54 protein-coding genes (1 of these 54 only partly in view) are annotated in these 56,489 nt (G+C 66.8%); 29 read left to right on the plus strand and 25 right to left on the minus strand.

Annotated features, from left to right (window positions below; all coding sequences use genetic code 11):
* Nucleotides 1-11: 11 nt before the first annotated feature.
* Complete coding sequence (locus AACH06_RS01120) at nt 12-2,810, plus strand: PAS domain-containing protein (RefSeq protein ID WP_341423743.1); 2,799 nt, start codon at nt 12-14, stop codon at nt 2,808-2,810.
* A gap of 32 nt (nt 2,811-2,842) precedes the next feature.
* Here AACH06_RS01120 and pdxH read toward each other — a convergent pair whose 3' ends face one another.
* Complete coding sequence (pdxH, locus tag AACH06_RS01125) at nt 2,843-3,481, minus strand: pyridoxamine 5'-phosphate oxidase (protein WP_341423744.1); 639 nt, start codon at nt 3,479-3,481, stop codon at nt 2,843-2,845.
* A gap of 179 nt (nt 3,482-3,660) precedes the next feature.
* On the opposite strand from pdxH, the gene AACH06_RS01130 reads away from it, so the two are divergent.
* Nucleotides 3,661-4,284, plus strand: coding sequence for a nucleotidyltransferase family protein (locus AACH06_RS01130; RefSeq protein WP_341423745.1), 624 nt, complete (start codon nt 3,661-3,663; stop codon nt 4,282-4,284).
* 20 nt (nt 4,285-4,304) lie between these two features.
* Here AACH06_RS01130 and AACH06_RS01135 read toward each other — a convergent pair whose 3' ends face one another.
* Nucleotides 4,305-4,943 carry a gamma-glutamylcyclotransferase gene (locus tag AACH06_RS01135; protein WP_341423746.1) on the minus strand — a complete coding sequence of 213 codons (639 nt, stop codon included), beginning with the start codon at nt 4,941-4,943 and terminating at the stop codon, nt 4,305-4,307.
* Nucleotides 4,944-5,133: 190 nt separating this feature from the next.
* On the opposite strand from AACH06_RS01135, the gene edd reads away from it, so the two are divergent.
* Together edd and eda are read left to right on the plus strand one after the other, a co-directional pair.
* Nucleotides 5,134-6,957: a phosphogluconate dehydratase gene (gene edd / locus AACH06_RS01140; protein WP_341423747.1), complete on the plus strand. Its 1,824-nt coding sequence runs from the start codon at nt 5,134-5,136 to the stop codon at nt 6,955-6,957.
* A gap of 68 nt (nt 6,958-7,025) precedes the next feature.
* Nucleotides 7,026-7,652: a bifunctional 4-hydroxy-2-oxoglutarate aldolase/2-dehydro-3-deoxy-phosphogluconate aldolase gene (gene eda, locus AACH06_RS01145; protein WP_341423748.1), complete on the plus strand. Its 627-nt coding sequence runs from the start codon at nt 7,026-7,028 to the stop codon at nt 7,650-7,652.
* A gap of 43 nt (nt 7,653-7,695) precedes the next feature.
* Here eda and AACH06_RS01150 read toward each other — a convergent pair whose 3' ends face one another.
* The 7 genes from AACH06_RS01150 to AACH06_RS01180 form a co-directional block, all read right to left on the minus strand.
* Nucleotides 7,696-8,502, minus strand: coding sequence for an SDR family NAD(P)-dependent oxidoreductase (locus AACH06_RS01150; RefSeq protein WP_341423749.1), 807 nt, complete (start codon nt 8,500-8,502; stop codon nt 7,696-7,698).
* 100 nt (nt 8,503-8,602) lie between these two features.
* A complete protein-coding gene (locus tag AACH06_RS01155; protein ID WP_341423750.1) occupies nt 8,603-9,577 on the minus strand; it encodes an MBL fold metallo-hydrolase in 975 nt (324 codons plus the stop codon).
* 31 nt (nt 9,578-9,608) lie between these two features.
* The gene (locus tag AACH06_RS01160) at nt 9,609-10,826 is read right to left on the minus strand and encodes a hypothetical protein (protein WP_341423751.1); all 1,218 of its coding nucleotides are present in this window, start codon (nt 10,824-10,826) and stop codon (nt 9,609-9,611) included.
* A 156-nt stretch (nt 10,827-10,982) separates the two neighbouring features.
* Entirely contained in the window at nt 10,983-11,405 is a 423-nt protein-coding gene (locus AACH06_RS01165) for an ExbD/TolR family protein (protein ID WP_341423752.1), read from the minus strand.
* A gap of 12 nt (nt 11,406-11,417) precedes the next feature.
* Nucleotides 11,418-11,846: an ExbD/TolR family protein gene (locus AACH06_RS01170; RefSeq protein WP_341423753.1), complete on the minus strand. Its 429-nt coding sequence runs from the start codon at nt 11,844-11,846 to the stop codon at nt 11,418-11,420.
* Between the two features lie 121 nt (nt 11,847-11,967).
* Nucleotides 11,968-12,813 carry a MotA/TolQ/ExbB proton channel family protein gene (locus AACH06_RS01175; protein ID WP_341423755.1) on the minus strand — a complete coding sequence of 282 codons (846 nt, stop codon included), beginning with the start codon at nt 12,811-12,813 and terminating at the stop codon, nt 11,968-11,970.
* 108 nt (nt 12,814-12,921) lie between these two features.
* A complete protein-coding gene (locus tag AACH06_RS01180; protein WP_341423756.1) occupies nt 12,922-13,593 on the minus strand; it encodes an energy transducer TonB in 672 nt (223 codons plus the stop codon).
* Nucleotides 13,594-14,244: 651 nt separating this feature from the next.
* Between AACH06_RS01180 and AACH06_RS01185 the strand changes: the two genes are divergently transcribed.
* The 10 genes from AACH06_RS01185 to AACH06_RS01230 all read left to right on the plus strand — a co-directional run bounded on the left by AACH06_RS01185 (nt 14,245) and on the right by AACH06_RS01230 (nt 28,003).
* On the plus strand, nt 14,245-15,480 hold the full coding sequence (locus tag AACH06_RS01185; protein WP_341423757.1) for a DUF3182 family protein: 1,236 nt from the start codon (nt 14,245-14,247) through the stop codon (nt 15,478-15,480).
* A complete protein-coding gene (locus AACH06_RS01190) occupies nt 15,467-16,270 on the plus strand; it encodes an alpha/beta hydrolase family protein (protein WP_341423758.1) in 804 nt (267 codons plus the stop codon). Before AACH06_RS01185 ends, AACH06_RS01190 begins: the two co-directional genes overlap by 14 nt.
* Nucleotides 16,271-16,360: 90 nt before the next feature.
* Nucleotides 16,361-17,131 carry an endonuclease/exonuclease/phosphatase family protein gene (locus AACH06_RS01195; RefSeq protein WP_341423759.1) on the plus strand — a complete coding sequence of 257 codons (771 nt, stop codon included), beginning with the start codon at nt 16,361-16,363 and terminating at the stop codon, nt 17,129-17,131.
* Nucleotides 17,128-18,501 carry a cardiolipin synthase ClsB gene (gene clsB / locus AACH06_RS01200; protein ID WP_341423760.1) on the plus strand — a complete coding sequence of 458 codons (1,374 nt, stop codon included), beginning with the start codon at nt 17,128-17,130 and terminating at the stop codon, nt 18,499-18,501. The genes AACH06_RS01195 and clsB overlap by 4 nt, the downstream gene beginning before the upstream one ends.
* 527 nt (nt 18,502-19,028) lie before the next feature.
* Entirely contained in the window at nt 19,029-21,782 is a 2,754-nt protein-coding gene (locus AACH06_RS01205; RefSeq protein WP_341423761.1) for a hybrid sensor histidine kinase/response regulator, read from the plus strand.
* A 514-nt stretch (nt 21,783-22,296) separates the two neighbouring features.
* Nucleotides 22,297-23,787, plus strand: coding sequence for a sigma-54-dependent transcriptional regulator (locus AACH06_RS01210; protein ID WP_341424217.1), 1,491 nt, complete (start codon nt 22,297-22,299; stop codon nt 23,785-23,787).
* Between the two features lie 279 nt (nt 23,788-24,066).
* A complete protein-coding gene (locus AACH06_RS01215) occupies nt 24,067-25,017 on the plus strand; it encodes a DNA topoisomerase IB (protein ID WP_341423762.1) in 951 nt (316 codons plus the stop codon).
* Nucleotides 25,018-25,114: 97 nt separating this feature from the next.
* Complete coding sequence (locus AACH06_RS01220) at nt 25,115-26,311, plus strand: glycosyltransferase family 4 protein (protein WP_341423763.1); 1,197 nt, start codon at nt 25,115-25,117, stop codon at nt 26,309-26,311.
* A complete protein-coding gene (locus tag AACH06_RS01225) occupies nt 26,295-26,837 on the plus strand; it encodes a phosphatase PAP2 family protein (protein ID WP_341423764.1) in 543 nt (180 codons plus the stop codon). Before AACH06_RS01220 ends, AACH06_RS01225 begins: the two co-directional genes overlap by 17 nt.
* Nucleotides 26,838-26,839: 2 nt before the next feature.
* The gene (locus AACH06_RS01230) at nt 26,840-28,003 is read left to right on the plus strand and encodes a zinc-binding metallopeptidase family protein (RefSeq protein ID WP_341423765.1); all 1,164 of its coding nucleotides are present in this window, start codon (nt 26,840-26,842) and stop codon (nt 28,001-28,003) included.
* A 33-nt stretch (nt 28,004-28,036) separates the two neighbouring features.
* Here the strand turns inward: AACH06_RS01230 and infA are convergent, their stop codons facing one another.
* Nucleotides 28,037-28,297: a translation initiation factor IF-1 gene (gene infA / locus AACH06_RS01235; protein WP_341423766.1), complete on the minus strand. Its 261-nt coding sequence runs from the start codon at nt 28,295-28,297 to the stop codon at nt 28,037-28,039.
* Nucleotides 28,279-28,554 (minus strand): hypothetical protein, encoded by a 276-nt coding sequence (locus AACH06_RS01240; RefSeq protein ID WP_341423767.1) that lies wholly within the window; start codon nt 28,552-28,554, stop codon nt 28,279-28,281. The genes infA and AACH06_RS01240 overlap by 19 nt, the downstream gene beginning before the upstream one ends.
* On the opposite strand from AACH06_RS01240, the gene AACH06_RS01245 reads away from it, so the two are divergent.
* Nucleotides 28,544-29,317, plus strand: coding sequence for a hypothetical protein (locus tag AACH06_RS01245; protein ID WP_341423768.1), 774 nt, complete (start codon nt 28,544-28,546; stop codon nt 29,315-29,317). The two genes, AACH06_RS01240 and AACH06_RS01245, sit on opposite strands and share 11 nt — an antisense overlap.
* 12 nt (nt 29,318-29,329) lie before the next feature.
* Nucleotides 29,330-29,590, plus strand: coding sequence for a CrpP-related protein (locus AACH06_RS01250; RefSeq protein ID WP_341423769.1), 261 nt, complete (start codon nt 29,330-29,332; stop codon nt 29,588-29,590).
* 27 nt (nt 29,591-29,617) lie between these two features.
* Here AACH06_RS01250 and AACH06_RS01255 read toward each other — a convergent pair whose 3' ends face one another.
* On the minus strand, nt 29,618-30,058 hold the full coding sequence (locus AACH06_RS01255; protein WP_341423770.1) for a response regulator: 441 nt from the start codon (nt 30,056-30,058) through the stop codon (nt 29,618-29,620).
* 83 nt (nt 30,059-30,141) lie between these two features.
* Nucleotides 30,142-30,414, minus strand: coding sequence for a hypothetical protein (locus AACH06_RS01260; protein WP_341423771.1), 273 nt, complete (start codon nt 30,412-30,414; stop codon nt 30,142-30,144).
* Between the two features lie 196 nt (nt 30,415-30,610).
* On the opposite strand from AACH06_RS01260, the gene AACH06_RS01265 reads away from it, so the two are divergent.
* Nucleotides 30,611-33,094, plus strand: coding sequence for a hybrid sensor histidine kinase/response regulator (locus AACH06_RS01265; protein WP_341423772.1), 2,484 nt, complete (start codon nt 30,611-30,613; stop codon nt 33,092-33,094).
* Nucleotides 33,095-33,255: 161 nt separating this feature from the next.
* Entirely contained in the window at nt 33,256-34,485 is a 1,230-nt protein-coding gene (locus AACH06_RS01270) for an AI-2E family transporter (protein ID WP_341423773.1), read from the plus strand.
* Nucleotides 34,486-34,512: 27 nt separating this feature from the next.
* On the opposite strand, the gene AACH06_RS01275 is transcribed toward AACH06_RS01270, so the two are convergent.
* The 5 genes from AACH06_RS01275 to AACH06_RS01295 all read right to left on the minus strand — a co-directional run bounded on the left by AACH06_RS01275 (nt 34,513) and on the right by AACH06_RS01295 (nt 40,641).
* A complete protein-coding gene (locus AACH06_RS01275) occupies nt 34,513-35,028 on the minus strand; it encodes a PEP-CTERM sorting domain-containing protein (RefSeq protein WP_341423774.1) in 516 nt (171 codons plus the stop codon).
* A 386-nt stretch (nt 35,029-35,414) separates the two neighbouring features.
* Nucleotides 35,415-37,721, minus strand: a complete 2,307-nt coding sequence (katG, locus tag AACH06_RS01280; protein WP_341423775.1) for a catalase/peroxidase HPI — start codon at nt 37,719-37,721, stop codon at nt 35,415-35,417.
* Between the two features lie 210 nt (nt 37,722-37,931).
* Entirely contained in the window at nt 37,932-38,729 is a 798-nt protein-coding gene (locus tag AACH06_RS01285) for a DUF2334 domain-containing protein (RefSeq protein WP_341423776.1), read from the minus strand.
* Nucleotides 38,714-39,955: a glycosyltransferase gene (locus AACH06_RS01290; protein WP_341423777.1), complete on the minus strand. Its 1,242-nt coding sequence runs from the start codon at nt 39,953-39,955 to the stop codon at nt 38,714-38,716. Before AACH06_RS01290 ends, AACH06_RS01285 begins: the two co-directional genes overlap by 16 nt.
* Nucleotides 39,956-40,164: 209 nt before the next feature.
* A complete protein-coding gene (locus AACH06_RS01295; protein ID WP_341423778.1) occupies nt 40,165-40,641 on the minus strand; it encodes a hypothetical protein in 477 nt (158 codons plus the stop codon).
* A 163-nt stretch (nt 40,642-40,804) separates the two neighbouring features.
* Between AACH06_RS01295 and AACH06_RS01300 the strand changes: the two genes are divergently transcribed.
* From AACH06_RS01300 to AACH06_RS01315, 4 genes are all read left to right on the plus strand, one after another.
* The gene (locus AACH06_RS01300) at nt 40,805-41,800 is read left to right on the plus strand and encodes an SDR family oxidoreductase (RefSeq protein WP_341423779.1); all 996 of its coding nucleotides are present in this window, start codon (nt 40,805-40,807) and stop codon (nt 41,798-41,800) included.
* 102 nt (nt 41,801-41,902) lie between these two features.
* Entirely contained in the window at nt 41,903-42,172 is a 270-nt protein-coding gene (locus AACH06_RS01305) for a GlsB/YeaQ/YmgE family stress response membrane protein (RefSeq protein ID WP_341423780.1), read from the plus strand.
* A 29-nt stretch (nt 42,173-42,201) separates the two neighbouring features.
* Nucleotides 42,202-42,666 (plus strand): phage holin family protein, encoded by a 465-nt coding sequence (locus AACH06_RS01310; RefSeq protein ID WP_341423781.1) that lies wholly within the window; start codon nt 42,202-42,204, stop codon nt 42,664-42,666.
* Nucleotides 42,644-43,693, plus strand: a complete 1,050-nt coding sequence (locus AACH06_RS01315) for a lipocalin family protein (protein ID WP_341423782.1) — start codon at nt 42,644-42,646, stop codon at nt 43,691-43,693. Before AACH06_RS01310 ends, AACH06_RS01315 begins: the two co-directional genes overlap by 23 nt.
* A 99-nt stretch (nt 43,694-43,792) precedes the next feature.
* On the opposite strand, the gene AACH06_RS01320 is transcribed toward AACH06_RS01315, so the two are convergent.
* Both AACH06_RS01320 and AACH06_RS01325 read right to left on the minus strand, forming a co-directional pair.
* Nucleotides 43,793-44,230, minus strand: coding sequence for a hypothetical protein (locus AACH06_RS01320; protein ID WP_341423783.1), 438 nt, complete (start codon nt 44,228-44,230; stop codon nt 43,793-43,795).
* A 31-nt stretch (nt 44,231-44,261) separates the two neighbouring features.
* The gene (locus tag AACH06_RS01325) at nt 44,262-44,573 is read right to left on the minus strand and encodes a putative quinol monooxygenase (RefSeq protein ID WP_341423784.1); all 312 of its coding nucleotides are present in this window, start codon (nt 44,571-44,573) and stop codon (nt 44,262-44,264) included.
* Nucleotides 44,574-44,722: 149 nt separating this feature from the next.
* On the opposite strand from AACH06_RS01325, the gene AACH06_RS01330 reads away from it, so the two are divergent.
* Nucleotides 44,723-44,977: a hypothetical protein gene (locus AACH06_RS01330; protein WP_341423785.1), complete on the plus strand. Its 255-nt coding sequence runs from the start codon at nt 44,723-44,725 to the stop codon at nt 44,975-44,977.
* 42 nt (nt 44,978-45,019) lie between these two features.
* Nucleotides 45,020-45,553: an endonuclease V gene (locus AACH06_RS01335; RefSeq protein WP_341423786.1), complete on the plus strand. Its 534-nt coding sequence runs from the start codon at nt 45,020-45,022 to the stop codon at nt 45,551-45,553.
* On the opposite strand, the gene AACH06_RS01340 is transcribed toward AACH06_RS01335, so the two are convergent.
* The 4 genes from AACH06_RS01340 to AACH06_RS01355 form a co-directional block, all read right to left on the minus strand.
* Entirely contained in the window at nt 45,535-45,897 is a 363-nt protein-coding gene (locus AACH06_RS01340) for a DUF2845 domain-containing protein (protein ID WP_341423787.1), read from the minus strand. The two genes, AACH06_RS01335 and AACH06_RS01340, sit on opposite strands and share 19 nt — an antisense overlap.
* A gap of 78 nt (nt 45,898-45,975) precedes the next feature.
* The gene (locus AACH06_RS01345; RefSeq protein ID WP_341423788.1) at nt 45,976-48,192 is read right to left on the minus strand and encodes an ATP-binding protein; all 2,217 of its coding nucleotides are present in this window, start codon (nt 48,190-48,192) and stop codon (nt 45,976-45,978) included.
* 409 nt (nt 48,193-48,601) lie between these two features.
* On the minus strand, nt 48,602-48,928 hold the full coding sequence (locus tag AACH06_RS01350; protein ID WP_341423789.1) for a BON domain-containing protein: 327 nt from the start codon (nt 48,926-48,928) through the stop codon (nt 48,602-48,604).
* Nucleotides 48,929-49,011: 83 nt separating this feature from the next.
* Nucleotides 49,012-49,635 carry a hemerythrin domain-containing protein gene (locus AACH06_RS01355; protein ID WP_341423790.1) on the minus strand — a complete coding sequence of 208 codons (624 nt, stop codon included), beginning with the start codon at nt 49,633-49,635 and terminating at the stop codon, nt 49,012-49,014.
* Nucleotides 49,636-49,966: 331 nt separating this feature from the next.
* On the opposite strand from AACH06_RS01355, the gene rpoN reads away from it, so the two are divergent.
* The 3 genes from rpoN to AACH06_RS01370 all read left to right on the plus strand — a co-directional run bounded on the left by rpoN (nt 49,967) and on the right by AACH06_RS01370 (nt 54,340).
* Nucleotides 49,967-51,388, plus strand: a complete 1,422-nt coding sequence (gene rpoN / locus AACH06_RS01360) for an RNA polymerase factor sigma-54 (protein ID WP_341423791.1) — start codon at nt 49,967-49,969, stop codon at nt 51,386-51,388.
* Between the two features lie 62 nt (nt 51,389-51,450).
* On the plus strand, nt 51,451-51,828 hold the full coding sequence (locus AACH06_RS01365) for a hypothetical protein (RefSeq protein ID WP_341423792.1): 378 nt from the start codon (nt 51,451-51,453) through the stop codon (nt 51,826-51,828).
* A 43-nt stretch (nt 51,829-51,871) separates the two neighbouring features.
* Entirely contained in the window at nt 51,872-54,340 is a 2,469-nt protein-coding gene (locus tag AACH06_RS01370) for a catalase (RefSeq protein ID WP_341423793.1), read from the plus strand.
* 105 nt (nt 54,341-54,445) lie between these two features.
* Here AACH06_RS01370 and AACH06_RS01375 read toward each other — a convergent pair whose 3' ends face one another.
* The gene (locus AACH06_RS01375; RefSeq protein ID WP_341423794.1) at nt 54,446-54,982 is read right to left on the minus strand and encodes a hemerythrin domain-containing protein; all 537 of its coding nucleotides are present in this window, start codon (nt 54,980-54,982) and stop codon (nt 54,446-54,448) included.
* A gap of 157 nt (nt 54,983-55,139) precedes the next feature.
* On the opposite strand from AACH06_RS01375, the gene AACH06_RS01380 reads away from it, so the two are divergent.
* Both AACH06_RS01380 and AACH06_RS01385 read left to right on the plus strand, forming a co-directional pair.
* Nucleotides 55,140-55,430: a hypothetical protein gene (locus tag AACH06_RS01380; protein WP_341423795.1), complete on the plus strand. Its 291-nt coding sequence runs from the start codon at nt 55,140-55,142 to the stop codon at nt 55,428-55,430.
* A 183-nt stretch (nt 55,431-55,613) separates the two neighbouring features.
* Nucleotides 55,614-56,489: the start of an ATP-binding protein gene (locus AACH06_RS01385; RefSeq protein WP_341423796.1), read on the plus strand. 1,590 nt of this gene lie beyond the right edge of the window; 876 of the gene's 2,466 nt are visible here — the first part of the coding sequence; its start codon is at nt 55,614-55,616; its stop codon lies beyond the right edge, outside the window.

The raw sequence follows: 56,489 nt of genomic DNA on the forward strand, positions 1-56,489 counted from the left end.
GCCTGCTGTTCATGATCGACGCCTCCCCGGCCCCGGAGCCTGATGCTCAGGCTCGGCTGAAAGCCGCCGGGCGGCTGGGCCGTTTTTGGCGCGATGCCGAGGGCCGTGAAGCGTGGGACGACGGGCTGTTCCGCATCCTCGCCGCCAACCCCGCCGCCGGCGTGCCGGCGGGAGGATTGTTCGCAAGACTCCACCCCGAAGACGCCCATCGTGCCCGCGAGGCATGGCAACGGTGGCAGCTTGGGGCCGATGAGCCGGGGTTGACGCTGGCGCACGAATGCCGGTGCCGCATCCTGAGGCTGGATGGCTCGGTACGGCACCTGCAATGGCTCGATGTACCGTTGGCCGAGGGCGACGCCGGGCCGCACTGGACCTTGGTCGTCGATGACACAGACGCCGTCGATGCCTACCGCGAGTTGTGGGAGCACGAAAGCGTGGTCGGGCGCGGCCTGGAGATGGCCGGCATTTCACTGTGGCACCTCGACCTGGCAGCCGATCGTGTGTTCTACAGCCGGCAGGGCTACCGCATCCTCGGTGTTGATCGGCGCCCCGACGGTGTTCCGCTGAATGACGTGCGAGCGGCCATCCATCCTGAGGATCGGGGCCTGATCGAGCGCGCGGCCGAGGAGGCGCGGCAGAGCGACCGCTTGGTGGATGCCGTGGCGCGCTACCGCAACGCCGACGGCGACTACAAGCACCTGCTGACTCGCCGCTACCGCATGCTCGATGAGCAAGGCCGCGTGGTGGCGCTTCGCGGCATGTCGCTGGATGTGAGCGAGCTGGTGCGGGAGCGCGAGCGTTCGCTGTCTCTGCTGGAACGCATGCAGATGGTGGCGGAGACCATCGGCGTCGGCTTTTGGTGGCGCGACCTGGACGCCGGCGTCTTCGAATGGGACGAGCAGATGTACCGCATGCATCACCGCTTGCCCAGCGAAGGCCCGCCCAGCCTGGACGAGTGGATCAGTCGCCATGTCCATCCGGCAGATCGAGGTTGGATGTCGGCGCGGCAAGAGGTGCACTACCACCAGTGGACACCCGCCTCCGATGTCACCTTTCGCACGCTCGCGCCCGACGGCAGCGAGCGCTGGATTCAGTCCTGGACTCGGCGGCTGATGCGCCACGGGCACCGCGTGTCCCTGGGTATCCATGTCGACATCACCGAGCGGCGTCGCGCCGAGCAGCGGGCCGAGCTGGAGCGGCAGCGCGATCAGTTTGCGATCGAGGCGGCCGGCATCGGCGTGTGGGAGCGACGGGCATCCGACGGCCTGCCCGTCTACTGGAGCCCGACGATGTACCGCCTGCGCGGCCTGGACGTGGACGACCCGCGGCCGCTGCAGGAGTTGATCCGCTTGACCATGCACCCGGAGGACGAGGCAGAGGCAATGCGCCACCTGCGCCACTGCGCGGACACGGGGGATGGCCTGACGTTCGAGTTCGAGATCACGCGGCCCGACGGTACTCGGCGATGGCTGTCGAGCACCGGGCGCGCGGTGCGTGATGCGCAGGGGCATTCGGTGCTGGTGGTCGGGGTCACGGTCGACGTGACGGAGCGGCGCCGCGTGGAGGAATTGGCGCGTGAACGAGATCGGGCGCAACAGGCCAGCGCCGCGAAGTCTGAGCTCATGGCCCGGGTGAGCCACGAGCTGCGCACGCCGATGAACGCGGTCTTGGGGTTTGCCGATCTGATGGCGCACGATGCGTCGCTGCCCGATGTGCAGGCCGAGCGGCTGGCGCGCATCCGGTCTGCCGGCAAGCATTTGCTCGGCTTGATCGACGACTTGCTCGAGCTGTCGCGTGCTGACCAGGGCGGCCGGGCGACGGACCTTCAAGCGCTGAGCCTGGCCGTTGTGGTTCAAGAGGCATTGCCCTGGGTGGCGCCGCTGGCGTCTGAGTCGAAGGTGCAACTCGTGACGGCCGATGTGACGGGCGAGGCGACGGTCTGGGCCGATGGACGGCGCCTCGGGCAGGTGCTCATCAACCTGCTGACCAATGGCATCAAGTACAACCAGGCGGGTGGTCAGGTGCGGCTCGGTGTGCAAGCCGCCGAGATGCGTGGCGCCCCGGCGTGGGACCTTGTCGTGCAGGACACGGGCCGGGGCCTGTCTGCTTCGCAGCGCGAGCGCCTGTTCGAGCCCTTCAACCGCCTGGGGGCGGAGCGAGAGGGCATTCCCGGCACTGGCATCGGCCTCAGCATCGCTCGGCAGTTGGTCGATGTGATGGGGGGCGAGTTGCTGGTAGAGAGCGAGCCCGGATCCGGCAGCCGCTTCGTGGTGAGGCTTCCCGCAGCCCAAGCTGTCCTGTCCCCGCAGGAGCCACCGCCCACCGCACCACCCACCGCACCGCCCACCGCGGCAGACCTGCAGGCCTCCCTGCCCGTGCCCCTGCCCGTCAGCGCGCGTGCATCGCCAGCCCTCTCCGCCGAGCAGCCCACGGTGCGCGTGCTCTACATCGAGGACAACCCGGTCAACGAGATGCTGGTGCGCGAAATGCTCGCACTGCGGCCCCATATCCATCTCGACAGCGCGCCGGACGGGCGCTCCGGCATCGCGCAAGCTGTGGTGTGCCTGCCCGATCTGGTGCTGCTCGACCTGCAGTTGCCAGACATGAACGGCATCGAGGTCATGCGCATTCTGCGCCGCGAGCCGGTGCTGGCAGCTTGTCGCTTCGTGGCGCTGTCAGCCAATGCGATGCCTGAAGACGTGTCGCAGGCGCTGTCTGCGGGCTTCAATGAATATTGGACGAAGCCGCTGAATCTGCAGCAGTTCCTGGCCGACATGGATGCCCTGGCCCACCGGCTGGGCCGCGCCTGAGCCGAGCCTGAACCACCAGGGAGATCGCAGGATCAGGGGGCGAGGCGCTCGCGCACCCACTGGCCGCCATCCTCCAGCCGATAGCGCAGCCGATCGTGCAGGCGAGATTTGCGCCCTTGCCAGAACTCCCATTGCTCTGGCAGCAGGCGATAGCCGCCCCAGTGAGGTGGCCGGGACGGATGAAGCCCATGCTGTGCCGCGGCCTTCGCGGCATTGGCCACGAGCACCGCGCGCGAGCTGATCACCTGGCTTTGGGGCGAGGCCCAGGCCCCGAGGCGAGAGTCCAATGGGCGCGACTTGAAGTAGGCGTCCGACTCTTCATCACTCACCTTTTCGACCCGCCCTTCGATGCGAACCACGCGTTCGAGTTCGACCCAATGGAACTGCAGCGCGGCGAACGGATGCAGCGCCAACTCCTGTCCCTTGCGGCTGTCGTAGTTCGTGTACCACACCACCCCGCGAGGGTCGAAGCCTTTGATCAGCACAATGCGCGTAGAGGGGCGGCCATTGGCACCCACGGTGGCGAGCGTCATGGCGTTCGGCTCGGGCACCTGGGCGGTGATGGCTTCGTTCAGCCACGTGGAAAACTGCTGCCACGGTTCAGGGGCCGAGGCAGTTTCGTCGAGCTCCGCACGTTCGTAGCTCTTTCTCAGTGAGGCCAGATCGTCCATGCCATGCAGTGTAGGGGCTAGGCCTTAGGTGATCGTCCCACTGGAACCGTTGCCGCATCGCTCCCATCCTTGAGCCATGTCCCGCAGACCACCGTCGTGAAGACCGGCCGCATGGGGATGAGACCACTACAACTTTCGATTGGGCGAGGCCCACAGTCGCCTCGAGGGATGGCCAACGAATGAAGACCCCACCGACGATCATCGTGCTGGGCGCCGGGCAGGGCAGCCGGTATACCGGCGCGCGCCACAAGCTGGCCGAGCCGTTCGATGGCGATGACAGCGTGTTCACCTGCACCGTGCGCCATGCCCTGGCCAGCGGACTGCCCGTGCTCGTGGTCACTACGTCGCGCTTTGCTGAGGAGGCCGCGGGGCTGGTGGCCACGCGCGACATCGTGGTCCTGGGCGAACGCGATGGCGTGGCGCCGGGGGGCATGGGCGATTCCATTGCGGCCGGTGTGGCCGCAAGGCCCGGGGCAGGCGGATGGCTGGTGTTGCCGGCCGACATGCCTCTGGTGCGGCCCGCCACCATGGCAGCGGTGGCGGCGGGTCTCGGGCCTCATCCCGTGGCGTACGCGCAGTACCAAGGTCGCCGCGGCCACCCCGTCGCCTTCGGCGGCGAGCTCTTTTCCGAGCTGGTGCGCCTGGGGGGCGACGAGGGTGCGCGTCGAATCCTGGCGCGATTTCCTGCTCAGGCGGTGGAGGTGGGTGACCCCGGTGTGTTGCTCGACATGGACACTGAGGCAGATTTCGCCGCACTCAAAGATCGGCTGCTCGCCACGAAGGCCCCGACACCACAGGCTTGATCAAAGGCCACGGCTGTCGATCAGCCAGAGGGGTCTGACGATGAGCGACCGGCGGCAGGAGCCGGCGGCGGCGTGCCGGGCGCCAGTCTCAACAGGCGTTCCACCTCGCGATCATGGATGCCGCGCCGCCGAAGTTCCATCGCGGTTTCACGCAAGTAATCCAGCGTGCTGCCGTAGCGCCCCCGTGCGTGGGTGAGGATGTGTCGCATCTGGCCATCCGCCAGCCGCCCGGTGTGGCCCGGGCTGCGGCGGTGAAGGGTGAAGGCCAAGGCCTGGATCGGTCCGTCGGGTGTCCGGCAAGGGAGCCAGCGAGGGTCGTAGACGCCGGTGGGCATCTCGCGCTGCCAGAGCTGCCGCAGTTCGACCTCGGCGCGTTGCGCGGGGATGCGAAAGACCGCGCCACGGCACGATCCGCCGGCCATCAGCGCGAACACGAGGCCCGGTTGTTCCGGTGTTCCGCGGTTGACGCGCGAGCGCATTCGAAACGCCCGGTGCCAGCCGTGCACTTGCGCCGGGGCTTCGGCATCCACCTCGAACTCGCGCCGCCACAGCAAAGAGCCGTAGCCGAAGATCCACAACGGCCTTTGACCGCCCCATTCGCGCAGGGTGAGGTCCAGCAATGGCGCCGGGTCGCGCAGCATCAGCGCTTCATGGTCCATGGCGCAAGTCTAGAGCTTGGCACGATGGCAGAGCGAGCAGGCCAGGGGCAGGCGCGGCATCTGCCGCATGGCCGGCGCCACCAGCCCGTGTCGCCGACGCAGGCTTGCATCTTGGTTTGACCATGTAACCAAGTTACCTGATAATCGACCGACAAGTTACATCGCAGCGATCACTGTCTGCCGCCACGCCATGACAACTCTGAACAACGTGCTCGTCCAGGTCACCCAACGCATCCGCGATCGCAGTGCCGCCACCCGCCAGGCCTATCTGAAGCAGGTGGATGCGTTGCGGCAACGCCCACGTGGTGCCGATCGCATGGGATGCGCCAACGTCGCCCACGCTTTCGCGGCGCTGCCGGGCCAAGACAAGCTGCGCATCGTGGCCGAGAAGGCGCCCAACATCGGGATCGTCACCGCCTACAACGACATGCTGTCGGCGCACCAGCCCTACGAAAGTTACCCGGCGCAGATCCGCGCCACGGCGCATCGCCTCGGCGCCACCGCCCAGGTGGCCGGCGGCGTGCCGGCCATGTGTGATGGCGTGACCCAGGGCTATGCGGGCATGGAGCTGAGCCTGTTCTCGCGAGACACCATCGCCATGGGCACCGCGATCGCGTTGTCGCACGATGTGTTCGATGTGGCATTGCTGCTGGGCATCTGCGACAAGATTGTCCCCGGGTTGTTGATCGGTGCACTGCATTTCGGTCACCTGCCCTGCGTTTTCGTACCGGCGGGCCCGATGGGCTCGGGCCTGTCGAACAGCGACAAGGCGAAGGTTCGCGAGCAGGCGGCGCAAGGGCTGGTGGGCCGCTCCGAGCTGCTGCAGGCGGAACAGGCGGCGTACCACTCGGCCGGCACCTGCACCTTCTATGGCACGGCCAACTCCAACCAGATGCTGCTGGAGGCGATGGGCCTGCATGTGCCGGGCGCGGCGTTCATTCACCCTCACGCGCCGCTGCGTGAGGCCTTGACCGATGAGGCGGTGGCCACCGCGCTGAGCCTGCGTCCGGGGCAGCGCGATTTGCCGATCGGCCATCTGGTCGACGAGCGCAGCATCGTCAACGCGATGGTCGCGCTGCTGGCCACGGGCGGCTCGACGAACCACCTGATCCACTGGGTGGCCGTGGCCCGCGCGGCCGGCATCCTCATCGATTGGAACGACTTCTCCGAGCTGTCGTCGGTGGTGCCGCTGCTGGCACGGGTCTATCCGAACGGCGCGGCGGATGTGAACCAGTTCCAGGCCGCCGGTGGCCCGGCCTACGTGCTGCGCGAGCTGATGGGGGCTGGCCTGATGCACGCCGATGCAGCCGCCGTGGCGGAGGGCGGCATGGCCCGTTACGCGCAGCAACCGCAGCTGGCGGACGACCGGGTGCAGTGGCAACCACTGCCGGCTGAGAGCGGCGATTCGAGCGTGCTGCGGCCGGCAGCGCAGCCGTTTTCGCCCACCGGCGGGCTCGCCTTGTTGCAGGGCAACCTGGGCCGCGCCGTGATCAAGGTGTCGGCGGTGCCGGAGGACCGCCATGTGGTGGAAGCGCCGGCCCGCGTGTTCGAGAGCCAGGACGAACTGCATGCGGCGTTCAAGGCCGGTGAGCTCGACCGCGATGTCGTTGTCGTCGTGCGCTTCCAGGGGCCTCACGCCAATGGCATGCCCGAGCTGCACAAGCTCACGCCCCCGCTGGCCGTGCTGCAGGGCAAGGGCTTCCGTGTGGCGCTGGTGACCGACGGGCGCATGAGCGGCGCCTCGGGCAAGGTGCCGGCCGCCATTCATGTGAGCCCCGAAGCCTTGGCCGGTGGCCCCCTGGGCAAGGTTCGCGACGGCGACCTGATTCGGCTGGATGCGACGGCCGGTACGTTGAGCGCACTGGTGCCAGCCGCCGAATGGGAAGGCCGCCAGCCCGCGGCGCGCAGCGAGGCCATGGCGCAAGAGCACGCCCACGGCCTGGGCCGCGAACTCTTCGCTGGGCTGCGTCGCAACGTGAACAGTGCCGAAGAGGGCGCCTGCACCTGGCTCTGAGGCGCCTCGGGCGGTTGCCGCCGTCCGAGCGAGATGACACCCGCTTTTGATCGATTGGATCGCTGAACATGTTGAACACACTCGAACTGGCCAGCCATGGCCCCGTCATCCCCGTCATCGTCATCGAGCGTCTCGAAGACGCGGTGCCGTTGGCGCGCGCGCTGGTCGAGGGCGGCGTGAAAGTGCTGGAGGTGACGCTGCGCACGCCGGTGGCCTTGGCGGCCATCGAGGCGATGGCGCGCGAAGTGGCCGGCGCGGTCGTCGGCGCGGGCACGATCCGCTCGGCGGCGGATGCGCGGGCCGCCAAGCAAGCCGGGGCGGTCTTCGGGGTCAGCCCCGGCTACACCGCAGAGGTCGGCGCAGCGTGCCGCGAAGTGGGTCTGCCGCTGCTGCCCGGGGTTGCCACGGCCAGTGAGGTGATGGCAGCCCAGGCCGATGGCCTGTCGTTCCTGAAGTTCTTTCCGGCCACTGCGGCGGGGGGCATCCCGATGCTGAAGGCCTTGAGCGGGCCGTTCCCGGATGTGGCGTTCTGCCCGACCGGTGGCATCACCCTGCAGAGCGCACCGGATTTCCTCGCACTGCCGAATGTGAAGGTGTGCGGTGGCTCATGGCTGACGCCGGCGGACGCGGTGCGCAGCGGCGACTGGGCACGCATCACTCAGCTGGCGGCCGAAGCGGCGGCGCTGCGGCGTTGATGGGTTGACGTCGGCCGCCGATCGAGGTGGCCGCGTCGCTCGCTCAGACCGGCACGGTGTAGTTCAGCGCCAGGCGTCCGCCGTCGATGTGCACGATCTCGCCCGTCATGTAGCGGGCGGCATCGCTCAACAGGAAGGCCACCACGTCCGCCACTTCGCTGGGCTCACCCAGGCGCTTCATCGGTGTTCTGCCGAGGATCCGCTGTTTGGCCTCATCGCTCGTCAGGACCGCCTCGCGTGCCAGTTCGGTGCCGATGGTGCCCGGCGCCGCGGCGTTGACGCGGATCTGATGGTCGGCCAATGCCAGCGCCATTGCGCGGGTCAGTTGGTTGATGCCACCCTTGCTGGCGTTGTAGCTGGCGATGCTGGCAATGGCCATGGAGCCGTTGACCGATGACATGTTGACGATCGCGCCACCTTGCCCTTGGCGAACCATCTGCTGCGCGACCGCCTGGCCCACAAGAAAAGCGCCTTTGAGGTTGACGTTGATGACGGCGTCCCAGTCGTCCTCGGTCACCTCCAGGAAATCAGCCGCCTTGAAGATGCCAGCGTTGTTGACGAGGCCATCCACGCGACCAAAGGCCAGCACCGTGGCGGCCAGCGCGGCGTGCACCTCGTTCTGGCGAGCCACGTTGCAGGGCATGGCTTCGACACGCCCGCCTGCTTCCCGCAGGCGCTGAGCCAAGGCTTGCGCTGCTGCGACATTCACGTCCCACAGCGCAACCTGGGCACCTTCCGCCACGAGGCGCTCGACACAGGCGGCGCCAATGCCTTGGGCAGCGCCCGTGACCACGTAGACACGGTGGGCCAGACCGAATTGGAGCGGGGCGGCAGAGGCGCTGGTGTGCATGACGAAAGGCTGCGAATAGGGGCCGCAAAGTAGGGCCGCAAAGTAGGGCCTGCGGAAGATGAGGCGAAGGAGTTTAGCGGGGCGCCCAGGCGCCGCCGTGTCATCGCTTCTGGCGGTCGAGCCAGACGCCCATGCCTTGTGCGTTGAGCTCGATGTCGATGGCCAGCGCGTCGGCGATGGCGACGTCGGTCAGCATGCAGCCGTGCTGTCGCAGGCTGCCGATGTACAGCTTCTTCAGGCCATCCCGCAACGCGGTGTGCCTCGAAGGGCTATCGGTCGCCGCGTCGGCCGAGGTCAGGTCCAGCGCTTGCACCTGGTCAAGCAGGCCGAGCAGTTGCACGCCCAGGCCCTGTACGTCGCCGAGTCGACCGTAGTGGGTGAGGTAGACGGCGTCGGGTTGGGCGGCCAGGAGGCGTTGGACCGATTCACGCAAGGCATCTGGCTGGAACTGCACGGGGGTCGACGTGGGAAAGATCCACGGCGCACCGGTGGGGCTGTCCAGCTCGCGGTACGAGATGCCGAAGGTGTCGCCGGTGAACCAGCCGCGGGACACCGGGTCCCAGATGCAATGGTGGTGCAGGGCGTGCCCGGGCGTGTCGATCAGCGTGAGGGTGCGGTCGCCCACTTGGAGCGGCATGCCGTCCACGCTGGTGTCGACGCGGGCGGCGTCCACGCCCATCAACTCACCATATGACCGGTCCATTTCCGCCTGGCCGTAGACCGCCAGTGCCCCCTGGTAGAGGGCGCTGGGATCGATCATGTGGCGGGCGCCTCGGGGATGAACCATCAACCGCGCCTGGGGCAGGGCCTGCATCAGCGGCCCGACGCCGCCGGCGTGATCGAGGTGAACGTGGGTAGGTATGACCCAGTCCACCGCCTCCGGGCCCAGGCCAACCCAGCTCAGGGCGCACAGCAGCCGAGGCAGTGCGTGGCGAGTTCCGGTGTCGATGAAGGCGGCACGACCGCCATCCACCAACAAATAGGCCGCGTCGAAGCGCGGCCTTTGGAAGCCGGTGTCGATGGCGAAGATGCCATGACCCAGCGGCTGGATGATGTCGGCGGCGGGTGCATCCATGGTGAGAGGCCTCCCGCCGCGCGAGACCGGCTTACTGCTGGCCGGCGAGGATGGCGTAGAGGCGGCCGACATCGGCTGCGCCATCCGTGCCTTGCACGCTGCGCAGCGTCTGCTGGCCCTTGGCCTTGGTCTTGGGATTGGCCGCCAGGGCCTGACCCAGTCGCAGCTTGGCGTCCTCAGGCCGCTTGAGCGCGTCCTTCGCGATGCCTTGCTGGATCAGCGTGGCACCTTGCTCGGCCTGGCCCATGCTGGCGAGCACGCTGCCGATGCGCACGAGCTCGTTGCCATCCTTGGCGGCGGTCGCGGCGGCGATGTTCTTCTCCATGTTCGCGCGGACTTCGGCGTCCTGCTTGATGGCCAGGTCGCGCAGACGCTTGTGCCGTTCGGCTTCGGCGCCCGTGCCCAGCGCGCCCGACGCGAATCCCTTGTCGACGATGGTCTTGGCTTCGGCGGCGTAGCCGTCTTGCAGCAGCAGCTGGGCCATCTCCATGAACTCTTCGGTCTTCGACAGGTTGCCGGTGGCCAGCTTCATGCGCATCACATCGAGCGAAAACCGGTCGGAGAAGCCGGGCTTGCGTGGCAGGCGGCCGAGCAGGGCACTCCAGTACTCCTTCTTGGGGTAGTAGGAGACCAGCTTCTCCAACGTCGCGCTTTGCGCGGCGTTGGCGTTGGTGCGCTGGTAAGCGTCTGCCAGACGCAGCAGGTCGTCTTCAGCGGGACGGCGGCCGGCTTGTTCGGCGGCCGACACGGCGGCGGCCGAGTCTTTGGCGATGGCGGCGTAGTCACCGCTCTGCGATTGCAAATAGGCCTGCAATTGCTTCAGCTGCGGGCTGCTCGCACCGAGCTGCTGGGCCTTGTTGGCCCACTGGGTGGCCTTGGCGTTGTCGCGTTGCTGCGAGTAGGCAAACGCCAGCGTTTCGGCGACCTGTGCCTGCTCTGAGCCGCTGAGCTTGCCCGAGTTGAAGACCGATTCGAACGCTTGGATGGCCGTGCCGTTGTCACCGGCGCGTTGGGCTGCGGCGCCCTTCATGCGGTCGATCATCAGCTGCTCGGCGGCCGTCTTGCCACCCACGCCATCGGCTTCGCGCACCTTGGCGAGCGCTTCGCGTGCCTTGCCGGCGCGCAGCAGTTCGCTGGCGGCTTGCAGCGGCTTGCCCACTTCAGGGCGAACGTTCTGGGCGTGGGCCACGGTCAGGCAGCCAGCGGCCACCAGGGCCAGGGTCAGGGCACGCAGGGATTTCATAGACATGGATCCGATTGGAGAGAGGTCGCCTTGGGCCTGATGAGAAGGCGGGGCAGCTCGTTGCATGCCTTCGCCATGAGAATCAGCCCTGATTCAAACGCAAACGGGGACCGAACCGCTGACGGCCGATCCCCGGCTGAGACTGATCTTGGGCGACGACGTTCAGTTTGCGAACTGTTCGTTACCGACAATGCCGATCTTTGTAACGCCCAGGCGCTGCGCCTCGGCCATCACCATCGCCACGTACTTGTACGTGACCAGCTTGTTCGGCTTCAGGTGCACTTCAGGCTGATCAGGGATCAGCGAGGTGCGGTACAGGCGGGCCTGCAGGTCCGCACGGTTGGGCACCAGCTCACCGTTCCAGTTGATCGTGCCGTCGAAGTCGACGTCGATGCGGACAACCTCAGGCTGCTTGGTCTGCGGCGTGCTGTTGTTTTGCGGCATGTTCATCTTCACCGCGTGCGTCTGCACGGGGATCGTGATGATGAACATGATCAGCAGGACGAGCATCACGTCGATCAACGGCGTGGTGTTCATCTCCACCATCATGTCGTCTTCACCGGCGGAGCCAACGCTCATTGCCATGATGGAGTCCTTTCAGTTCTTGGCCGGCGGTTCAGTGATGAACCCGACTTTCGCGATACCCGCGCGCTGAGCAGCTACGATCAGGCGGCCCACCGACTCGTAGCGCACGTTCTCGTCACCGCGGATGTGCACTTCGGGCTGGGGTTCCTTGATCGATTCCTTCTTCAGCGCCTCGACCAGGGCTTCCATGTCGGGCATCTTCTTGGTGTTCCAGTAGACATCACCGTCCTTGCTCACCGCCAGCAGGATGTTCTCCGGCTTGGTCTGGGTGGGGACGTTGATTTCCTTGGGAAGCGTCAACTGCACCGACTGGGTGACCACGGGAATGGTGATCAGGAAGATGATCAGCAGCACCAACATCACATCCACGAGGGGTGTGGTGTTGATGGACGAGTTCATCTGCTCTTCGTCGCCGTCTGCGGCGCCTACGCTCATGGCCATGTCGAATCCTTCGCTCTATCGCAATTCGGGAAGGCAGGCTTCAGCTCTGCCATCCGCGGGCGGAAGTCGGGTGTGATCTTCCGCCTGCGGGGCGCCGTCGGCTGACGGCGCCAAACCCTCATCAGCGCTTGCCGGCCAGCAGAACGTTGTGCAGGTCGCCCGAGAAGGCGCGCACGCGCTCCATGGCACCCTTGTTGCGGCGGATCAGCCAGTTGTAGCCCATCACCGCGGGCACCGCGACTGCCAGACCGAAGGCCGTCATGATCAGCGCTTCACCCACCGGGCCGGCAACCTTGTCGATCGAAGCCTGGCCAGAGATACCGATCTGCGTCAGGGCGTGGTAGATACCCCAAACGGTACCGAACAGGCCGACGAACGGGGAGGTGGAGCCCACGGTGGCCAGGAAGGCCAGGCCGTCTTGCAGGCGGCTGTTGATGTTGTCCACCGAACGCTGCACGCTCATGCCAATCCAGGTGTGGCGGTCGATCTGCTCGACCAGGCTGCCTTCGTGATGGTCAGCGGCCTTCAGACCTTGTTCAGCGATGTAGCGGAAGGCGCTCGACTCTTCCAGCGTCTCGGCACCCTTCTTGACCGAACCGGCGGTCCAAAAGGTTTCAGCAGCGGCCTTGGCGCTCTTCATCAGCTTGGACTGTTCCCACAGCTTCGTGAAGATGATGTACCAGCTGCCCATCGACATGATGATCATGATGATCAGCGTGCCGCGGGCCACGAAGTCACCCTGCGTCCACAGGGCTTCGAGGCCGTACGGGTTGTCGATGGTTTCCTTCTTCATTTCGGGCGTGGCGACACCACCGGGGGCAGGGGCGGTGACGTCGGTCGGCGCGGCGGCGGCCGGTGCAGAAGCGGCTTCTTGGGCCAGCGCGTCCACCGGGGTGATCGCGACGGCGCCCAGCAGGGCAATGCAGGCGGCCAGGAACGGGGCGCGCACGATTTTCATCAGAGACATGTTTCCTCCAGGGGGCAAGGGGTCGGTGGCGCAGCTTCTACCGAACTGCAGCGATCTGCGCCTTGTGAATGAACTGAATGGGATGGGGTCGGAAGCGGTGTGACGGGATCAGTCCAGCTTCCAGACGTACTCGACGTTCGAGAAGGCGCCAACTGGCTTGCCGTTCTCGTCGGTGCCGGGCTTGAAGCGGCATTGGCTGAGCGCTTCAACGGCCACCTTGTCCAGCTGACGATGCTCGCGGGAAGAACCCGAAGAGCCTGTGATCTCGGCCTTCACCACGTGGCCGGTCTCGTCGATGCTGAAGCGGACCCGGGTGACACCGGAGGCTTCGGCACGGCGTGCGGCGGCGGGGTACTCGGGCTTCTCGCAGTTGCTGAAATCGATCTGTGCGGGACGAGCCACTCGCGGCGGGGCCGGAGGCGCTGCCGGCGCGACCGGCAGCGGAGGCGCGGGCGCGGTGGGCGGCGGGGCCACCGTGGTGGTCGGTGTGATGGTCGGGGTGGGCGTCGGCGGCGTGGCCACCTGCACTTCCGGAGGCGGCATCCACACCGGCGGAGGCGGCATGGTCTTCGGCGGCGGCGGCAGGTTTTCCGGCGGCGGCGGAGGCGGAGGCTTCACCTCCTCGATGATCTTGGTCTCGACGGGCTTCAGCGCCACATCGACCACTCTGCGTGCCAAGCCACTGACGAGCGCATAGCCCAGTAGCACGTGCAGCACGATGACAACGCTCAGCCCGACAGAATGTTTGCCGGGGTTGCGCTGCGCTTCTGCGTAGTCCACTCGTTTCCTCCAGTCGCCGAAGTGAGGCGCTGTTTTCGTCATCAACGTAGCCTCTATGGGCCACAGGATCAACGACTATAGCGCGGAGTTAATCTCGATCGATATAGGCTTCACCCTAATGATTCACGGCTGAAACTGGATGTTTGCCGCATGGAATGTTCCAGTTCGCGGCCGTGACCGAGTGTTGCAAAGCAAAAGGGGGGCCTGCCGCAAGCACGGGCATCAGGCACCGATGCGGGGCTTGCGGGCATCAAATCTGAGCGTGGGGAAGGTACAGCGCGGTTACGGCAGGCCAGAAACGAAAAAAGGTCGAAACCTGGGTTTCGACCTCTTGGGATCTATCGCAACTTGAGCAGGCGATAAGCCGCGCAAGCGCGTCAATTCAATCGCGCGGACTATATCAGCGGGCTGCTTCCTGTGCGCCTCTTTACGGTGCGCACGAGACTGGGGATTACCCCGAGGTGGCGCGCAGGCCGGAGCGCGCCGTTGATGGGACGGGCTCGGCGCCCCGTCCTGTTCCTACACGGGCTTGCGCCGGCTGCTGACACCGCGCTAGCGGTGGACTGCCTACGCTGCGCAAAGCCTCCCGCGGTGTGCTTCATTGGTGTCCGCAGGGGGAGTCGATTCAACTCGCCATCCACAGGAGCCGCCATGCTCGCCATCCTTGCCGCCCCGAGTGCCCCGCAACACCATGTCTGGGACAGCAGTAGCCCGCCCCAAGCCATCCGTGTGGATGACGTCCCCGGCGTGGTCACGCGCAAGGTGGTGGCGTTCCAGTGCTCGAAGGTGAATTCAGGCCCGCTGGACCACGATGCCAGCTCCAAACGCACTGTCGCTCAAGCGATTGCCCGATTGCTTGGGTGCGATTTCGTCGACGGGGTGGATCAGGTGCCGGCGACGCCTGGGCAGGGCAGCGGGGAGGCCTGGGCCGAGGGGGCCCGCTATCTGGTGCCGACCCAGACCCTCACCACAGACGAAGCGCAGCGTTGGGGCATCACCCGCCCCGAGCACCTCTTCGGTGGCGTGGTGCCTCATCCATTCGTGGCCACCAAGGTCATTTCGCACCCGCTGGTCGAGCCGCTGGCGCCGGCGCCGCCCGGGTGGTCACCGGCCCATGGTTCACGGATTCGTGATGCCGTGCTGCCGGGTTACTCCGTTTTCAGTGCGGAAGATGCTCGGGCAGCCGCTGGGCGCCTGCTGGCCGGGGGCAGTGTTCGGTTGAAGGACCCCGCCGGCGTAGGGGGCCTGGGTCAGTGGGTCATCCAGAGTCTGGACGACCTGGAGTCGCACCTGGCCGATTGGAGCGACGACCAATTGGCACGACACGGCTTGGTGCTGGAGCGCAACCTGCGCGAGGTCAGCACCTTGAGCGTGGGCCAGGTCATGGTGGGCGACCAGGTGGCCGCCTATGTGGGCACGCAAGGCCTCACCCTCAACCACGTGGGCCATGAGGTCTATGGCGGCTCGCAGCTGGAGGTCTGCCGCGGTGGCTTCGACGCCTTGTTGCAGGAGCGACTTCAGCCGAACGTTCGCCGTGCGGTCGAGCAAGCCCTTCAGTTCCATCAGGCTGCGCTGGATTGCTTCCCGGGATTCTTCGCCTCTCGTTGCAACTACGACATTGCGCAGGGGCTTGATGACCATGGCCAGATGCTGTCAGGCGTGCTGGAGCAATCCTGGCGCATTGGCGGCGCGAGCGGTGCCGAGGCCGTTGCGCTCCAGGCTTTCGCGGGCGATCCTTCGCTGCGGCGGGTGCGTGCCTCTACGACCGAGGTGTATGCCGACGAAGTGGTGCCGCCGCCGGGGGCCTGGGTTCTCTACGATGGTCCGGATGGCCACGGCCGCCGGTTGGTCAAGTACGCGCGGGTGGAGTTGGATGTCGACGCTTGAAGAATCCATCCAGATCTCGGTCGACGGGGTCGACATCGCGGGCACCTTTGTCACCCCGGGTACCTTGATTCCCGGGGTGCTTTTCGTGCACGGCTGGGGGGGCAGTCAGTCGCAGTACCTGTCCCGGGCGCGCGATGTGGCGGCCCTCGGCTGCGTGTGCCTCACGTTCGACTTGCGCGGCCACGCGCTCACGAAGCGGCAGTTCGCCACCGTGTCAAGGGCAAATAACCTGCAAGATTTGCTGACCGCTTACGACACCCTTGTTCATCGGCGGCATGTCGATCCGGCAGCGATTGCGGTGGTCGGCAGCAGCTACGGGGGCTATCTGGCCGCGATCCTCACGTCATTGCGGCCGGTGAAATGGCTGGCGCTTCGGGCGCCTGCGCTGTACATCGATTCGGGCTGGGAGAGCCCGAAGCTGCAATTGCACCAGGACCAGGATCTGCGCACCTACCGCCAGCGCCTGGTGCTGGCCAGCGAGAACCGCGCACTGCAGGCGGTGCAGACGTTCGGCGGCGACATCATGCTCATCGAGTCCGAGCAGGACACGATCATCCCGCGCACCGTGCTCTCCAGCTACCGCGAAGCGGCCACCCACGCCCGATCGCTGACCTACCGTTGCCTGGACGGGGCCGACCATGGCCTGACCCAGGAAGGTGATCAGCGTGCGTACACCAAAGTGCTGGTGGCGTGGCTGAAAGAGATGATCCACGGCGCCCGGCGCGGCGTGGTGGTGTCGCCCGAGCACGAACCGGCCGCGCACCCCGAAACGCCCCCGCTGTCACGTTGAGTTTCGGCGGCTGGGTTTGCGGCAGCGACCGTCAGTGTCAGGTGGCGCATTCCTACAGGAGGGCCCGGCAGCCGAAGTTACAAAAGCGGCATGTCGATGGTCATTTCTTCAGAAGCCGTGGCGCTGCGTGTGCTGACGGTCAACACACACAAAGGGTTCAACTTGCTCAATCGCCGTTTCGTGCTGCCCGAGTTGCGCGACGCGGTGCGGGCGGTGAATGCTGACGTCGTCTTCCTCCAGGAGGTGCAGGGCCGGTATGCCTCGCGCGATCTCCACGGTCCCATGGGTCTGCAGGCGCCACACTACGAATTCCTTGCCGACGAGATCTGGCCGCAGTTCGCCTACGGCCGCAATGCCGTGTACCAGAACGGCGACCATGGCAACGCCGTGCTGTCGAAGTACCCGATCGTGGCGCAGATCAACCACGACGTGTCGGTTCCTGACCACGAGGCCCGCGGCCTGCTGCACTGTGCGCTCGATGTGCCGGGCATCGCAGTGCCGGTGCATGCGATCAGCGTGCACCTGGGCTTGGCCGAGTCCCACCGGCGCCGCCAGCTTCAACAACTGTGTCGCATCGTGAGCCACGAGGTTCCCTCACAGACGCCGCTGCTGGTGGCCGGGGACTTCAACGATTGGCGCAATCGTGCCCACCTCGTTCTGGACCGCTGTGCGGGCCTGGAGGAGGTCTTCGTACAGGCGCACGGTCGCGCCGCGCGGACCTTCCCGGCCCGCTGGCCGCTCTTGCCGCTGGATCGCATCTATGTGCGTGGCGTTCAGCGGCACCAACCCATCGTGCTGCCACGCTTCCCGTGGTCGCACTTGTCCGACCATGCCCCACTGGCCGCGGAGATCGTGCTGTGAAGAACATTTGGTACCCCGGCAACCGGGTCGACTTGCTGGAGAACGGCGAGGCCTTTTTCCCGGCTGTTTTCGACGCCATTCGCCACGCTCGCCGCGAGGTGCTGCTGGAAACCTTCATCGTCTTCGAAGACAAGGTCGGGTGGGCACTGCATCAAGCGTTGATCGAAGCGGCTGGGCGAGGGGTGCAGGTCGATGTGCTCATTGATGGATTCGGCTCGGCCGACCTGAGCGCCGACTACATCAGCCGTCTCGTCGCCGCGGGCGTGCGCGTCCACACCTTCGATCCGGCCGTCCGGGTGTTCGGCCTGCGCTTCAATGTGCTGCGGCGCATGCACCGCAAGATCGTCGTCGTGGATGCCGAGCGGGCCTTTGTCGGCGGCATCAACTATTCGGCCGATCACCTCGGAGACTTCGGCCCGCAGGCCAAGCAGGACTATGCGGTCGAGCTGGTCGGCCCGATCGTGGACGAGATCCATCGTTTCGCCCGAGCCACGGTGGGCAGGCCAGTCGCTGATGCCGACGAAGCGGCGCGCAGGCCGAGCGCATCGTCGCGCTGGCGAGGGGCCTGGTGGGGGCCTGGGCGCACCAATGGATCGTTGTTGGCATCAGCGTCCGCTTCTGCGGCGCCCGCGGGTGGCGCAGAGGCCCTCTTCGTGCGCCGCGACAACGTGCAGCATCCCAACGACATCGAGCGTTACTACCGAGTGGCCATACGCCGGGCCCGCGAGCGGGTACTGATCGCCAACGCCTACTTTTTTCCTGGCTATCGCCTGCTGCGTGAGCTGCGACGTGCGGCGCGGCGCGGCGTGGAGGTGACGCTCATCCTGCAAGGCGAGCCGGACGTGCCGATCGCGCGCGCCGCTGCTTCGACGCTGTACGACTACTTCATCAAAGCGGGCGTGAAGATCTACGAGTACTGCGAACGCCCATTGCACGGCAAGGTGGCCGTGATCGATGACGAGTGGTCCACGGTGGGATCGAGCAACCTCGACCCATTGAGCCTTTCGCTGAACCTCGAGGCGAACGTGGTGCTGCGTGATCGGCCCTTCGCCAGACACCTTCGAGCCCGACTCGAGCATCTCATCGAGCACAGTTGCACGCAGGTCCAGGCCGATGGCAAATCACATTGGGCTTGGTGGGCGCAATTGCGCGGCTTCTTCGTCTTCCACTTCTTGCGGCGCTTCCCGGTATGGGCTTCGCGCCTGCCCACGCACAGGCCACGCCTCGAGTCGATGGATTCCGTCGCGGTGGATCGCGATCCGTCGGGCCCGCGTGGGGCCGCCACAGCGTCGCCGGGCTCCGCACCGCGAAGCCCATCGACCGCGGCAAGTCTCCCGGCGTCACGATTGGTGGCCCCTGGTCGATTGTGATGGTTGGCCATCACTTATGTCGTTTGCCGCTGGCGGGCGGCGGGATCGAAAGTTGCCAGCCCGACACGACGCTGGCGTGCCGGTGACGCGCGCCGCATCTCGACTCTTAGATGTGAGGTACGCATGTGCGACGATGACCATGGCGAAGGCGCCTGCCTTTGGTTCTACGGCGGGACGCCCCCGGCCCACGACCTGCTGACTGCTGCTGCCCCAGCGGAAGCGGTCGGCACAGAGTGGCAACCTCTGCAGTCTCCAGACGGCGCCACCATGCGCACAGACTGCAATGGGTCAGAACGGGCGGGCGCATCGCCGCACGCGCGGCGCACAGCCGTCAGGCGTTGATCATTTCTGCGATGACCGGCGCGGTCAAATCCTGCGTGTTACTCATGTCATGACCGACGTTGTTCGTCCCTTCGATCGATACTGAATCGGCCCGTGCCCGCGTGGCTCGCTCGCCGTGTCCATGTCGGTTCCGCATGCGGTGAGAGGCTGGCGGGCCTCCCGCCTCTGCGTGACCTCGCCCATTCATGCCTGTTCGCCGGTTCTCGCTCTCATCCATGCGCGGCTACATCGTGGCCGTGCTTGTCACGCTGTTGGCATTCGCCTTGCAGTGGATGTTGCGGCCCTGGCTTGGCCAGAGGGAGCCTTACATCGCCTTCTTGCCTGCGGTGGCCTTGGCCGCGGCGGTCGGCGGGCGCGGGCCTGGCCTGCTGCCTTTGGCGGGCGGCATCATCAGCGCGGCCATGTGGCTGCCATTGGTGGGTGGGGATGGTGCGTCAGCCAACCCCGCTGATTGGCTGACCCTGCTGCTGTTCTGCGCGTTTGGCGCCATGCTGTCGGAGTTGGGTTCGTCGATGCGGCGCACCGGTGCGCGTGCGTTCGCCGCCGAAGAGCGGTTGGTGATGGCCATCCAGGGCACCGGGATCGGCGTGTTCGACATCGATCTGGTGGCCGAGCTGGCCTACGTCTCACCCGCCTTGGCCCGTTTGGTGAGCCTGCCCGTCTCGTCAAGCGCGGTGCCCCTGGCCGATTGGCTCGCCCGCACGCCACCCGACCTGCTGGCTCAAAGTCGTCGCTACCTGGTGGAAAAGTTTCGGGCGCGCTCGCGTGGCTATGAGCGCGAGGTTCGTGTCCTGCAGGCCGATGGCACACCCTTGTGGCTGCTGCTTCGGGTGCATATCACGTGGTCGGAAGATCGCGCGGTGCGACTTCGAGGCGCCTGTGTCGACATCACCGAGCGCAAGGCCATCGATTCGCAGCTGACGCACGCCAAGGCTGAGCTCAGCCAGCAGGTGGACGACCTCGATCAGTTGCATGAGCTCGGCACCCACCTGCTGGACGCTGCCACGCTGCGCGAGCAGTTGCAGATGATCCTCGTCACCGTGGCCCACTTCCATGGATGCGGGCGCGGGCTGGTGTCACTGCTGGACCCCACAGACCACCTGCTGAAGCTCGAGACCAGCATCGGCCTCGGGCCCGAAGCGGTCTTCCGCCTGGGCAGCATGCCGATGGGCGAGGGCGCGAGCGGCGTGGCGTGCGCGCAGCGCGAGCGGGTGGTGGTGGCCGACATCGAAGAGGATGAGCGGTTCGCCGCCTATCGCGATCTGGCCCGACGAGAGGGCTTTCGTGGGGTGCATTCCACGCCACTGCTCAGCCAGAGGGGCGAAGTGCTTGGCGCCATCACTGTGCACCTGGACCACCCCCGCGAGCCCACCGAGCGGGAGCGCGCGCTGGCCGACATCTGCGCACGCAAGGCCGCCGTCTTCTGCGAGCGGGCGCGCGCGCAGGCTGCGCTCGAAGAATCGCAAGGGCGGTTCCGGGCAGTGCTGGAGACATCGGCGGTTCCTTTCATCGTGCTGTCGCCGATGCACGACGACCAGGGCCAGATCGTCAATTTCCGCTGGAACTACATGAACCGCGCCGCTGCCCAGGCGTTGCAGCGCCAACCCGACGAGCTGCTGGGGCACCCGATGACCGATGTCCTCCCGCAGCGGTGGACCGCTGGCCAGGCTTTCCAGAATTACGTCGCCGTGGCGCGCGATGGCATCACGCGCGAGTTCGAGGCCCGCACCAAGCTGCACGGGCACAACGGGTGGGTCCACTGCATCGCGTCACCGATGCGCGGTTCAGTGGCGGTGTGGTTCAACGACATCACCGATCGAAAGAAGCACGAAGAGCTGCTGCGCGATGCCGATCGCCGCAAGGACGAGTTCCTCGCTACGCTGGCCCACGAGTTGCGCAATCCGCTGGCACCTATTCGCCAAGCAGCGCGCCTGTCCTCGTCCGCCGAGGCCACCGAGGCGCAGAAGCGCTGGAGTCAGGAGGTCATCGAGCGCCAGGTGCAGCACATGGCACTGTTGCTGGACGACCTGCTGGACGTGTCGCGGATCACGCGCGGCGTACTGTCGCTTCGAAAGACGCGAACCGAGCTCGCCGCGGTGGTGGCCAGCGCGGTCGAAACGGCCAAGCCCGCCATCGATGCGATGGCGCACGAGCTGGTCGTCGAGCTGCCGGCGGTGCCGGTGTACCTCGAGGCCGATCCTCTGCGCATCGCACAGGTCATTGCCAACCTGCTCACCAACGCGGCCAAGTACACCGATCGCGGCGGTCACGTCCGCCTGGTGGCGCAACGCCAGGGCACCGACATCTTGATCGACGTCTGCGACGACGGGATCGGCATCGCCGAAGGCGCGCTGCCCGAGGTGTTCCGCATGTTTTCTCAACTGCATTCGTCTGCGGAGCGATCCAGCGCCGGGCTGGGCATCGGCCTGGCCTTGTCGAAAGGTCTGGTCGAGTTGCATGGCGGATCGATCGCGGTGCGCAGCGCGGGTGCTGGCGCGGGCAGCACCTTCACCGTGCGCCTGCCGATTGGCGAAGCGGCGCCCGCCGTCGCGCCGGCGGTGTCTCAGCCGAGTTCGCCCGTGTCTGCGCCGCGCCGGGTCTTGATTGCCGATGACAACCGCGACGCGGCCGACAGCCTGGCCGCCTTGCTGCAACTCGATGGGCATGAAACACGGTTGAGCTTCGATGGCAACGAGGCCTTGCAGGTCTGGCAGCAGTTCGATCCCGACATTTGCCTGTTCGACATTGGCATGCCCGGCCGCAATGGCTACGAGCTGGCGCGGGCGATTCGGGGCCATCCGGGCGGGTGTCGCCCGTTGCTCATTGCCATCACCGGTTGGGGTCAGGAGAGTGACCGTCAACTCGCGATCGAAGCCGGCTTCAACCATCACCTGACCAAGCCGGTGGATCCCCAGCGACTGGTGGCGCTGTTTGGTTGAATCAGGGCCGCGGCCATCCGAGATCCCCATGAAGCCGCGGTTTCAGGCACGTCAATTGCCCCACTGTGTGCCTTCTACCGGAGCATTCGCCGTGTTGCCATCATTTGCGAGTTTTGTTCGAGCCACGCACTGGTCCGCCGCACTCGTATGGGTCGGCGCTGCCGGTTGCTTGTCCGCATGCGATCGGCGCCCTGGCGATGTTCCTCGGCCCTCTGACCCGGCCCACACCACCCCTCATCCGACCACCTCCGCCCCCGAGCAGCAGCCCGAGGTGCGCGTGCCGGAGGGGGCGCCGGCGTCACGCCCGGTGCCTTAAACCACGTTGGCGTCAGGGGCCTTGGCCGAGTGCGCTTTCCATCGGCTGGGCGCTGCGATTCCCGCCGGAGTTTCATAATGATCCCCCATCCATCCGCGCACTGCGGCGGCACGCCATGAAGCCCTCCGCCAGGAGCGTTACATCCACCGGGCGCGGTGGGGCGGCCGACAATTCACTCTGTCTTGCGAGAGGACTGCTCTGAACCACGTGCTCATCGTCGACGACGACGTCGACTCCGCCACCTCGCTGCGCGAACTCGTCGCTGCGGAGAGCTTCACCGTGGCGCTCGCGCACACCTTGCGCGATGCACGGCGCCAGATCGCGCTGCAATCACCTGATCTGGTGTTGCTCGACCTGCAACTGCCCGACGGCAGCGGCCTCGATCTGTTCGCCGATCCTGAATTGGTGGCGAGCTCGGAACTGGTGCTGATCACCGGCCATGCGAGCCTGGAGACGTCGATCGAAGCGCTGCGGCTCGGTGCGGCCGACTACCTCGTCAAGCCCATCGTGTTGCGCCAGCTTCAGGGGGTGCTGTCGCGCTTCATGAAGCCGGCGGCGCTGAAGGCCGATGTCGCTCGCATGAACGCCGGTTTGGCCAGCAATGGGCACTTCGGCCATCTCTGGGGCCAGGCCCCGCCCATGCTGCGCGTGTATGAGCAGATTTCTCGCGTGGCAGGCACGGCGGTCACGGTGTTCATCACCGGCGAATCGGGCACTGGCAAAGAGGTCGTGGCGCAAACGGTGCATGACCTCAGCCGCCGTCGCAAGCAGCCGTTTCTGGCGGTGAACTGCGGCGCCATCTCGCCCAACCTGATCGAGAGCGAGATCTTCGGTCACGAGAAAGGCAGCTTCACGGGGGCGGATCGGCAGCACCTGGGTTTCTTCGAGCGCGCCAACGGCGGCACCCTGTTCCTCGACGAAATCACCGAGATGCCGCTGGAGCTTCAGGTCAAGTTGCTGCGGGTGTTGGAGACCGGCCGCTTCATGCGCGTGGGCTCCACCCAAAGCCAGGAGGCCGACGTGCGCGTCATCGCGGCCACCAACCGGCTGCCCGAGGTGGCGGTCAGCAGCGGGAAGCTGCGCGAAGACTTGCTCTACCGCCTCAACGTGTTCCCGATCGAACTGCCGCCCCTGCGTGAGCGGCTGTCGGACGTGGGCTTGCTCGCCCAGCACTTCCTGGAAGCGATCATCAAGCAAGAAGGGCACACCAAGCGCTTCACCCGCGCAGCGCTGGATCGACTGGCGAACTACCGCTGGCCGGGCAATGTGCGCGAGCTACGCAATGTGGTGCAGCGCGCCTACGTGATGGCGGCCGGTGAAGACATCAGCGACGAGTGGTTGCCACGCCCGCAAGGGGCCGGCACGCCTTTGGTCGGCGGTGCCGCGCTGCCCGCGCCAACGGCCGATCCGGTGCCGGCTACCGAGAGCGTGCCGGTGGCTGCCTTGCCGTCCGCTGCGGCCTCGGCCGGGCAAGTCGGCGCGCCGAGCGCCGATCCGGCGACGATGGTGTCGCTGCCGGTTGGCACGTCGATGGCGCAGGCCGAGAGGGCCCTGATCGAGGCCACGCTCCGGTACCACAAGTTCCAGAAGGAGCGGACTGCGGCCGTGCTGGGCATCAGCCTGAAGACGCTCTACAACCGGCTGAAGGAATACGCGGCGGACAGCGAAGACACCCCGACGTCGGGCTGACCTCGTCGCTTCCACGTCGGCATGCGGCTTGCACCCTGGCGGGTCATGCCGACGCGAGCCAATTCCCCTTCGCCCACCGACACGCCAAAGATTCCCCCAGGGCCCGGCGGTACCGAACCCCCGTTGCGCGCTCGGCGTGGCAAGGCTGCGAGAGCCGTGGCTTCACGTGACGTTCAGTCGGATGCTCTGCTGCAGAGCCCTTCACGCATTTGCAAAGGGCTGGCCTGGGTCAGCGACAGTGAGCCTGGCATTCGGCGGCGGCGGCGTGGCGAGCATTTTGTGTACCTGTTGCCGAGCGGGCGGCCAGTTCGCGACGAGGCCGTGCTGGTTCGCATCCGCCGACTCGCGATACCGCCGGCCTACCACGACGTGTGGATCTGTACCCGCGAGGACGGCCATCTGCAGGCCACCGGGCGAGATGCGCGGGGCCGCAAGCAGTACCGCTACCACCCTGATTGGCAGGCGCATCGGGGCCAAACCAAGTTTGATCGGCTGCGGGCCTTCGGCCAAGTGCTGCCGGGATTGCGTCGGCGTGTGGCTCGTCGCCTGGGCACGGCCGCTGAGCCAACCCGCGAGCGGGTATTGGCCACATTGGTTCGATTGCTCGACACCACCTGGATGCGCATCGGCAATGACGAATACGCCCGGACGAACGGCTCGTTTGGTCTCAGCACACTGCGCAATCAACACGCTGGCGTGAAGGGGCCGGAGCTTCGCTTGTCGTTCGTGGGCAAGAGCGGCGTCAGGCACGAGGTGCGGCTGACGGACAGGCGGGTGGCAGGCGTGGTGCGGCGCTGCCAAGACCTGCCGGGCCAGGAACTCTTTCAGTATCTGCATGAAGACGGCACGCCGTGTCGCCTCGGCTCAGCCGATGTGAATGCATGGCTTGCCGATGCCACCGGGGCCCTGCATGCGACGGCGAAGGACTTCCGCACTTGGCACGGCAGCGTCCAGGCGTTGGCGCTCACCCTGGCCGCCTGCCGTGCCGATCCTGCTCCCAGCCCAGCTGCCATCGTGGCTGAAGTGGCCAGGCGCCTGGGGAACACGCCTGCCGTTTGCCGCAAGGCTTACATCCACCCCCAGGTGCTCGCGCTGGCCAACCGGGTTGGTGACGCGCAGGCCCGTGCCGAGCTGCTCTCGCAGGCATGGGTGACGTCGCCACCGGCAGCGCCTGGGTTGGTGCTGGCCGAGCGCCAGTTGATGGGCCTGTTGAAACGACTGCGCGTCTGAGGTCGTCCGTCGGGAACATGGCTTGCCGAAATCGAGGCCACCCAGTGGCGCCCGTGCCTCACGGGCGTGCGACCACAGCATCAACTGAAGGCCTCCCGTGCGAATCGCCTACATCACTGAAACGTTTCCGCCAGAGATCAACGGTGTCTCGTTGACCACCGCCCGTGCGGTGCACCACTTGCGTAGACAGGGCCATGCGGTGCAGGTCATCCGGCCCCGCCAGGCGCATGAGGCGACCGGGTCGCTCGAAGACACCGGGGAGTTTGGCCACACCGTCGACCCGCTCGAATGGCGCACAGCCGGCGCCCCGATCCCGATGTACCCCGGTCTTCGATTCGGCTGGGCGACTTCGGGAGGTCTGCGCCGTCTTTGGCGGCGCCACGGCGTTCCTCAATTGGTGCATGTGGCCACGCCAGGCCCACTCAGTTGGGCCGCCCTTCGCGCCGCCCGCGCCCAAGGGCTGCCGGCCACGGCGGATTTCCGGACGAACTTCCACGCCTACAGCCAGCACTACGGCCTGGGATGGTTGCAGCCGGCGGTGCTGGCCTATCTGCGCGGCCTGCACAACATGGCCCATCTCACCTTCGTGCCGACCTTGTCGCTGGCGACCGAGCTGGCGCACCGTGGGTTCGCGCGCCTGTCGGTGATCGGCCGGGGTGTCGATGCCAGCGTGTTTTCGCCGGCCGAGCGTGACGAGGGCCTGCGCCGCGCCTGGGGTGTCGGGCCTGACGACCGGGTGTTGCTCTACGTGGGGCGGTTGGCCGCCGAGAAGAATGTGTCCCTAGCGCTGGACACCTTCGAATACCTGCGGCGCCGCCAACCCGGGCTGCGCATGGTCGTGGCGGGCGAAGGGCCGTGGCGCGCCCGCTTGGCGGCAGCGTATCCCGAGGTGCGTTTCGTCGGCGTTCAACGCGCCAGCGCGTTGGCCCGGTGCTATGCCAGCGCGGACGTTTTCCTGTTTCCCAGCCTCACTGACACCTTTGGCAATGTCGTGCTCGAAGCGCTCTCCAGCGGCCTGTCGGTGGTGGCGTTCGACAGCGCAGGCGCCAGCACCCTCATCGAGTCGGGCTACAACGGCTGGCTTGCGACCCCCGAAGACCGGGCGGGGTTCTTCCGCGCTGCCGAGCTGGCGCTGGACGAGTCTGCACCGCACGGCGCGTTGCGCCAACGGGCCCGCACGCTCGCGCTGAGAAGCGATTGGGAGACGGCACTGCAAGGCTTCGAGCAGCAATTGCAGTCGGTGGTCGAGCAAGTGATGTCGCCTCGGCGCGAGCACCATGCCGCGCTGGCTTGACAGTGGATGGCACTACAGCGCCGCGCTCGACGCCCGCTGGGCCCTGGCGCTGCATCAACACGTCGATCAGCCCGCGCTTCGGCGGTTGATGGTCTGGTGCAGCCGGTTTGGCGATGGCCACCTGTGGGGCGCGTTGCTGCTGGTGTTGCCGCTGGCCGGTGGCGCCGCGGGTTGGCGTTGTGCGAGCCTGCTGGCGAGCGTGGGCGCTGTCAATCTGGCCATCTACTGGACGATCAAGGCGTGGACCCGTCGCTCTCGCCCCTGTGCCCAATGCCCGGGCATCCGGGCCTGCGCGCCCATCCCCGATGTGTTCAGTTTTCCGAGCGGCCACTCTCTGCATGCGGCGGCCTTTGCGCTGCTGCTGTCGGCCTACTACCCTGCTTTGGCGCCGCTGCTGTGGTTCTATGCGCTGCTGGTGGCCATGGCGCGTGTGGTGCTGGGCTTGCACTACCCGAGTGATGTGCTGATGGGTGGTCTCATCGGCATCGCGACCGCGTCACTGGCGCTGTATGGATGGGGGAATTGACCATGGCGGCCGTGCCTCGACCGCTCACGCCACGGGCATTTCGGTGCCGTTGTGGGCGACCGGTTTTCTTCCGCAACAGTGAATGCCTGGCCTGCCACACGCCGCTGGGCTACGACCCGGCATTGCGGCAACTGCTGCCGTTGGAGCCATCTGGGCCCGCGGCCTCGGGCGACGGCGCGATGACGTTGTGGCGCGTCTGCGGACGGCCCCGCGGCAGGCTCTATCTGCGCTGCCCCAACTTGAATACCGCTGCCGGCTGCAATTGGCTGGTCGATCTGGCTGATGACCACGCCACGTTGTCGCCGGGGCAAGCACCGCTGTGCCGTTGCTGCCGGCTTACCCGCACCTTGCCGGATCTGTCGGTGGCAGAGAACCGAACCTGGTGGTTGCGCATCGCCCAGGCCCAGCGCCGGCTCGTGTCCGCCTTGATGGGCCTGGGCCTGCCGGTGAAGGCCAGGACAAGCGAAGACCCAGCGCGTGGCCTGGTGTTCGATGTCCTCGTCAGCCTGCCCGGCCAGCCCCGCGTGATGACGGGGCATGCCGACGGTGTGATCACGCTTGATGCGGAGGAGGCCGACGACGCCCGGCGCGAGCAGCGCCGCACTGCGATGGGCGAGCCTTACCGCACCTTGCTCGGCCACTTGCGCCACGAGACCGGCCACTACTACTGGCAGCGATTGGTGCAAGGGCACGGTGACGAGTCGGGCCCTTGGATCGATGTCTTCAGGCACACCTTTGGCGACGAGCGGCAGGACTACGCCGCGGCCTTGCAGGCCCACTACCAGCGCGGCGCACCGGCGGATTGGCCCGAGCGCTTTGTGAGCGCCTACGCGAGCTGCCATCCGTGGGAAGACTGGGCCGAAACCTGGGCCCACTACCTGCATCTGCGTGACACGCTGGATACGGCCCGCAGCTTCGGCGTCGACGGCGAAACCGTGGAGTTGAGCTACGAACGTTTCCAACGGGCCGACCTGGGGCCGGCTGGCGACGAAGATGCACAGGCGCCCGCCTTCCTCACCCTGGTCAACGGGTGGATGGAGTTGTCAGGCGTGCTCAACGAGCTGTCGCGCAGCATGGGCGTGCACGACTTCTACCCCTTCGTGCTGTCCAAGCCGGCGCTGCGCAAGCTTCATCTGGTGCACCGGGTCATCGGCGCACCGGCCTGAGCGCCGGCTCGCTGCTCGAACGGGCCGCGGGCTTCAGCGTTGCCCGGCGCGCGGCGGCGGGCGGCTGCCTGAACGGTCGAGATGGCGGAAGGTGATGCGCCCCTTGCTCAGGTCGTACGGCGAGAGTTCAAGCGACACGCGGTCGCCGGCCAGGATGCGGATGTGGTGTTTCTTCATCCGCCCGGCGGTGTAGGCCACGAGGCTGTGGCCGTTGTCCAGAACGACGCGGTATCGCGAGTCGGGCAGCACGTCTTCGACCTTGCCGTGCATCTCAATCAGTTCTTCTTTGGCCAATGGGCGTCCTTGGTGGCACCGGGCTCGGCCCGGCTGGGTTGTTGAAGCCAGTGGATGCCTTGCTGGATGGCGTACCGTAGCGCGCCCTCCCGCGTGGCAAACAGGGGCAGGAATCGCATCACCCGGTCATGGGTGCGGCTTCCGTGGCCGCTGCGAATGGATACCGATGCGGCGTAGTCGCCGGCCAGGGTCTTGGTCGTCAGGGGTGAGACAAGGTACTTGCCCACCGAGAACGACGGTTCTCGAATGGTGATCATGAAATGCGCAGCACATCGCTGCGCGAAACGGGGTACGAGAGTCGAGAGGCGAAGCGTCTCGCTCAAAGGTGGCCGCTGGATGCGGGCCGGTGGGGCTGGCGCGGGCAATGAAGGCCGGCCCGAAGGGTGCTCGCCGCTGCTGGCGTCTGACCTCCGACAACACGGCGAGGTGCTGCGCGGCGAGCTGGAGACGGCAGCCAGGCGGCCGTCGCAGGGTCAGATATCAGGGCCGCCTGCAGAACAGCAGCGCAGCCACGCCGCGACAGAGAGCGAAATCACGGCGAATGCCCGAGTCTACCCCATGCACCCGTCGCGCGGGCTGTCGCTGTATGAAGCCCTGCGTGCCGATGTCTCGTTGGAGCCCTCAGAGAAATCGCGGCGATGGCACCTCTGGCCGACCGGTGCCGGGTGTACGATGGTTCGTTCACCCATTCGTGGCGCGGTGCTTCTGCGCAGTGCCTTTGAAGGTGATCCGGTGCTGCGCCTGATCGCGTGGCCACCGCCCCTTTCCCGCCCCCGAAAGGAAGCCATGAGGCATGGATCTGCGGCGCTGCAAGCGTCGCGTCTGGAGAGCCTGCGAAATTCGCTGCTCGAATCGATCGACATGCTGCGCCGTCGCCGGGCGAACGAGATTCCTCAAGGGGACATCGACGATTACGTGTCGCTTGACTGGATCGAATGGCATGGCGGCACGTTGCGGCTGACGGTGGTGGGCGAAAACATCCGCCGGCAACTGATTCGGCAAGCCCCCCGTCCTGCTTGAAAGGCGGACGCGATGCCCTTGTCTGAAGACGCCTATTGGGCCGAAGAGGGCGCGCGAGCCGCCCGCCGTGGCCTGCGCTGGGACGCCAACCCCTTCCTGAAGCGCGAGAACATGCCGGCCGCGACGGGCGATTCACCGCCCGAGTGGGCACGAAAGCATGACGCGTGGCAGCGTGGCTTCGACGGTGACGAGCCGAGCCTGCCGACGGTGGCATGGGCACAGGTCTCGCCCAGTCGTTCAGCGGAATTGCGCGCCGCGTTCGACCTCTCCTGAACGGCGACTTGGACCGCCCAGGCTCGCTCAGACGGCGCGGGACTCGGGTCGTCTTGTCTGGAGCAGGGCGGGCTGGCGCTGAGGATCTGGCAGCCACTGATCGAGCCGCTGCAGCACCCGCTGCAAGTCCAGCGGCTTGTACCAAGTCTCCACGAAGCCGCAGCGGCGGCCGTCGAAATGTCTCTCGGCCGTCACCGCCACCGCCGGCACCTGGCGCCAGTGGTAGCGCCGTCTGAGCTCAGGCAGAAGATCACTGCCCCAGACATCGGGCAGTCTCATGTCCAGCATCAGCAGGGCTGGCCGGATGTTGGCCGCCAAGGCGGCCGCTTCGCTGCCGCTGGACGCCACCACCAGGTCGAGATGGGGGCGCAAGCGAAAGAGGGCCTGCATCAACAGCGCATTGGTCGGCTCGTCTTCCACATAAAGCACCTGCGGGCGGCCGGGCCGGCCGTACATGTCCAGTTCCATTGAGAGCTCCCTGCATTCCGGGATGCTCTGGCAATCGACATGCCGCCTCCGCCGGCCTCCGCAGGCGGACACGCACGACGGGCTCAGGGTTGCCGGCGAAGCAGGTCGTCGCGCCGCTCCGCGTCGAGCCCCGGTGTGTTGTGCAGATCGGTGTCGACCTGGCCTTCTTCCAGGTCATCAAAGGCACGCTTGATGACCGGCGACGGTTCGGGTGCCGTGTGCTGAGCCGTTTCGTCGCGCTCATGAGGCATCAGTGCGTCCGGGTCGCTGCCGTCGGCGATCACGTCGGGTTTCAGGTCGTTGGCATCGCGGCGGGTGGCAGTGGTCTGCGGAACACCGGGTTGGGAGGCCTTCATGGTCAGTCCTTTCGGCAATCTTTGCCCGATGACGTCGGGCTCGTCGATCAGCTTGTCGGCAGGCTCCATGCCTGCGATGCCAACCGGGATCCGAAGCACCGCAGACATGGGCATGTGGATTGCTGAATTTGTGCCGAGCGAGCACTTAGGAGAGGGCCTTCATCGCCGAACGTTCTCCCGTGCAGCAAGGACATTGGTGAACTGTCAACCCGGCTCGAACGCCCAGCCCCACGAACGAACGTTTGGCTCCGACCTTGACGACGATGCAATGCGTCTGATGCAGGCTGAGCTGAAACGATCGAACGATCGCTATGCCGACCTGTACGACCATGCCCCGGTGGGGTATGTGACGCTGGAGCGGGGAGGGCACATCACCGAAGCCAACCCGCTGGCGGCGTCGCTGCTGGGTACCCCGCTGGAGCACTTGTCGGGTCGAACGCTCATGTCTTATGTGCATCGTGCACACGTTGGTGATCTGCATCATTACCTGTCAGCGCTTGCCGCTGGGGAAGATCCCGGCACTCTGGAAATTCGCATCGTGCCGGCAGATGGCAGGACCGCAGACGTCGCGTGTTGGGTGGCGTTGGAAGCCGGGCGGGCCTCCCGCGGCAGGCAGAAATCGAGCGAGGCCCGCATCGCGCTCATCGATATCACCGACCGGGTACGCATGCAGGAGCGCGTGAGCCGGCTCGCGGCGATCGTGGCGTCGTCAGGCGACGCGATCATCGGTCGCGACTGTGACGGCCGCGTCGACTCATGGAACGACGGCGCCCGGCGGCTGTTTGGCCACGACGCGGCTCAGATGCTGGGGCGCCGGCTTGACGAGCTGGTGCCGCCAGAGCTGCGTGCACAAGAGGCCGATCTGTTGCACCGGCTCGGAAGGGGCGAGCGGGTGGCGCATCTTGAAACTGAACGCCTGTCCCGCCAAGGGCAGCGGGTGCCAGTGTCGATGAGCCTGTCGCCCATCCATGACGACTACGGCCATGTGGTGGGTTCGGCAATGATTGCGCGAGACGTCACCGAGCGGCGCCGATCCGATCGGGCGTTGCGCGAGCGCGTGCGCCAGCTGGATGTGTTGTCGCAGTCGGGGCAGGCGTTGATCCTGGGCGAACAGGATCCGGCCACCATGCGGCAGGAGCTGCTCGAGCGCGTCCGTCTGGCCGTGGGCTGCGAGATCTGCCTGGACTATCGGGTCGGGAACGATGGTCAATCGATCGTGCTGCTGTCGCACATCGGGCTGAACGAAGCGCAGCAAACGCTGCTGGGCGAGGTGCCGATGGATGAATCGCCATGCGGCGTGGCCGTGCGCCGCAAGAGCCGTGTGGTGGTGGATCATGTGCAGGACAGCCCCATGCCGCAGGCGCGTCGACTGCAGCAGGCCGGCGCACGCTGCTATGTCGGGTATCCGCTCGTGGCGCACGGCCATGTCTTCGGGGTGGCCGCGTTCATCTCCACCAGCCGGGATCGGTTTCGACGTGGCGATCTGCTGGTGGTCAAGGCGCTGTGCGACCAGGTGTCGGCCATGCTGGAACGCAGCGAGCTGATGGCGCGACTGCGTCACAGCGAGCAGACCATGCGCGAGGCGGCCCGCGCGAAAGACGAAATGATCGCCACGCTTGCGCACGAGCTGCGCAACCCGCTGGCGCCCATCCGCAACGCGGTGGGCATCTTGCGGCGAGATGTTCTGAACGACCCCGCGCGCGTCGTCTGGTGCCGCGACATCATCGAGCGCCAGGTGTCGCAGATGAGCCGGTTGCTCGAAGACCTGCTGGACGTGAGCCGCCTGACTCGCCACAAGGTCGAGTTGCGGCTCGAGAAAATCGATCTGAAACGTGCCCTCGACCAGGCGATGGAAGCGACCCAGCCGATGCTGGAGGCCCGGGGCCAGGCGGTGCGCATCGAGATGCCCGGGTATCCGTTGTGTGTGGAGGCCGACCTCACTCGGCTCACCCAGGTGTTCGTCAACCTGCTGAACAACGCGTCGAAGTACTCGGAGCCGGGCAGCGCCATCGAGCTGCGATCCTGGCGAGAAGACGACACGGTTTGTGCCAGCGTGAGGGACAGCGGCATCGGCATCTCGCCCGACCAATTGCCCTTGGTCTTCGACATGTTCTCGCAGCTGGCCCCGGCCATCGAGCGTTCGGGCGGGGGCCTGGGCATCGGGCTGGCCTTGGCGCGCGGCTTGGTTGAGCAACACCGTGGGCAACTGGACGCGAGCAGCGCCGGGCCGGGGCAGGGCAGCGTGTTCACCGTTCGCCTGCCCGCCTGTGAGCCGGTGCTGCCTCGACCGTCGCAGCTGCAGGCCGAATTGATCGCGCCGCCGCGCCGGCGCTGGTTGGTGGTGGACGACAACATCGATGCCGCGCAGACCCTCGCGACGATGTTGTCGTTGCACGGGCAGGAGGTTCGCGCCGCGCACAGTGGTTTCGAGGCGTTGCAGATGGCCTCTGAGTGGCGGCCGGACGTGGCTGTGCTCGACATCGGCATGCCCGGGCTCAATGGCTACGAGCTGTGCGCGCGGCTGCGCCAGCTGTTCGGCGCCAGACCGCCGCTGTGCATCGCCTGCACCGGGTGGGGCCAAGCCAGCGACCGCGACGCCGCTCTGGTGGCGGGGTTTGACCATCACTGGGTCAAGCCGATTGAGTACGAGGCACTGCTGGGACTGCTCGACAAGGTGTGATCCGGAGCCACCGCGGGCCGAGGTCGATCGGTGCAGGCGCCTCGCAGCGTAGGCGGATGCAGCGACCTGCGTTCTGCGATCAAGGGCCGGGCATTCCGATTGCCCAAGGCCGCGAGGGTGGGCCGGCTGGCAAACCCTCGCTGTACTGATTGAGGCCTGCCATGTCCACTCTGCCGGTGAACCGTGTCGATTCGCTCCCTGCCGATGCGTTACCGCCCGGGGGTGGGCTGGCTTCACCGACGCCGGTGCGATGGGGTGACGGTGCCCTGGTCGGCCTGTTCGCCATCGCCCTGATCGGGCTGTTGAAGGCGGCCTCGGCCGTGCTCGTGCCGATCAGCGCTGCGCTGGTGCTCACCTTTGTCTTTGCGCCGGTGGTTCGGAGACTGCGGCGGCACGGCATCCACGAAGCAGCAGGGGCGGGCATCGTGGTGGTGGCGTTGATCGCCACCACGCTGCTCGCGTTCAGCTCCCTGGCGGGGCCGGCCACGCAATGGTGGGAGCGCGCGCCGACCACCCTCGCCCAACTGATGGACCGCTTCGATCACCTTCGGATCGGCTCTCGCAACGAGGGTCAGCGCGAGACGGGGGGGCCGATCCCACCAGCGCGATCCGGCGCTGCCAGCGCCACGCCACCGCAGGCCTTGCCTTCGGATTCGATCAAGGAACAGCTGGCCACCGAAGGGGTGGCGCTGACGCGGGTGGTGATCGGCCGGCTGCTCTTCTTTTGCGTGTCGGCGGCCGCCACGGTGATCCTGCTGTACTTCCTGCTCGCGTCGGAGCATTGGGTGGTTTCCCGCAGCGTCGAGGCCATCCCGCGGCGGCGTTCGCGTGCCTTGTTTCTGGGAGGCCTTCGCAGCGTTCAGCGGGAGATCTCGCACTTTCTCAGCTCGCTGGCGCTGGTGAACTTCGGCGTGGGCTTGGCGATGATCGTCGCCACGTGGTGGCTCGGTTTGCCGAATCCGGTGCTGTGGGGCACGGTGTCCGGCGCCTTGAACTTCATCCCCTACCTCGGGCCGATCATCGCCTCGGCGCTGCTGTTGATGGCCGGCATCGTCACCTTCGACACGCTGCCGGCCATGATGGCGCCAGCGGCCGCGCTGCTGATCGTGCACGGTATCGAGAGCAACTTCATCAGCCCGTTCTTCGTCGGCAAGCGCCTGTCGCTGAGCCCGGTCTCGATGTGCCTGTCGGTGATGTGCTGGGGTTGGCTCTGGGGCATGGCCGGGGCCGTCATGGCGGTGCCCATCCTCGTGGCGGCGCGGGCGGTCTGCAAACGGCGGCGCAGCCTGCGTCTGTGGCATGTCTACATGGAAGGTTCGGTGCGGCCAGCGTCCAGCCTGCGGGCCCTGCTGCGTGGCAAGCACCGCGCCGAAACGCAGCGACTGGCCTGAGCGGGGGGATCTGCCTGAGGCTCGGGCTCAGGTGCCACCGCGGCGGCGGCGTATCACCAGCGCGATGGCTCCCAGGCCTGCGATCATCATCAGCAGGGCCGATGGCTCGGGAACGGCCACCACCGAGCTCCAGGGGCCCCAGCGGTCGTGTGACGCGATGTCCAGGGCCAGCGGCAGGGGGGCATCGGCAAGGGGCAGCGCGGGCGCCGCTGGATCGTTGATCTCGGGCCGCAGTGGCGGTGCCGGCACGAAGACGAAGTCACTGGCAGCCCAGAGCGTGGTGCCTGCCGTGTTGCCGGCCGCGGGGGCGACCATGCCGCTGGCCGATGCGAAGTCGATGCGCTGCGCCCAGTCGCTTGTGCCCCAGTCGCCCGTACGGTGGGTGTGGCCATTCAGGTAGACATCGGGCACGCCGACCCCGTGGGGTGCCTCGGCTTGTCGAGTCGACGTGAGCTCATGCTGAGGCGCCTGCGCCTGCGCCTGCGTCAGGGCGCTGGAGGCCCACACCAGAGCGGTGGTGGCTGCCCGACTCATCAGCTTCATACCTTCTCCTTGCGGTCGTCCTGCTCGCGCTTGGCGCCACCCGTGGACCCGCATGGCGTCGTTGGCGGTCGAGACCTTCACATGGCAATCGACACGCCCAATCGTCAACTGCCGGCCGTGCCCATGCCGTGTTTGCGGATTCGGTCACGCAAGTTGGGAGCCGCGCAGGCTGCTCAGGTCGCGGCTGCGCGGCGGCGCAGCGTCACCCCCGGGTGGGTGCGCAGGTTTTTCGGCAACTCTGTCGGGAACAGCCTTGCCTTAGGTGCGCGTCTGCTGGAGATCCGGTCGGTCTTGAAGTGTTTCAGGCCCCACCGCTCGATGCACAGCGGTGCGCCAGGATGCTGGCGAGGCATCCTGGCGCGGGCGTTGCTGCAGCGAAAGGCGCTTCAGCTCTTCTTGTCGAAGCGGTCCAGTTCCATCACCTTCGTCCACGCCTTGGCGAAGTCATCAGCGAACCGCTGGCCGGCGTCGCGTGTGGCGTAGTGCTCCGCCACCGCACGAAGCTCGGAGTTGGAGCCGAAGATCAGGTCGACCGGTGTGGCCGTCCAGCGCAGCGCCCCGCTTTGACGGTCACGGCCTTCGTACAGCCCCTCGGTGGCCGATTTCGACCAGCGGGTGGACATGTCCAGCAGGTTCACGAAGAAGTCGTTGCTCAGCCTGCCGGGCTGCTTCGTCAGCACGCCGTGAGAGGTGCCGCCGGCATTGGCGCCCAGGGCGCGCAGGCCACCGACCAGCACCGTCATCTCCGGCACGCTCAAGGTCAACAGATCGGCCTTGTCGATCAGCATCTCGACCGGCGGCCGCGGCGCCTGCGCGCCGTAGTAGTTGCGAAAGCCATCGGCCGCCGGCTCGAGCAGGGCGAAGGAGGCGACGTCGGTTTTGTCTTGCGTCGTGTCCATGCGGCCGGGCCGGAATGCCACCTTCACCGGCGTGCCGGCCGCCTTGGCTGCCGATTCCACCGCGGCGCTGCCCGCCAGCACAATCAAGTCGGCCAGCGAGACCTTCTTGCCGCCCTTGGCGCTGGCGTTGAACGCTTGCTGGATCTTCTCGAGTTGCGACAGCACACGTGCCAGTTCCGCGGGATCGTTGACCGCCCAATCCTTCTGCGGCGCCAGCCGCACGCGCGCCCCGTTGGCGCCCCCTCGCATGTCAGAGCCGCGGAACACGGCGGCCGAGGCCCATGCCGTGCGCACCAGTTCGGCCGTGCCGAGCCCCGAGGCCAGCACCTGGGCCTTGATGCGCTCGATGTCGGCCTTGTCGATCAACGGGTGATTCACCGCTGGAATCGGGTCTTGCCAGATCAGCTCTTCTTTCGGCACCTCGGGGCCGAGGTAGCGTGCGCGAGGCCCGAGGTCACGGTGGGTGAGCTTGAACCAGGCTTTGGCAAACGCCAGCTCGAACGCCTTGGGTTGCTCGGCAAAGCGACGGGCGATCGGCTCGTACGCTGGATCGAAACGCAGCGCCAGGTCGGTGGTGAACATGATCGGCGCATGCCGCACATCGGGGCGATGGGCGTCGGGCACCAGCGTCGCCGCGGCGGGGTCAGAGGGCACCCACTGCGTGGCCCCGGCAGGGCTCTTTGATGGCACCCAGTTCCACGAGAACAGGTTCGTGAGGTACTGGTGGGTGAAGCTGGCCGGGCTCGACGTCCAGGCACCTTCCAGGCCCGAGGTCACGGTGTCCTCCGCGCGCCCCTTGCCGCATCGGTTGGCCCAGCCCAGGCCCTGGGCTTCTGGCGGGCTGGTGGTCGGGTCGCCACCCACGCAGGAATCCGGCTTGTGCGCGCCGTGGGCCTTGCCGAAGGTGTGGCCACCCGCGATCAGGGCCACCGTCTCTTCGTCGTTCATGCCCATGCGCCCGAAGGTCTCGCGGATGTCCTTGGCCGCCGCCAGGGGGTCGGCGTTGCCGCCTGGCCCTTCCGGGTTCACGTAGATCAGGCCCATTTGCACGGCGGCCAGAGGCTTCTGCAACTGACGGTTGGCGCCGTGGCGCCCGTCGGCCAGCCAAGTGCGCTCGGGTCCCCAGTAAACGAGATCGGGTTCCCAATCGTCGGCGCGGCCACCGCCGAAGCCGAAGGTCTTCATGCCCATCGATTCCATCGCCACGGTGCCTGCCAGCACCATCAGATCGCCCCACGAGATGCGGGCACCGTACTTCTGCTTGATGGGCCACAACAGCCGACGCGCCTTGTCGAGGTTGACGTTGTCGGGCCAGTTGTTCAAGGGGTCGAAGCGGATCTGCCCGCCGTCGGCACCGCCCCGGCCATCCAATGCGCGGTAGGTGCCGGCGCTGTGCCAGGCCATGCGGATGAAAAGCGGCCCGTAGTTGCCGTAATCGGCGGGCCACCAATCCTGGGATTGGGTCAGGGTCTTGCGCAGATCTTCCTTGACCGCATTCAGGTCGAGGCGGCTGAACTCGCGCGCGTAGTCGAAGCCGGGGCCCGCAGGATCCGAAGCGGGGTGGTGGCGGCGCAGTGCCGACAGATCAAGCCGCTCGGGCCACCACGCCTGGTTGGACATCGGCGCCGCTGCGCCGGACGCGCCATTCGATGGCGCATCCTGCGCGGCGGTGGCCGGCCGGGTGTACAGGCCGGCGAGGGCCGCGGCGATGGCGAGCGACAGCGCCAGGGGCCGGGTGTCAGGCAGCCAGCGGGCGCGTTGGCGTGTGGGGGTGTGACAGTGAAGGGCGCTCATGGGTCTCCTCTGGGATTCGTTGGAAGTGACGAACCCAGTCTAGGCACGGCCCTGTTCTCACTGCGAATTGAATTTCACTACCTGTGCGATTGAAAGAAACTCGTGTCGGAATGCGACGGCATCGCGCGTCAAAGGCGACATGGGCGCATGGTGTCGAAAGACACTAACGCTCGAAAGAAGTGGCTGATAAAGCCCTGGTCGGGAACTGTCTCATCCGACGCTTTCGTGGCCTTCGGCGACATGGAGAAATGGGCGCTGGCGGCGGAGCTCTTGGGCCACGTCACCCAGCCGCACGGGGCGCCGGCCTTCGCGCAAGGCGTGCGCCAGGATGCCGGCCCAGCAACGGCGCACCATCGAATGATCCGCGTCGCTCGGGTGCAGTTCGAGTCGCAAAAGCGGCGCGGGCCGCAGCCACCACGACAGCGCGCTGTTCCAGGCTACCGAGGCCAGGCGACGCCATGCGGCACGGGTGCTGAAGACGACGCTGCGGGCCGCCAACCACTGTGAACCGGGCAGCACCATGAACCGATTGAGCGTGCAGGTGTAGGCGAAGCCGGCCCGCTGGACGGCCCGCCACGCGGAGGGGCTCAGCAACCATGCCGGCGCGACAAACCCGCGCATTGGCAACCCGAGAGCCGAGGCCCAACGGCGGCCGAGTTCGATTCGCGCGGCCGCCTCCTGGTGGCCGAGCGCGGCGAACTCGCCTTCGCCGGCGGTGTACCAGTGTCGACGCACATGATCAATCCAACTGCTGGCGCGGGGCCCGTCGTCTTGATGGGTGAGCCCGTGCAACGCGAGTTCGTGGCCATGCTGCGCCAGGCGCCTCAGCAATCGAACGAAGTCGGGGGTGGCGGGCTGGCCGTGCATCGCCGGCACCACCAACAGCGTGAGCTTCAGTGCGACGCCTTCGCGTTGCGCGACGCGCCGCACTTCAGACATCACACGGCGGCAGGCGGGCCACGTGGCCGGTGACACATCGTGCAGCACCACACTCAGACAGCGGTCCATTCGCGGCCTCCTGACAGCAGAAGCGGGCGAGTGAGGTGCGATGAATCGGTGTCCAGCGCGCCGCGTTCGAGCAGCCGCAGGTAGCGCTGCGACAGGCCGTCGATGACCGCAGTCCAGTCATGCGACCGGGCGCGCTCCAGCCCGATCCGAATCGACGCGTGGTCGCGGCTGACGAGGGTGGCGCGGATCGCTTCGGCCCAATCGGCAGGGCGGCGCGACGTGAGCGTGCGGCCGACGCCGTCGACCAGTTCACCGAGGCCCGCATGCGCGCTGGTGACCAGCGGGGTACCGCACGCCATGGCTTCGAGAGCGGCCAGTCCGAAGGTCTCTTGATCGCCAGCGTGGACGAATGCATCGCCACTGGCCAGCAGGCGCGCCAGCTTGGCGTCGTCGTGCTGCGGGGGAAACGTGATGACGCGGCGGCCCCGGGGTGGACGAGGGCCCGCGCCCATGGCGATCAGCACGTGACCCGGGCCCAGCAACTCGACAGCCTGGGCGAGCAACTCGAGGTTCTTCTCGGGCGCGAAACGGCCGGAGTAGACCAGGAGGCGGGTGTGAGGTGCGAGACCCAGGCGATGCAACAGCGCTCGACGCCAGCTGGCATCGGCCGCCTCGGGCCTGAACACCTTGGTCGATACCCCCAGCGGCTGATGACGGGCGTGTCGCACGCCGAGGCTGCGGAGCATCTCGGTCATGCCAAGGCTGGGGGCGAGTACCAGATCGAAGCCGGCATAGACGCGTGCCAAGTAGCGCTGGGCTTGCCGCGCTGCCCAACGACCATATCCGCGCCGAGCCAGGCGATCGCCAACCCAATGCGCCACCATGTCAGGCAGATTGCTGTGGCAGAAGGCGACGGTGGGTACCTGCAACGCCCTGGCCGCATCGAGTGTCGACCAGGCCAGTGTGAAGGGATCGGCCGATTCGATGATGTCGGGGGCGGCCTGCTCAATCAACCGCGCGGCGCGCTTGCGATCGGCCACGAACCGGTAACCGCCCGACCCCGGAAGGGTCCAGCCTCCGCTGTCCACGAAGCCAGGCCCCTGGACGCCGGGCGCCAGCAGCGTGTGGCGCCAACCTCGCGACACCAGGGCGCCTCGCTTGGTACTGATGACCCGACGAACACCGCCGCATCCCTGGGGTGCCCAGAACATGGTGGCATCGAGCAGATGAGGGCCGTCGGCAGGCGGCTTCTCGGGCACAAGGGCGGCATTGACGGTCGCAGGCATGGTGCAAGGTGTTCAGTACGGTGCGGGCGTCTGTCTGTGGCGGGGCAGTTGATCTGGCGCCCCAGGCGCGTAGCGCCCGCCATCCGTCGATCGATCTGCGGTAAGGGCTACCGGCTGCCGGCAGTTCTTGCCCGCCGGGCGCCGGTCGAGCCACGGCCGCGTGGGCCGTGGCGGTGCCTGCAGATCGACGCGGGGTCAAAGGAGCTGCATCAATTGCGGTCGCTGCGTGCAGCGCGGTCGGTCATCGACGAATCGCTCGATGTCGAGTCAGTGGTGCCGCCCGTCGAGTTGTTGCCGCTGCCGTAGTTCGACGTGCCCGGGGTGCCGGTGTTGCCCATCGAGCCACTGGTGGTGCCTGTCGCGTTGGGGCTGTTGAGGCCGGAGTTGGTGTTGGGGTTCACCGTGCTGGGCGACGACGTGCTGGTCGAGCCGCTGGTGGTCGAGCCATTGGTGGTCGAGCCATTGGTGGTGGTCGATCCGTTGGGGGTGCGCGTGGTCATCGACGGGTTGTTCGTCGTGGTCGGCGGGGTGGTGGGCGTCGTGTTGGCCGTGTTAGGCGTCGTCGGCGAGGTGCCGGTGTCGGGGCCGCTGGTGCCGCCCCCGTTGTTTTGGGCGACGGCGACGCCGGCGACCACGACGAGGCAGGCTGCTGCAGCACTGGTCAGGCGAGTAACGATCTTGTTCATTGAATGAACTCCATAGGCAGGTTGAGGAATCGCTGAACGTTTCTCCGGGGTCCGGAGTCACGCTGGCAGCGCCGTACGGCTCTTTCGGCAATCCGCGTGCCGCTTGCGCGGCATGCGGACTGCCCTTCGGAAAGTGTGTGTTCAACCAACCAAGGAGCAGCCCATGAGTTCACCTGCCACCCCCGGCTCGACGCTGAAGCGACAGCGCGAGATCCAACAGCAACAGGATCGGCAAGATCAACAGAAGGAACGGCAAGCAGGGCAGGACGATTCATCGTCCGCCGGCGCGGTGCAAGCCGGCGCGCGGCCGCAGCCCGACCGGTTTCCGGCCCAGCACCTGGAGAAACCGGGCCACGATGCTGACCTGGAAGTTCAACCTCGTTTCATGGCGCCGGACTACCGCGGCAGTGGCAAGCTGCAAGGCTTCGCGGCGCTCATCACCGGTGCCGATTCAGGCATCGGCCGTGCAGTGGCGGTGCTGTTCGCCCGTGAGGGCGCCGACGTGGCGGTGGCTTTCCACTCGTCGCAAGAAGACGCAGAAGAAACCCGCCGATGCGTGGAGGCCGAGGGCCAGCGCTGCGTGTTGCTGCAAGGCGATGTGAAAGACGACGCCTGGTGCCGCCAGGCCGCCCAACAGGTCTTCGACGCGTTCGGACGACTGGATGTGCTCGTCAACAACGCGGCGTTCCAGGAGCACGCCGAGCGCCTCGAAGACATCGATGACCAGCGTCTGCAGGAGACGCTCGACACGAACATCGGGGGCTACTTCCGCATGGCCAGGGCCGTGCTGCCGTACATGAAGAACGGTGCCAGCATCATCAACACCGGGTCGGTGGTAGGCCTTCGGGGCCATGAGAAGCTGCTCGACTATGCCGCGACGAAGGGGGCCATTCACGCGTTCACCAAGTCCTTGGCGAGCAATCTGCTCGATCGGGGCATTCGGGTCAATGCAGTGGCGCCCGGGCCGGTGTGGACACCGTTGAACCCGGCGGACAGCCCGGCCGAGAAGGTGGCCACCTTCGGGCAGCAAAGCGACATGAAGCGGGCGGCGCAGCCGGAAGAGTTGTCACCTGCGTACGTGTTCCTCGCGGCACCGGTGTGCTCGGGCTACATCAGCGGCATCGTGCTGCCGGTGACCGGCAGCGTGGGCGCCATCTGACGGGGCCGGGCTTGCGCAGGCCCGTGGCGGGCAGGGCACGACGCTTGCCATTCCCCTCGGACCGCTTTCATCCCGTGGTCATCATCACAAGGAGTTGCTGACATGAATCTCATCATCTGGCTGGTTATCGGTGGTTTGCTCGGCTGGGTCGCCAGCCTCATCATGCGGACTGACGCCCAACAAGGCGTGCTGCTCAACGTCGTGGTCGGCATCGTCGGCGCGCTGTTGGGCGGTTGGTTCATTTCGCCCATGGTCGGTGTGCCCACGATCAATGAAGGCGCATTCAGTGCGGGCGCCCTGTTGGTGTCGCTGGTGGGGGCCGTTATCCTGCTGGCCATCGTGAACCTGGTGCGTCGCGGCACTGTCCGCTGAAACGTCGCACCCATCGAAACGCAGCGCGCATGTCTGATGAATCTTCCAATCCCCTTCCCGGGGGCGGTGCAAGCAGCGAGCACCGTGCCGACACGCTGGTGGATGCACTGCAGGCGCTGCTGCGCGAACTGCCTGGCCTGGTCAGCGACCGGGTCGAGCTCTTTGCCCTTGAACTGGCGCGCGCCGGCCAGGCGCTGGCGCGCATCGTGGCCTGGGTGGTGGCGATCGCCATCCTCGGCGTGACGGCGTGGATCGCGCTGTGGGCCGGCGTGGTGCTGGCGTTGGTCGAGCTGGGCCTGCACTGGACGCTGGCGCTGCTGCCTGTGTTGCTCATCAATCTCGGTGCTGTGGCGTTCGCGATGAGGCAGGTGCGTCGACTGACCCCTCGGTTGAGCCTGCCGGCGACGCGCCGCCACCTGACCTTCTCTGCCGATGCGCTGCCGCGCGGCGATGCCCCACCCCCGGACGACCATGGGCCAGCTGACTCCCACTGAAGACGCGCAAGACCTCGAGACTCGCATCCAGCGCGCCGAAATGGCGCTGATCGCCCGCGAACAACGGGTGCGGGCGCGATGGGGGGCCTTGACGCAGCGGGCCCAACGCGCCCGCGATCCGGCGCTTTGGGTGGCCCGCTGGGGCCCACCCGTGCTGGGGGGCGTGTTGGCGGCAGGGGCTGCCTGGTGGGTATGGCGGCGTTCAGGGCGACGCGCCCGCACTTCAGACCACCACGCGGCCGATCAGGCCGACCAGCGCGAGCGCGCCAGTCGGCATCGCCACGACCCTTCAAGCCGCGGCGGCCGCGCATCGCGGCCTCTGGGCTGGCTTGAGATGCTCGCCATCGTGTGGCCCTTGTTGCCCGCCGCCTGGCATCGCCGTTGGGGCGCGACCTCGACGGCGGCCATGATGAATCTCGGCTCGGTGGCCGCACGGCACCTGATGCAGGTGCTGGACCGCGCACGCGAGCCCGAGGGCCCGCTGCCGCCGCTGCACACCGTGGCGCATGTGGATTTGGCCCGTTATGCCGGCACCTGGCACGAAATCGCCCGGTTGCCCCATGACGAGGAGAACTTGTGTGATGGCCAACCCGAAGCGCGCTACGCGCTGCGGGGTGACGGCGGCGTCGAGGTGGTCAATCGCTGTGTCGATGCCGAGGGCCGCGAACATGTGGTCGTTGGCGAGGCGAGGCAGGTGCCCGGCGGGCATGGAGCGAGGCTGGAAGTCACGTTCGCGCCGGCTTGGCTCCGCTGGCTGCCTTGGGCGTGGGTCGACTACTGCATCCTGCACCTTGACGAGGGATACACCGTCGCGCTGGTCGGCGAACCGCGCCGACGCCAGCTTTGGATCCTGGCGCGGCGGCCGGTGATCGAACCGGCCGTGTTCGACCAGTTGGCAGCGATCGCCGAAGCCCAGGGCTTTCCGGTCGACCGACTGGTGCTCTCCGCCCCGCCGGGGCCGGATGGGCACGCCTTTGACGACGACGCGCCGCGGGCCAACGCGGTGCCCGACTTCCCACCGGGCTGAGCGCCTGAGTCGTTTTCGTTGATGCTGGCCAGCGCCGAAAGGCGCTCGCTCTCTGAGCTGTGGGCCGCCCCTGCCACGGCTTGGCGGGGCAAGGCCGGGTCAGCCTCCTGGGGCGGCGCCGGGCGCGGTGGCGGCCAACAGCGGGCGCAGCCGCTCGACCAGCTCGGCGTAGCGGGGCCCGCCTTGCCGCTGCAGCGCTTTCACCTGGGCCTCCAGCTCGGTCGCAGTCTGGTCGTATTCATGTCGCTTGATGGCCTCGATCTCGCTGGCGATGGCCTTCAACTTCGCGAGCGACTCCGCGGTTTCGGGTGCGGTTCGATCGGCCTGCTCGGCCAGCGCCAGCAGCACCTCGGTGATCAGCCCCAGTTGCTTGCCATAGCTGGCCACGCCGAAGGCCTTTTCCTCGATGTCGGCATGGCCGGCAGTCGGTGAGATGCCCTGGAAGAACCAGTGCGTGTTGGGTTCAACCCGTTGGGCCACATCGCCGCTCCATGGGAAGTGGAACTGCGGCGCCCAGAACCAGAGCCAGGGAAACATCGGCACTCCTTTCTGTTCAGCAGGCCAGGCATCAAGCCGGTCGGCCAGGCATGGGCACGGGCGACGCGTCGAACAAGCTCAACTCGGGTGGCTGGGTGGTCATCGTCGACAGCGCCTTGGCGAATTCTCGGGAGGCGGGCACGGCGAAGTGGGCCTGGAGCGCCGCCATGTCCTGCCACTGTTCGACGAACACCAGCCGGTGCGGATCTTCGGTGTCGCGGTGCACAGCGTGGGCGAGGCACCCGGGCTCGGCGCGCGAACGTTCGACGTGCTCCTGGCTGAGCGCCAGGGCCTCATCGATTCGGCCGGCTGCCGCCACCACACTGGCGAGGATGATGATCATGGGTGCATCCCGGAGATGAGGGCGCATTCTGCGCGAGACCGGCGTGATCTGCTAGGTGCAAGTGGCCCGTGGCAAGCGGCCCGCCCGCCATGGCGACAGAATAGGCGGCCTCTTGTTGACGCCCGGCCGGCGCCGGGCCATGAATCGCGATGAAATTCATCTCCGTTCGCGTTCGCTCTGCCATCGTGATGCACGGCTACACCGACGACAACCAGGAGATCGTCGAAGAAATTCGCGACGAAGCCTTTGTCGAGAAGCTGGTGGCCATCGAGCGCATCCAGTCGGTGTCCGAGAAGTACCTGCTCGTCAACTCTTCGCATGGGCGGGTGATGTACTGGGAGTACGAGGGTGGCTTTGCGGCCCTGAAGGCCCGTCTGGACAGCGCCGGCCTCTTGATCGGCTGACAGGCTGAGAGCTTCGCCCATGAACGCCTTGCACGGCCGAAAGTGATCCTCGCGCTCGATGTGCACTACGCAGCCGACCACTCGGTGGTGGCCGGTGTCGCGTTCGACCGATGGGACGATTCGCGTCCTAAGCGCAGCTTTGTCGAACGGCTGCCACCGGCCGCCGAGTACGAGCCTGGCCGCTTCTACCAGCGCGAGCTGCCGTGCCTGCTGACACTGATTCGGGCTCATGACCTGCATCCCCACTGCGTGGTGATCGATGGCTATGTCTACCTCGATGGCGCGTCCGAGCCCGGTCTGGGCAACCACCTGTACCACGCACTGCAGGCCACGACGGCCGTCGTCGGCGTGGCCAAGACATCGTTCCGCGCAATCGGGCCAGAGTTCCAGGTGCTGCGGGGCGGCAGCGAGCGCCCGCTGTACGTGACCAGCATCGGCATGGCCCTGTCCGACGCCAAAGCAGCGATCGCGGGCATGCATGGGCCGCATCGCCTTCCCACCCTGCTGAAATGGGTCGACCAGCTGTGTCGCGGTCGCGTGCCGGCGGGGCCGGGGCCTCAGGGGGTAGGTGTTTGAGGCCCGCGGCCGTAGAGGATCGACTGCACCACGCCCGACTTGAATCGAACCGTGGCCATCAGGTTGCCCGGGCCGCGGTCATAGACCCACTCCTCGATCGGTTGGCAGGGTGCCGCCGCGGCGTAGGCGCCGGGCACCGGTTGCAAGGTGCCTGATTGCACCCACGGCGCGCAGTAGCTGTCCTTCAACAGCGGCTCGCCGCACTTGTAGAGCACCGCGAGGCGCGATTCGCCCTCGCCCGTGATGGCGCCGTTGCAGCGCAGGGTCTCGGCCTGTGCCGACACGGCCGGCACGAGCGCGAGTGTCGACATCCACACGAACGGGGCCAGGAAACGCAGCTTCATCCACCACCTCGCAGCGGCGCCCGCAGCCGTGGCGCCGATCCGCGAGATTGTGCGCGATGGTGGCGTGGGCGGCTGCCCCTACGTCGCAGCAGACACTGCCCGCCCGAGCGCGGCCACCAAATCCTGCGGGGCGCAGGGCTTGCTCAGCACGGTGAACTCGCCATCAGCAGGCCGTACATGGCTGAAGCCGCTGATCAGCACCACCGGCAGTTGCGGATGCAGTTGGCGAAGCTGCCGAGCCAGGGCGACGCCGTCCATGCCACCGGGCATGACGATGTCCGACAGCACCGCGTCGAACCGGGGCGGGCCGTCGCCGAACAGTTCAAGAGCGGCCTCGGCGCTGCGCACCAGTTGCACTTGGCCGCCGTAAGAGCCCAGCACGGCGGCAGTCACATCGCCCAGGGATTCGTTGTCTTCCACCACCAGCATCCGCAGGCCCGCGAGAGTGGCTTGTTCGCCGGTCTGTGTGGCGCGAATGGGCGCTGTGGACGGCGGCGCAGCGGGCAGCAACAACGAGACGGCCGTGCCCAGGCCGGGCGTGCCGGCAATGCGGGCGAGTCCGCCGGCCTCGGCGCAAAAGCCGTGCACCTGGCTCAGGCCCAGGCCACTTCCCAGTCCGGCTTCCTTCGTGGTGAAGAACGGCTCAAAGGCCCGGTTGGCCACCTCATCGCTGATGCCCGCGCCATCATCAGTGATGGTGATGATCACATAGTCACCCGGTGGCAGATCGGTGGTGTCCTCCGGCAAGGCGTTGCCCGCTTCGACGCACAGATGCCCGCCCTTCGGCATCGCGTCGCGGGCATTCAGTGCCACATTGAGCAGGGCCAGCTCCAGTTCGCTGCCGTCGACCACCACGGGCCGGGTGTCCGGTGCCACCTTCACGGTCACCTCGACGCGCTTGCCCACCACAATGCCGAGCAGCTCCTGCATGTCGGGCAAGGTGCTCACCAAGTGCTGGCGCTCAGGCCGGGTCGCGTGGCGCCCGGCAAAGCGCAGCAGGTGCTGGGTCAAGCGGCGGCCGGCTTCCACCGCGCGCATCGTGGCCGCCAACGGCGACGTCAGATCCAGCTGACCATCATTGCGGCGCTCGATCAGGTAGGCGCTGTTGCTGATGACGCCCAGCAGGTTGTTGACATCGTGCGCCACGCCGCCCGTCAGCCGACCGAGGGCCTCGACCCGCTGGTTGTGCGACACACGCTGTTCGGCTTCGCGGGTGCGCGCGATCGCTTCGTTGACCTTGCGCTCCAATTCGACGCGGGCACGTTGCTGGGCGAATGAGGCCGCCTCCAGCGCATTGGCCACGTGGTCGCATTCACCGATCCCGGTGGCGTGCGACTGCACTGGCTGGCCCGCTTGCATCTGCTCGGCCATGTCCCGCAGCGCCTCGACTGGGCCGACGATGCGTCGCGACACCCAGCGCGCGCCAGCGATCGCCATGCCGAGCAGAACGGCACCGCCCAACAGCAGCTGCAGCACCGCGGCCGGCACTCGGCCGGCGAATTGAGCGCGGGGCACGGCGGTGAGGAAGGTCCAGCCCTGGGACGACGTGCTGAAATAGCCCCGCACCGGAACGCCATCGAGCGTGCGCGATTCGAAGAGGTGCTCACGATGCGCCTTCATCAGGTCGCGCATGTCATCGGTGGCCACGCGTCCGATGTAGGCTGCACCGCCCGGCGAGCGCGCCACGATCATGCCTTGCGGGTCCATCACCGTGGCCACCCAGCCAGACGGCAGGCGCTGCTGGTCGATGATGTGTTGCAACTCGATCGGCAGGATGGTCACCACGAGGTTGGCCACCGTCTTCTCGGCTCGCCGCACCGGCGCCACCGCGGCAGCGTGCCACTCGCCGGTGTCCGGGTCGCGCACCAGTGGGCTGATCTCCTCGTTTTCCGACAGTGCCTTGGGCGGGCTGGGCAGGCCTGGCAAGGGGGCCGCTCCCGGAGGAACGTGGGTGCTCATCTGCACACCCGCTTCGGTCCGAAGCTCGACCCATCCGCTCAGGCCCTGCAGCGCGTGCCGTGCCTGGCGGTCGAAGAACGACCGCTCTTCGGCCGACATCGTGGGCACCTCGTCCAGCAAGCCCGACATGGCGAGCGTGCGGGCAATCGCAGCGCGCTGCATCAGCTCTCGATCCACCACCATCGACAACGCAGCGGTGGTGTCACGCAGGCCCCGCTCCATCGTCTCTCGCTCTGAGCGGAAGGTGTCGAACACCACCCACAAGGCGCCGGCCACCGCAGGCAGCAGCACCGACATCACGAGCAACAGCAAGCGAGAGCGGATCGATATCGGCATGAGAACTGTAGACAGGAGTCGAGCCGGGCGGCTGAGGCTCGGCTCGGACTGTAGAACAGCTGCGGCCGTGGCACCGCACGCGCCGGGGCGCGGCGGCAGTTCATCACCATCGAATCGAGATGGTGTGCCTCTCAGTTCAGTTGAGCGGTCGGCCATGGATTTCCGCCAGCGAGGTAGGCGGTGGGTGTCGCTCGCCGGGAGAGCGGTCACCCCAAAGGGCTGTGACACGGTTTCAGGCTCCGCGGTCACGGTGGGCGCTAGGGCGTGTTCACACTACGCATCGGGGTTCCGTAGTGTGAACATGCCCTAGACGATTTTGACGATGTTTCGCTGCGTTGACCGTGCTGCGACGGCGGCCGAGGGCGCGAGCTGCACCCTCGGCCGTCATTACTGCATTCCAGGTGGGTTCTCAGTTGCTCGGCGAGCGCACGACGATGTCGTTGCGAACCGATTTCACATCGGGCGTCTCGGCCGCTAGCTTGCCTGCAGAGTCCTTCTCGGCTTGGCTGGTGGCAAAACCGGCGAGTTGCACCGTGCCGTTGAGCGTCTTGACGTTGATGCGCATCGCGCTGACCTGCGGATCCTCCGCCATCTTCGCTTTGACGCGGGCGGTGATCGTGCTGTCATCGACGTACTGGCCGACGCTGCTCTGGCCGCTGGTCACCGCACAGCCGGTCGCGCCGAGCAGGGTGCCTGCCACGATGGCCGCGGCGCCGATCAGGGAGAACTTCTTCATGGGGATCACTCCTCAGTGGTTGGGCAGGCCATGGGGCAAACGGCGTGCCCGCTGATCATGGGCGGGGAACATGGCGGGGATCCTCAGATCTTTCGGCTGGTGATCGATCCCGACTCGTGCGCCGGGTATCGCGCGGGGTGGTGGGCAGGGCGGTGGCTCGACAGCAACAAGCCTGTTTCATCGGTGGGCGGCGCGTCGGGCATCGTGCTGAGCGGATCACGGGCCTCGGCCGCCAACAGCGCCTCCCGACGCCCGGTGAATTCGTCGCAGACGCTCTCCCAGTCGAGCGTGGCGCGCTTGAGCTGCGGGAACAGCTCGCCTTCTTCTTCCTTGATGTGATGCAACAGGTATTCGCACAGCACGGCAAAGCGGGCGGAGAACTTGTCATCGGCCGCGTTGGCGTGCTCCAGCTGCGCGATCAGCAGGGTCATCACCTCGTGTTCCACCTCGGCTTCGTCGACACGTTCGGGATCGCTGACGATGGGACGCATCAGCGGATAGATCAACTCGTCCTCGAGTTGGGCATGCACGCGCATCTCCTGCAAGGTGCGCCGGACGATCGATTCGCACAGCGATCCGTCTCGGTCGGCATCCAGCCGCTGAAACTCGCGATAGGCCCGCTTGAGGCGCCGATGGTCGTCCTGCAGCAGTTCGATGATGTGGCTGCGTGCGGCGGTGGAGGCTCGGCTGTGGGGGTGGTGCGGCATGGTCGAACTCCGTCAGGGCTTTCGCCCGACCGGCAATCGGTGTGCCGATGAGCACCTCGCTGTGCCACGCCTGGCTTCCTTTCTACCGAGTCGCAGCGGCAGGCTTTGCCGCAAATCCATGGGAATGTCCCGGCCGTCGCATGTCGGTCGTTGGGTGCCGGGTGTCTGCGGCGTGTGCAGCCCGTCGCGCGAATGGGCATCTGCATTGCCTGAAACGCAGGTCGGCCAGCGTCTGATCCGGTGATGCGCAGAGATCAGACATTCGATTTCTCGTTTCACTGGACCGGACGCGGGCATTGCCCAACGCGCGTTATGGCAACCGGGAGACTGTGTGGGAGTCCTTCAACTTCGATCCGACCAAAGGCAAGTTCAGAGCCTGTCGCCCCGCCTTCAACAGGCGGTCAGGTTGCTGCAAATGTCGTCGATCGACTTCGCCGCCGTGGTGCGCGGCAAGTTGGGCGAAAACCCCTTACTGGAAGAAGAGGATGGCCCCGCCGAAACCGTTTCCGAGCTGGCGGGGACTGACGCCTGCGTGGAGGCAGCGGCGCCAGAGCCTGAAGTGGAGTTCGCGGGGGAGTTCGGTGACGATCGCGACCTGTGGATGGCAGATCGACTCCCGTCGTCGCGACAGGCAGCGGATGGAGAAACGTCTGCGATGGACACCATGGCTGCGGAGCAGACGCTGGCGATGCATCTGCATGGTCAGCTGAACCTGTTGCCGCTGCCTCGGCGCGATCTGGTCCTGGCGCGAAGCATCGTCGAGTCGCTGGACGACGATGGCTACCTCAGGATCTCACTGGAGGAACTGGTCGGCTTCGCACCGGTTCAGCCGGCGGCGTCTGTCGATGAACTGCAGATCGCGTTGCGAAGGGTGCAATCCCTTGATCCATCGGGCGTGGGCGCCCGCGACGTGGCCGAATGCCTGAGGCTGCAGTTGCAGGCCATTGACTGTCCGCTCGAGCGCTCGCTCGCCAAGGCCATCATTGACGAGCATTTGCCGTCGCTGGCGGCGCGCGATGTCCAGTTGCTGGCCGGCCGGCTGGGGCAAACACGTGAGATGGTCAAGCGGGTCTGCGACCGCATCCGGCGGTTTGACCCCCGGCCCGGCTGGCGTTTCGGGCCTGCGTTGATCCGCTACGTTGTGCCTGATGTGACCGTGCGCAAGCGACGTGGCGAGTGGGTCGTCCAGTTGAATCCGTCGGTGATGCCCAAGGTGCGTCTGAACCGTGTCTATGCAGAGCTCTTCGCACGGCATCGACGCACGGACAACGCCGAGATGGCGGGCCACCTGGAAGACGCCCGGTGGACATTGCGCAACGTGGAGCAGCGCTTTGCCACCATCCTGGACGTCGCGTCCGCCATCGTGCGGCATCAGCGGCACTTTCTCGAGTTCGGCGCCATGGCGATGAAGCCGCTGCTGCTGCGCGACATCGCGTCGGAGTGCGGCATCCATGAGTCGACCGTGTCCCGGGTCACGAACAACAAGTACATGGCCACCCCCATCGGCGTGTTCGAGCTCAAGCACTTCTTTTCGCGCGCCATCGTCAGCGCTGGCGGCAACGCCTGCTCGGGCACAGCGATCCGCGAGCTGATCAAGGACATCATCACCGGGGAGGCCGCCAACAAGCCGTTCTCCGATGCCGAAATCTGTCGCCAACTCGCCACCCAGGGGCTGCGGGTGGCGCGACGCACCGTCACCAAGTATCGGCAGATGCTGCACATCGATGCGGTCGAGCGTCGGCGTGTGCGTTGACGGACGGAGGAACGGCAATTGCCGAAGGTGGGAGTCTTTCTCACCCCCATCCGGAGACCACCATGGCCAACAACCTGACCCAAGACACCCCATTCGCGACCTCCACGACGCCGACGGGGCCCAGCGGCTACGGCACGCCGCCGGCCTCGTCGTCCTCCGCCTCCGACGCGTCGGCCTCGCCGAACGGTGGCGATGCCGCTGCGGCCGCGGCCCGGGGCGAACGCTTTGAACGCGTGGTCAACACCGCGCACGCAGCCGTGGACGCCGCCGCCGAGTCCGTGGCCCAGGCCGCAGAGGTTCTGCGCGACAAGGCGCACCGGTTGGGCGAAACGGAACAGGCTTACGCCGAGGCCTGCCGCGCCAGCGTGCGCGAGCACCCGCTGAGCTACCTCGCGGGCGCGGTGATCGTGGGGCTGCTGATCGGCCGCCTCAGCCGCTGATCGGCACCGCGACACCACGATTCCCCACCTGGAGACCACTTGAATGGCCAAATCCCCCAGCAGACCCGACAAAGCTACGCCGCCAAAATCGGCTGCGAAAGAGGCGGGCACCCGGGCCGCCGCGCGCCAAAGCGCAGGCGGCCCATCGAGCTCAGGCAGCGACGATGCGCCCGACGCTTCGGCGCGCCATGCCGCGGGTGTTCAAGCGCTGGCCGCGAGCATGCCCTACCCGGTGAACAAACGCCTGGAGCATGGCCTGGAGCATGGCCACCATCCCAGCCCCGGCGCCACCGCCGAGCCCGCCTCAGCGGAGGTGACCGCCAGCACGCTCAGCGAGGGCCGTGCCTCGCGCAAACTCGGTGAGGGGCTGCCGTCGATCGGTCACAACCCGGCTGTGGGCCCTCTGGATCGTGTGCGCACCGATGCCAGTGCCCAGGCACTGACGACCAACCAGGGCGTGCGCGTCGGCGACAACCAGAACTCGCTCAAGGCGGGGCTTCGCGGCCCGGCGCTGCTCGAGGACTTCATCCTTCGCGAAAAGATCACCCACTTCGACCACGAGCGCATCCCTGAGCGCATCGTGCACGCACGGGGCTCGGCCGCGCACGGCTATTTCGAATGCACCCGTGCTGTGCCCGAGCTCACCCGCGCGGCCCCCTTCCAGACCGAAGGCCAGCGCACACCGGTGTTCGTGCGCTTCTCGACGGTGGCCGGCGAGCGCGGCTCGGTCGACACCGCGCGCGACGTGCGCGGATTCGCGGTGAAGTTCTACTCGGATGATGGCAACTGGGACCTGGTGGGCAACAACATCCCGGTGTTCTTCATCCAGGATGCGATGAAGTTCCCGGATCTTGTCCATGCAGTGAAGCCGGAGCCGCACCACGGCATGCCGCAGGCGGCGTCGGCGCACGACACTTTTTGGGACTTCGTTTCTTTGATGCCGGAGTCGACCCACATGCTGATGTGGGTGATGTCAGACCGCGCCATTCCGCGCAGCTACCGCATGATGCAAGGCTTCGGCGTGCACACCTTCCGGCTGGTCAATGCCGAGGGGGAGTCGCGTTTCGTCAAGTTCCACTGGCGACCGTTGCTGGGCACGCATTCGTTGGTGTGGGATGAAGCGGTAAAGATCTCCGGGGCCGACCCTGACTTCCACCGCCGAGACCTGTGGGAGGCGATCGAGGCCGGTGAGTACCCGCAATGGGAGCTGGGCCTGCAAGTCTTCACGGAAGAAGACGCCGATGGTTTCAGCTTCGACATTCTGGACGCCACGAAGCTGGTTCCCGAAGAGCTGGTGCCGGTGGTGCCCGTGGGCCGGCTCGTGCTCAACCGCAATCCGGACAACTTCTTCGCCGAAACGGAGCAGGTCGCGTTCTGTGCCGCGCATGTGATCCCCGGCATCGATTTCTCCAACGATCCGCTGTTGGCCGGCCGCATCCACTCGTATGTCGACACCCAGATCAGCCGGCTGGGGGGGCCGAACTTCCACGAGATACCGATCAACGCCCCCATCGCCCAGGTGCACAACAACCAGCGCGATGGCATGCACCGGCAGGCCATCCACCGAGGGCGTGTGGCCTACGAGCCGAACTCTCTGGGTGGCGGATGCCCGTTCCAGGCAGGGGCGCAGGGATTCGTTTCGTTCCCGCAGCCCGTGTACGAAGACAAGGTTCGGGGCAAGCCGCAGAAGTTTGCCGAGCACTACCTGCAAGCCACGCTTTTCTACAACAGCCAGACGGAAGTCGAGCGCCGCCATATCGCCGGTGCCTTTCGATTCGAGTTGAGCAAGGTGACGGTACCGGCGATTCGCCAGCGCATGCTCGCTTCGCTCGCCAATGTGTCCGCCGAACTGGCCGAGGAAGTGGCCAGGGGCTTGGGCATGGATGTACCGGCAGCGATGCCCCGGGCCCTGGACGAGGTGCCGGATCCTGAAGTGACCGAGTCGCCCGCGCTGTCGCTGACGGCACACCCGGGCGAGGGCGGAATCCGGTCGCGCAAGGTGGCCATCCTGGTGGCCAACGGGGTGGAGTCGGGGCTGCTCGGCAGCGTGGCGCAGACGATGCTCGATCAAGGGGCCACGTCTCGGTACGTGGGCCTTCGCGTCGGCCCCATCGCGACGGCCAACGGCGAGCCGATCGATGCCGATGCTTCGATGGAAAACTCGCCCAGCGTGCTGTTCGACGCGGTGGTGCTGCCGGGGGGCGAGGCGGCGGTTCAGGCCTTGGCGGCAGACCCGCACACCGTGCCTTTCATCCGGGACGCCTGGCTGCACGGCAAGACCATCTTGTCCATTGGGGCTTCGTCGACGCTGCTCGGGATGGCGGGTGTCATGGCCACCTTGCCCACCGGCGAGCCCGACCCCGGCATCGCCCAGGTGGGCCCGGACGACGCAGCCCATGCGTGCTCGTGGCTGGTGAACGCGATGGCGCAGCATCGGCACGTCGAGCGTGAGCGTGCGGGCATTTCGGCGAGCCCGCCGCCGCCGCGAGAGGCGACAGTGGGAGCCGGTTGACGCCGTGCCGCGGGGCCGACGCCTTTTCACAGGCGGTCGGCCCCGCGGCACTCGCCACCTGACGCGGCCGCCGGGCTGACCCGGCGGCCGCGTTCGCTCGCTTGCTCAGCGAGCGAAGCTCGATTGCAGCACTTCCTTGCGCTGGGCCATCTCTTCACCCAGGGCCAGCAGGTCGAGTTCGGCCTTCTTGATCTTCGGGAAGATCTCGCCTTCTTCTTCCTTCACGTGGTGCTGGATGTACTCGCTGAGCACCTTGACCTTGGCGTCGTACAGCTCCTCATCGGGCGAAGATTCCTCGATCTGTGCGATCAGCTCTTTCGCGCTGGCGTGCTCCACCGTGGCCTCATCGATCAAATCCTCGTTGTCGCCGAGGGCTTCGCGCGCCTGCGGGTAGAACAACTCTTCTTCGATGGTGGCATGGAGCGTCAGCATCTCGCAGATCTCCTGGGCCAGCGCTTCTCGTTCGTCGGCGTCGGCATCGCCCTTGACGAGCTTGTCATAGTCGTCAAACAGCTTCTTGACCTCCTTGTGGTCCTGCGTCAGCAGCTTGATGGCATCCAACTTGGATGACGACGAGCCGGACGTCTTGCTCGATGAGCGGGATTCGGTGGACGACGAGGTCGCCTTCTTGGTGGCTGGCATGCGTAGATCTCCTGGGCTGGCTGAGGGTTGTGGACGCTGGAATCAGGGCAATGCGTGTGCCTCTTCGAGGTGCACAAGGCATGCGCAAAGGGCGGGAGCCTCGCTTGCCCACCTCACCCATGCCGGCAACACCGCCGACTCAACCTAAGGAATCGCGATGCAACAGCAGAACCGCAATCAAGACGACACGAGCCGTGGCCAGCAAGGATCGGCCGACACCAACCGAGGGCAGGATCAGCAGCAGCAGGATCGCTCGAAGCAGCAACCAGGCCAGTCGGCCAACCCGCAGCAGCGGTCGGACGAGCAGCAGCAACAGCGCTCCGACAAGCAAGGCCAGCAGGGTCAAAGCATCGGCAGCGGCCAGCAGGGCGAGGGCTCACGTGAAGCGGGCCGCGAACAGCTGGGCGGCCAGCCGGGCCAAGCCGGTCAGAAACGCGAGCAGCGTTGATGCAGGGACGCGGTCGTGCCTAGCACCCGCCGCGCCGAATCGTTCAAGGGCCGCGCAGCGATGCGCGGCCCTTTGTTTTGGCCCCTCGGGCGTCAAGGTTTCGTCGCGCCTACTGCGGCCAAGGCCGATGGATGACATCGCACTGGCCGCGGCACACAATCGGCGTCAAGGGGAACCATCGCCATGGACGCAGGCCTGCAGGAGTGTCGGCGCGAGCCGTTGCTGGACGAAGCGCGCGCCCTGGGGGCGGCGGGGCGTCAGGCTCTGGATGCTCTGACGCGCACCGCGGCGCAGGTCACGCAGTGCCCCATCGCGCTGGTGAGCTTGGTCGGCACGGATCACCAGCACTTCCTCTCACGCCATGGATGGGATGCCGACGGCGGTCCGCGTGTCGACTCTTTCTGCACCCATGCCATCGTCCGGCCCGATCTGATGGTGGTGCCGGATGCGCTGCTCGATCCGCGTGTTTGCGGCAGCCCCCTCGTCACCGGGCCGCCCTTCATTCGTGCCTACTTCGGCAAGACGCTGATGCTCGATGGGTTGGCGGTTGGAACGCTGTGCGTGATCGATCAGCGCCCCCGACGCCTGAGCCCTGAGCAACTGAACGCGCTGGTCGGCCTCGCAGCGGGTGCGGAGGCGGTGCTTACTGCGCATCGACAGCTGCAATTGCTGCAATCCAATACGGAACGTCTGACCGATTTCGCTGTCGCCTCCGGCGACTGGTACTGGGAAACCGACGCCGCCGGACGCCTGTCGTGGATCTCGTCCGGGCTGGCCGAGGCGTGGGGAGCCCAGGGCGAGTTCTTGCCCGATTGCCTCTTGCCGGATACGGAGGTAACCGACGAGCACGGCCAGCGATTGGCCGGGTTGCTGCCATCGGCGCCGCTGTTGCGGCTGCGTGATTTGCTCGACCGGCGGGCGCGGTTTTCCCGCGTGATGATCCAGCGTGGAAGCGCTGCTCAGCCGCGAGCGCTGCTGCTGTCGGCCGTGCCGCGTCACGATGGCGGTGTTTTCGGCGGATATCGCGGCATCGCGCGCGATGTCAGCGCTCAGGCGCTG

It is taken from the genome of Ideonella lacteola (assembly GCF_038066555.1).
GTDB classification, from domain to species: Bacteria; Pseudomonadota; Gammaproteobacteria; order Burkholderiales; family Burkholderiaceae_C; genus Ideonella; species Ideonella lacteola.

Coding starts and splice junctions, on each gene's coding strand:
- AACH06_RS01120 (WP_341423743.1), top strand. CDS start 12: ATGATCGACGCCTCCCCGGCCCCGGAGCCTGATGCTCAGGCTCGGCTG.
- pdxH (WP_341423744.1), bottom strand. CDS start 3,481: ATGGACGATCTGGCCTCACTGAGAAAGAGCTACGAACGTGCGGAGCTC.
- AACH06_RS01130 (WP_341423745.1), top strand. CDS start 3,661: ATGAAGACCCCACCGACGATCATCGTGCTGGGCGCCGGGCAGGGCAGC.
- AACH06_RS01135 (WP_341423746.1), bottom strand. CDS start 4,943: ATGGACCATGAAGCGCTGATGCTGCGCGACCCGGCGCCATTGCTGGAC.
- edd (WP_341423747.1), top strand. CDS start 5,134: ATGACAACTCTGAACAACGTGCTCGTCCAGGTCACCCAACGCATCCGC.
- eda (WP_341423748.1), top strand. CDS start 7,026: ATGTTGAACACACTCGAACTGGCCAGCCATGGCCCCGTCATCCCCGTC.
- AACH06_RS01150 (WP_341423749.1), bottom strand. CDS start 8,502: ATGCACACCAGCGCCTCTGCCGCCCCGCTCCAATTCGGTCTGGCCCAC.
- AACH06_RS01155 (WP_341423750.1), bottom strand. CDS start 9,577: ATGGATGCACCCGCCGCCGACATCATCCAGCCGCTGGGTCATGGCATC.
- AACH06_RS01160 (WP_341423751.1), bottom strand. CDS start 10,826: ATGTCTATGAAATCCCTGCGTGCCCTGACCCTGGCCCTGGTGGCCGCT.
- AACH06_RS01165 (WP_341423752.1), bottom strand. CDS start 11,405: ATGGCAATGAGCGTTGGCTCCGCCGGTGAAGACGACATGATGGTGGAG.
- AACH06_RS01170 (WP_341423753.1), bottom strand. CDS start 11,846: ATGGCCATGAGCGTAGGCGCCGCAGACGGCGACGAAGAGCAGATGAAC.
- AACH06_RS01175 (WP_341423755.1), bottom strand. CDS start 12,813: ATGTCTCTGATGAAAATCGTGCGCGCCCCGTTCCTGGCCGCCTGCATT.
- AACH06_RS01185 (WP_341423757.1), top strand. CDS start 14,245: ATGCTCGCCATCCTTGCCGCCCCGAGTGCCCCGCAACACCATGTCTGG.
- AACH06_RS01190 (WP_341423758.1), top strand. CDS start 15,467: ATGTCGACGCTTGAAGAATCCATCCAGATCTCGGTCGACGGGGTCGAC.
- AACH06_RS01195 (WP_341423759.1), top strand. CDS start 16,361: ATGTCGATGGTCATTTCTTCAGAAGCCGTGGCGCTGCGTGTGCTGACG.
- AACH06_RS01205 (WP_341423761.1), top strand. CDS start 19,029: ATGCCTGTTCGCCGGTTCTCGCTCTCATCCATGCGCGGCTACATCGTG.
- AACH06_RS01225 (WP_341423764.1), top strand. CDS start 26,295: ATGCCGCGCTGGCTTGACAGTGGATGGCACTACAGCGCCGCGCTCGAC.
- AACH06_RS01230 (WP_341423765.1), top strand. CDS start 26,840: ATGGCGGCCGTGCCTCGACCGCTCACGCCACGGGCATTTCGGTGCCGT.
- AACH06_RS01245 (WP_341423768.1), top strand. CDS start 28,544: ATGGTGATCATGAAATGCGCAGCACATCGCTGCGCGAAACGGGGTACG.
- AACH06_RS01240 (WP_341423767.1), bottom strand. CDS start 28,554: ATGATCACCATTCGAGAACCGTCGTTCTCGGTGGGCAAGTACCTTGTC.
- AACH06_RS01250 (WP_341423769.1), top strand. CDS start 29,330: ATGCCCTTGTCTGAAGACGCCTATTGGGCCGAAGAGGGCGCGCGAGCC.
- AACH06_RS01255 (WP_341423770.1), bottom strand. CDS start 30,058: ATGGAACTGGACATGTACGGCCGGCCCGGCCGCCCGCAGGTGCTTTAT.
- AACH06_RS01260 (WP_341423771.1), bottom strand. CDS start 30,414: ATGAAGGCCTCCCAACCCGGTGTTCCGCAGACCACTGCCACCCGCCGC.
- AACH06_RS01270 (WP_341423773.1), top strand. CDS start 33,256: ATGTCCACTCTGCCGGTGAACCGTGTCGATTCGCTCCCTGCCGATGCG.
- AACH06_RS01275 (WP_341423774.1), bottom strand. CDS start 35,028: ATGAAGCTGATGAGTCGGGCAGCCACCACCGCTCTGGTGTGGGCCTCC.
- katG (WP_341423775.1), bottom strand. CDS start 37,721: ATGAGCGCCCTTCACTGTCACACCCCCACACGCCAACGCGCCCGCTGG.
- AACH06_RS01285 (WP_341423776.1), bottom strand. CDS start 38,729: ATGGACCGCTGTCTGAGTGTGGTGCTGCACGATGTGTCACCGGCCACG.
- AACH06_RS01290 (WP_341423777.1), bottom strand. CDS start 39,955: ATGCCTGCGACCGTCAATGCCGCCCTTGTGCCCGAGAAGCCGCCTGCC.
- AACH06_RS01295 (WP_341423778.1), bottom strand. CDS start 40,641: ATGAACAAGATCGTTACTCGCCTGACCAGTGCTGCAGCAGCCTGCCTC.
- AACH06_RS01300 (WP_341423779.1), top strand. CDS start 40,805: ATGAGTTCACCTGCCACCCCCGGCTCGACGCTGAAGCGACAGCGCGAG.
- AACH06_RS01305 (WP_341423780.1), top strand. CDS start 41,903: ATGAATCTCATCATCTGGCTGGTTATCGGTGGTTTGCTCGGCTGGGTC.
- AACH06_RS01310 (WP_341423781.1), top strand. CDS start 42,202: ATGTCTGATGAATCTTCCAATCCCCTTCCCGGGGGCGGTGCAAGCAGC.
- AACH06_RS01315 (WP_341423782.1), top strand. CDS start 42,644: ATGGGCCAGCTGACTCCCACTGAAGACGCGCAAGACCTCGAGACTCGC.
- AACH06_RS01320 (WP_341423783.1), bottom strand. CDS start 44,230: ATGTTTCCCTGGCTCTGGTTCTGGGCGCCGCAGTTCCACTTCCCATGG.
- AACH06_RS01325 (WP_341423784.1), bottom strand. CDS start 44,573: ATGATCATCATCCTCGCCAGTGTGGTGGCGGCAGCCGGCCGAATCGAT.
- AACH06_RS01330 (WP_341423785.1), top strand. CDS start 44,723: ATGAAATTCATCTCCGTTCGCGTTCGCTCTGCCATCGTGATGCACGGC.
- AACH06_RS01340 (WP_341423787.1), bottom strand. CDS start 45,897: ATGAAGCTGCGTTTCCTGGCCCCGTTCGTGTGGATGTCGACACTCGCG.
- AACH06_RS01345 (WP_341423788.1), bottom strand. CDS start 48,192: ATGCCGATATCGATCCGCTCTCGCTTGCTGTTGCTCGTGATGTCGGTG.
- AACH06_RS01350 (WP_341423789.1), bottom strand. CDS start 48,928: ATGAAGAAGTTCTCCCTGATCGGCGCCGCGGCCATCGTGGCAGGCACC.
- AACH06_RS01355 (WP_341423790.1), bottom strand. CDS start 49,635: ATGCCGCACCACCCCCACAGCCGAGCCTCCACCGCCGCACGCAGCCAC.
- AACH06_RS01365 (WP_341423792.1), top strand. CDS start 51,451: ATGGCCAACAACCTGACCCAAGACACCCCATTCGCGACCTCCACGACG.
- AACH06_RS01370 (WP_341423793.1), top strand. CDS start 51,872: ATGGCCAAATCCCCCAGCAGACCCGACAAAGCTACGCCGCCAAAATCG.
- AACH06_RS01375 (WP_341423794.1), bottom strand. CDS start 54,982: ATGCCAGCCACCAAGAAGGCGACCTCGTCGTCCACCGAATCCCGCTCA.
- AACH06_RS01380 (WP_341423795.1), top strand. CDS start 55,140: ATGCAACAGCAGAACCGCAATCAAGACGACACGAGCCGTGGCCAGCAA.